Source organism: Phytobacter palmae (genome assembly GCF_039409775.1).
In the GTDB taxonomy this organism is placed as follows: Bacteria; Pseudomonadota; Gammaproteobacteria; order Enterobacterales; family Enterobacteriaceae; genus Phytobacter; species Phytobacter palmae.
Genome location: NZ_JBCIVJ010000012.1, coordinates 115,344 through 173,014, shown reverse-complemented (window position 1 = coordinate 173,014; position 57,671 = coordinate 115,344). Strand labels below are relative to the sequence as shown.

The window sequence follows — 57,671 nt, the reverse complement described above, 5'->3', positions numbered from 1 at the left end:
GGCGCACGTTCAAAACGTTCCAACCTGAAAGGCGCGCTACAGCCTTTTACTCCCCTGCTGGTACGTTTCGGTGGGCGCGGCGAGGTTAAAACGCTGCGCAGCGCTGAAGCCGTCTCTCTGGCACTTCCCCTCTCAGGGATCACGCTTTACAGCGGTCTGTATGTTAACGAGCTTCTTTCACGCGTTCTTGAACATGAGACTCGCTTCTCTGAACTTTTCTTCGATTATCTGCACTGTATCCAGGCGCTGGCTGGCGCAATCGGGACGCCAGAGCCGGTTTTACGTCGTTTTGAACTCGCCCTGCTGGGGCACCTCGGGTATGGCGTGGATTTTCTGCACTGCGCAGGCAGCGGTGAGCCTGTTGACGACACCATGACTTACCGTTATCGCGAAGAGAAGGGGTTTATTGCCAGCGTGGTGGTGGATAACAGCACATTTACCGGGCGGCATTTGCGTGCGCTGGCCGAACGCGAATTTCCTGATATGGATACACTCAGGGCGGCGAAACGCTTTACCCGCATAGCGTTAAAGCCGTATCTTGGGGGCAAACCGCTCAAGAGCCGGGAACTGTTTCGTCAGTTTATGCCGAAACGTTAACGGAGCCGAATTTCCGACTCGCTTTCACCTTTGTGCCCATGAGCTGAAGGGCGGAGTGAGAAGAACGTAAAGACGAACGAAAAAGAGAACGAGGATTGTGATGGCTGAATTACTGTTAGGCGTCAACATTGACCATATTGCCACCCTGCGCAATGCGCGCGGTACGGCGTATCCGGACCCGGTACAGGCGGCATTTATCGCTGAACAGGCCGGTGCGGATGGCATTACCGTTCATTTGCGTGAAGACCGCCGCCATATCACTGACCGCGATGTCCGCGTGCTGCGTCAGACCCTGGACACGCGTATGAACCTCGAAATGGCCGTCACAGAAGAGATGCTCCGGATCGCCGTCGAAACGAAGCCGCACTTCTGTTGCCTGGTGCCGGAGAAACGCCAGGAGGTGACTACCGAAGGTGGTCTGGATGTGGCCGGACAGCTCGACAAAATGCGTGATGCCTGCGCGCGTCTGGCAGATGCCGGGATTCTGGTCTCGCTGTTTATTGACGCCGATTTCGGGCAGATCAAAGCGGCTGCCGATGTTGGCGCACCCTATATCGAAATTCACACCGGTTGCTATGCCGACGCGAAAAACGAAGCGGAACAGACAAAAGAGCTGGAACGCATCGCTAAAGCGGCGACCTATGCGGCAAGCCTCGGCCTGAAAGTCAATGCCGGGCACGGTCTCACCTACCATAACGTGCAGGCTATCGCACGCCTGCCGGAAATGCATGAACTGAACATTGGCCATGCCATTATTGGTCGTGCGGTGATGAGTGGCCTTAAAGAGGCGGTTGCAGAAATGAAACGCCTGATGGTGGAAGCGCGGAAGTAATGGCTATTCTTGGTATTGGCACAGATATCGTCGAAATTGAGCGTATTGAAGCGGTCATTGCCCGTAGCGGCGATCGCCTGGCAAAGCGCGTATTAAGCGACAACGAATGGGCCATCTGGGAGAGGCATCAGCAACCGGTGCGTTTCCTGGCCAGGCGCTTTGCCGTCAAAGAAGCGGCGGCAAAAGCGTTTGGAACGGGTATTCGCAATGGACTCGCGTTTAACCAGTTTGAAGTGTTCAACGACGATCTGGGCAAACCCTGTCTGCGATTGTGGGGGGAAGCGCTAGTGCTTGCGGAAAAAATGGGTGTAGCGCACATGCATGTCACGCTGGCAGATGAGCGCCGCTATGCCTGCGCGACGGTGATTATCGAAAGTTAAGCACCTTGCTGTAGGGCGTTACTGGCGATGTCAATCTGAACCCGTAGAGCGTGGCCTGTATTCAGGTACATGAGAATTACGGCCACAGCCGGGCCCTAAATGAGAGGTAAAATAGCCCTGGGCCAGATGCTAGATCTTGTCGGCGTGGTGAATTGACACAAACTTGTCCCACAACTGCTCTTCGCTTTCAACATGTGCCGGATCTTTCAAAATAGTATTGGGGATCGGGCACACTTTCTGGCAGGTTGGGGTGTCGTAATGTCCAATACATTCCGTGCAGCGCTCGCTGTTAATCTCATAAATGCTGTCGCCCATCGAAATGGCCTCATTCGGGCATTCAGGCTCGCACATATCGCAATTGATGCATTTTTTGGTGATTAACAGCGCCATCAGGAAAATCTCAGAAACCTCACACAAACAGGGCGGGCATTATACGATCATTCCCTGATCAAACCAGTTTTTTTACCAGCTCCTCGCTATGACGAATACGCTCCGGCGCATGTTCCAGATCGCGCTGAACCAGTGCCATAAATAACAGATCGGTGAGCATTGTTTGGGCGCTGGTTGATGAGATGGCGGCACTGCGGGTCGCCTGCTCTTCGGCAATCGTATACAGACAGTGGCTGGCGCGCTGTTGCAGGGCGTTAGGGGTGAAACCAGTGATCGCCAGTATTCGTCCACCGGCGCGCAGCATTTCATCCGCGGCCATATTGATCTCGCGGCGCTCACCGGAATAAGAGATCGGCAACAGCAGATCTTGCGGATCCGTCGCCTGCACCGTGGCCAACAGGGCATGCATATCCTGCTCAACCACAGCATTCAGACCGATTTTCATCAGTTTCCAGCCAAAATTACGTGCCACCAGGCCGGATGCACCAATCCCGGTCAAAATAATACGTCTTGCCGCCAGCAGCATCTCCACGCTTTGCCGTAGCTTTTCTTCGCTATTTACATCCAGAGTGGCGCGCATGGCGCTCAGATTCTCATTGATCAGCTTTTCGCCAACAATGCGAAGCGTATCGTCACCGAGGATCTGGTTGTGCACGGTGATGGACAGGGGATTCGGGCTGCTGGCGAGTGCCTCGCTGATCGCCAGTTTCAGTGCCGGAAAACCTTTGAATCCCAGCTTTTGGGCGAACTTCACCACGCTTGACTGGCTAACGCCCGCCTCCAGAGCCAGTTGCTGGGAGCTTAAATGGCGAGCGCGATCGGGCTCCGCCAGCAAGAAATCCGCCAGCTTCTTATCGCTCTGGGCAAATCCGGCATAACGCTGGCGAATGCTAAGTAAACAGTTCATAAGGTCTCCTGAGGCAAAATGTGACCACAATTACAAATACGCATTTCACGCAGGTGAATGAATTTTATATTCTACATCTTGCTATTATTATGAATAAAAAATTCCTTAGGAGCAAAAATGAATCTTGGCGCACTGGTTTCCGAGACACGCAATCCACAAACCATGGATTTAGACGCATTAACAACCATTGAGTTAGTTAACCGTTTTAACCAACAGGATACGCTGGTCGCACAGGCAGTAAAAGCCACCTTACCGGAAGTTGCAAAGGCGGTGGATGCGGCGGCGCAGGCGTTGAAAGCGGGCGGCAGAATTATCTACATGGGAGCAGGTACCAGTGGGCGACTTGGCGTGCTGGACGCCTCTGAATGTCCGCCGACCTTTGGCGTGCCGCATGGCCTGGTGGTCGGGCTGATTGCCGGTGGGCCGGGGGCATTGCTCAAAGCCGTCGAAGGGGCGGAAGACAATGCACAGCTCGGCGAGGATGATTTGAAAGCACTCTCACTCAACGCCGCAGATCTGGTGGTGGGGCTGGCGGCCTCTGGCCGCACCCCTTATGTCATCGGTGGCCTGAAATACGCCAGTGCCGTGGGCTGCACCACCGTGGCGGTCTCCTGTAACCCGGATTCACCGATTGCCCATGAAGCGGATATTGCTATTTCGCCGGTGGTTGGCCCGGAGGCGCTCACCGGCTCCACGCGTCTGAAATCGGGGACTGCGCAGAAGCTGGTACTCAATATGATTTCCACCGGGGCGATGGTGAAATTTGGCAAGGTTTATCAAAACCTGATGGTTGATATGAAAGCGACCAATGTCAAGCTGGTGGACCGCGCCTGTCGCATGGTGGTTGAGGCGACGGGTGTCACGCGCGACGTCGCGGAAAAAGTGCTCAGACAGACCGATTTCGAGGTCAAGCCTGCGATTTTGATGGTATTAACCGGACTTGATGCATCTGCGGCCCGCGCGAAACTGGCGGCTCATCAGGGCTTTTTACGGGCGGCGTTAGAAAACTAAAGAGGCGTGTGTATGGACAAAACAGCAGCGCTCGCCAGCGCCATCCTCAACGGTGTTGGCGGGAAGGGTAATATTCAGCGTCTTGAGAACTGCATGACCCGTGTGCGCGTCGAGCTTTTCGATGACGCGAAGCTGGACCTTGCCGCCACAAAACAGTTTCCTGGGATTAGCGGCTACGTCAAACAGGGCCAACAGCATCAGTTTATTGTGGGACCGGGTAAGGCTGCGCAGGTGGTGGATGCAATGCGTTCGCACATGATCGGAGGGGAACCTGCGCAAGATTATGTCGAGCACAATAAGGCACAGGCGAAGACCAAATACAAAGCGCCGATGAGTGATGCGCTGCGTAAACTGGCAAACGTCTTTATTCCGCTGATCCCGGCATTTATCGCCTCGGGGCTCATCACGGGTATTATCAATATCCTCAAACGTCCGGATATCGTCGGCGATTTTGCAACACAATATCCGAATATGCTCGGTTTGCTGGCCATTTTTGGCAGCGCCGTGTTTGCCATCATGAATATCCTGGTGGGCGTGAATACAGCGAAGGTATTTGGCGGCTCGCAGGCGCTGGGTGGGGTAATGGCCGGTATCCTCTCCAGCCCTCAGCTTGCGCAAATTACCCTGTTTGGCGAGGCGCTACAGCCTGGCCGGGGTGGGGTTATCGCAGTGTTACTGGTCGTGGCATTAATGTGCTGGATTGAGAAAAAATTTCGCGACATTCTGCCCGGCTCGATCGAGCTTATCCTTAACCCGTTGCTGACCACGCTCATTGCGGGAACAGTGGCGATTATTGCCCTACAACCTCTGGGCGGCGTGATTTCTGAGGGCATCGCCCACGGCGCTTCCTGGGCGATTGATCGCGGCGGACTGCTGGTCGGGGCGATCCTCGCCGGGGCATTTCTGCCACTCGTGCTTACCGGGCTCCATCAGGGACTGGTGCCCATCCATGTAGAGCTGGTACAGGCGCACGGTTATAACGCCCTGTTCCCGATTCTGGCCATGGCGGGAGTCGGGCAGGTGGGAGCGGCGATTGCGGTGCTGATGAAAACCCGTAATGCCCGTCTTAAGAAGGTGATAAAAGGGGCACTACCAGTTGGGTTGCTGGGAATTGGCGAACCATTGATTTTCGGTGTGACCCTGCCGCTGGGAAAACCTTTTCTTGGCGCCTGTCTGGGGGGCGCCGTGGGCGGTGCGCTGATCAGCTACTGGAAAGTGGCGACGGTTATCACTTTCGGCATCTCCGGATTACCGCTTGCGTTAACCATTGTTACCGGAAAAGTGATGCTCTATCTGTTAGGCTATTTGGTAGCAGTGATAGCCGGGTTCCTGTTTACCTGGCTGTTGGGTTTCACGGATCCTGAGGAGTAACAATTGGCTACCAGCGAGCGTCGCATTGTTTTTTTTGATCTTGATGGCACCTTACATCAGCAGGATATGTTCGGCACATTCCTGCGCTACGTGTTACGCCATCACCCTCTGAATGCCTTGCTGGTTCTGCCTTTACTGCCCGTTATTGGCGTCGCCCTGTTAGTTAAAGGGCGCGCCGCACGCTGGCCAATGAGTCTGCTGTTATGGGGATGTACTTTCGGTCACAGCGAAACCCACCTTAAGCGGCTTGAGCAGAAGTTTGCTACCTGGTTTCGCGGCCATGTCACGGCATTTCCGGTGGTGCAAGAACGACTCACTAACTACCTGCTGGCCTCTGATGCTGATATCTGGCTTATCACCGGTTCGCCGCAGCCGCTGGTAGAACAGGTCTATTTTGATACCCCCTGGCTGCCGCGAGTGAACATTATTGCCAGCCAAATCGAACGCCGCTACGGTGGGTGGGTGCTCACACTGCGCTGTCTGGGCCATGAAAAGGTCGCTCAACTTGAGCGCAAAATTGGCACGCCGCTGCGTCTGTACAGTGGTTATAGCGACAGCAAGCAGGACAACCCGCTGCTCTATTTTTGCCAGCATCGCTGGCGGGTGACGCCGCGTGGACAGCTCCAGCAACTGGAATGAGCGTGTGCAACACATAACGGCTGTGTATAATGCGCCCCGCTTGTTAACTGGAGTATCCCCCTTTGTCCAATCCTGAACTCAACCACGACTACTGGATGCGCCATGCGTTAGCGCTGGCAAAACGCGCGTGGGAAGAAGGCGAAGTGCCGGTTGGCGCGGTGCTGGTCCGTAATAATGAGGTTATTGGTGAAGGCTGGAACCGTCCAATTGGCCGCCACGATCCTACCGCGCACGCGGAAATTATGGCCCTGCGTCAGGGCGGGATGGTGTTACAAAACTACCGCCTGATCGAGACAACTTTGTACGTTACGCTTGAACCCTGCGTCATGTGCGCCGGAGCAATGGTGCACAGCCGTATCGGACAGCTTGTATTCGGTGCGCGCGATGCAAAAACCGGAGCGGCAGGGTCCCTGATGGATGTGCTGCATCACCCGGGCATGAATCATCGGGTTGAGATTATCGAAGGGGTGTTACGCGATGAGTGCGCCGCAATGCTAAGCGACTTTTTCCGTCAGCGTCGGCTGGAGAAAAAGGCTCAGAAAAAAGGGCCGGAGCCGCTTATTTAGCCGCGCCCGGCACCTGCACCACCAGTTTATCCGGTACAATCAGCGGATTGCGGGGGAAGGCTTCGCCTGGCGTAAAGGAACTAAAGGGCATAATACCGTAAGGCGCGCGATTGAATTCGTCTGCCGCCACCGCCGGATACCCCTGCGCCAGCTGTGATTTCTTTGCCGCCTCTTTCTCTTTTTCCAGCAAGTACCCCACCAGGCTGATTTCGTATTTACGGATATTTTCCACGTAGGCATAAGCTTCATGCCCACGCGCATAGCCATAGGTGAGTTTGCTGTAATAGGGCTTTTGACTCAGCAGCGGCAAGCGCTGCTTTACGTCCGCCCAGCTGTCCGGGTTGCCTTTCGTTTTCACCGTGAGTGAACGAGCGTCCAGCATGTGCGCATAACCCATGTTATAGGCAGCCAGCGCAAACCAGATACGCTCGTCCTGGGGGACACTGTCAGGCACTTTATCCATCATATCCTGCAGATAGCGCGCACCGCCGCTGATACTTTGCTCGGCATCCGTGCGGTCGCTCAGTCCCAGACTTTGTGCGGTATTACGGGTCAGCATCATCAGCCCGCGTACGCCAGTGGGGGAGGTTGCCTGTGTATCCCAGTGGGATTCCTGGTACGAAATTGCAGCCAGCAGACGCCAGTCAATATCCTGCGCATATTTTGCAAACAGCGGCTGGAGATCGGGCAGAACGCTGTCCACCGCGCGTAAGAAGGTGCGCGTGTCGACGTAATCAAAATCATCGCCATGTCCGAGGTATTTCTCTTCCAGCCGTGCCAGTGTCCCGTCTTCATTAATGTTATTGAAAAAATCGAGCATAGCTGCCGACAGCGTATTGTCGTCGTCGCGGCGGCTAAACCAGGTTACCGGCTGCTCATCGCTGATATCGAGGGCGACGGCCAGCTCGGGATGGACGCGCTGGAACAGACTCACGGCGACCGAATCCGCTACGGTATAGCTAAGTTTGCCGTTCACCACCTCTTCAAGCAGATTGTTGGTGCCTGCCTTGTCATCCACCTTCCAGCTCAGATCCGGGAACTTCTTCTCTTTAAGTTCGCGCAAATCGTTGAGCGCCACATGTCCCGCGGCAATGGTGAGCTGGGTGTCGTTAACGGTGGCCAGGCTGCGTGGGCGGTAGCTACCGACGCGGTAAACCAGTTGCTGCGATACCCAATAGTAAACCGGGCCCGTCTGGTAGTTTTTGAGGCGCTCGTTGTTATAAACCAGGCCGGCTGCCAGCATATCGGCATTGTCGTGATCAAGATCGTCAAAAATCTGGCTGATATTCTGGCGTACGGTCACTTTCAGTTTAACGCCAAGATAACTGGCGAACTGTTGGGCGAGCTCGTAATCAAGCCCGTACGGTTTATTTTCGATACTGGCATACGTCAAAGGGGACGCAATAGTGCTTATGCGAAGCTCGCCCCGCGCCTTGATGGCCGCAACGCGGTTGTCGGCTTTGCCGAACCAGGGGATAGAAGGCCACAGGGCCGCTGCCAGCAGCAGGGTGACGATGCCGATAAGCAGATAATTAATCTTAAATTTTTTCAATTAGTTAATTCTCTGCGCCGTGCGATGCCTCAATAAATAGCCGCCATAAATACAAGGGTGTTTACCGGTCGTTGAGCGGCATTTTGCGCAACAAAACGTCAGTTGGCAACTAATTAGCGAAGCCGCTAAGGTTTGCTGCTAAATGGCACACATGATTTTATTTCGACGCAAACGGTTTCGTCACCGCTCAGGATTCTCTATAATGACGCCCGTTTTCCCCCTGATGCACACTTAAAGCTTCGAAGACGAGAGACTTATGATGGAAATTCTGCGTGGTTCGCCTGCACTGTCCGCATTTCGTATCAACAAACTGCTGGCGCGTTTTCAGGCAGCCCGGCTCCCGGTGAGCAATATTTACGCTGAGTATGTCCATTTTGCCGATGTGAACGATCGGCTGAACGAGGAAGAGCTCACGCGGCTGCAACGCCTGCTGAAATATGGTCCGAACTTAAGCAGCCATACCCCGTCCGGAAAATTACTTCTCGTTACGCCCCGTCCTGGCACCATCTCCCCCTGGTCTTCTAAAGCAACGGATATCGCGCACAATTGCGACCTTGGCAAAATCAATCGCCTGGAGCGCGGTGTAGCGTACTACGTCGACGCCCCGACCCTGACAGAAGAGCAATGGGCAAGCGTGGCGGCTGAACTGCATGACCGCATGATGGAGACCGTATTTACCGCCGAAGCGGATGCAGCACGTCTGTTTGAACATCATCAGCCTGCGCCGGTGCAAAGTGTGGATCTGTTGGGCGAAGGGCGCCAGGCGCTGATTGACGCTAACGTGCGTCTCGGTCTGGCACTGGCGGAAGACGAAATTGACTATCTGCAGGATGCGTTTAGCCGTCTTGGACGCAACCCGAATGATATCGAACTTTACATGTTTGCTCAGGCGAACTCCGAACACTGCCGTCATAAAATTTTTAACGCCGACTGGGTGATTGACGGCGAACAGCAACCAAAGTCGCTGTTCAAAATGATCAAAAATACCTTCGAGAAAACCCCGGACTATGTGCTGTCTGCCTATAAAGACAACGCGGCGGTGATGGAAGGTTCTGAGGTCGGGCGTTTCTTCGCCGACCACGAGAATGGTCGCTATGACTTCCATCAGGAAGCGGCGCACATTCTGATGAAAGTGGAAACCCATAACCACCCGACAGCGATTTCTCCGTGGCCGGGCGCAGCAACGGGTTCCGGTGGTGAAATTCGTGATGAAGGGGCGACCGGACGCGGCGCGAAGCCAAAAGCAGGCCTGGTGGGCTTCTCCGTTTCTAACCTGCGTATTCCGGGGTTTGAGCAGCCATGGGAAGAAGATTTCGGTAAACCGGAGCGCATCGTTTCCGCGCTGGATATCATGACCGAAGGCCCGCTGGGTGGCGCGGCGTTTAACAACGAATTTGGCCGTCCTGCACTGACCGGTTACTTCCGTACTTACGAAGAGAAAGTAAACAGCCACAATGGTGAAGAGCTGCGTGGCTACCACAAACCGATCATGCTGGCAGGCGGGATCGGCAACATCCGCGCCGATCATGTCCAGAAAGGCGAGATCACCGTTGGCGCGAAACTGATCGTACTTGGCGGCCCGGCGATGAACATCGGTCTGGGCGGTGGCGCTGCCTCCTCCATGGCTTCCGGTCAGTCTGACGCGGACCTCGATTTCGCCTCCGTTCAGCGTGACAACCCGGAAATGGAACGTCGTTGTCAGGAGGTGATTGACCGTTGCTGGCAATTGGGCGATGCCAACCCGATTCAGTTTATCCATGACGTCGGTGCGGGCGGCCTGTCTAACGCCATGCCGGAACTGGTGAGCGATGGCGGACGCGGCGGTAAATTCCAGCTGCGCGATATCCTGAGCGACGAGCCGGGTATGAGTCCGCTGGAAATCTGGTGTAACGAATCCCAGGAACGCTATGTCCTGTCCGTTGCGGCCGATCAATTACCGCTGTTTGATGAACTTTGCCGCCGTGAACGCGCCCCGTACGCGGTAATTGGTGAAGCCGTGGCAGAGCAACATCTGACCATGAGTGACAGCCACTTCGACAACCAGCCGATCGATTTGCCGCTGGATGTGCTGCTGGGTAAAACCCCGAAAATGACCCGCGACGTGCAGGCACGTAAAGCTGCCGGAGAGGCTATCGATTCACGCAATATTTCCATTGCCGACGCGGTAAATCGCCTACTGCATCTGCCCGCCGTCGCTGAAAAAACCTTCCTGGTGACCATCGGCGACCGTACCGTAACCGGTATGGTGTCGCGCGATCAGATGGTCGGTCCGTGGCAGGTGCCTGTTGCTAACTGTGCGGTGACCACCGCCAGCCTGGACAGCTACTATGGTGAAGCGATGTCTATCGGCGAGCGTGCTCCGGTCGCCCTGCTGGACTTCGCGGCCTCCGCCCGACTGGCAGTTGGTGAGTCCCTGACCAACATGGCGGCAACGCAAATCGGCGAACTCAACCGCATCAAGCTCTCGGCAAACTGGATGGCCGCGGCTGGTCATCCGGGCGAAGACGCCGGTTTGTACGACGCGGTGAAAGCCGTGGGTGAAGAGCTCTGCCCGGCGCTGGGTCTGACCATTCCGGTGGGTAAAGACTCCATGTCGATGAAAACCCGCTGGCAGGAAGGTAACGAGCAGCGCGAGATGACCTCGCCGCTGTCGCTGGTAATCACCGCCTTTGCCCGTGTGGAAGATGTGCGTCGCACCGTGACACCGCAGCTCTCTACCGAAGACAATGCCCTGCTGTTGATTGATCTGGGTAAAGGCCACAACGCGCTGGGCGCAACCGCGCTGGCGCAGGTTTACCGCCAGTTGGGTGATAAAACTGCCGATGTGCGTGATGTACAGCAACTGAAAGGCTTCTGGAATGCGATGCAGGCGCTGGTGGCTGATGGCAAACTGCTGGCCTGGCATGACCGTTCCGACGGCGGTCTGCTGGTGACGCTGGCCGAAATGGCGTTTGCCGGTCACTGCGGTGTGAATGTGGATATTGCGACCCTGGGGAATGATCATCTGGCCGCGCTGTTTAACGAAGAACTGGGTGGCGTGATTCAGGTTCGTGCAGCGGACCGCGAAGCGGTGGAAGCCCTGCTGGCCTCTCATGGTCTGGCGGATTGCGTTCACTATCTTGGCCAGGCCACGGCGAGCGATCGTTTTGTGGTTGAAGCCGCAGGTCAGACCGTGTTCAGCGAAAGCCGTACCACCCTGCGTATGTGGTGGGCCGAGACTACCTGGCAGATGCAGCGTCTGCGTGACAACCCGGAATGTGCTGACGAAGAGCATCAGGCGAAAGCCAACGATAACGATCCGGGTCTGAACGTGAAACTGTCGTTTGATATCAATGAAGATATCGCGGCGCCATACATCGCAACCGGCGCGCGCCCGAAAGTGGCGGTGCTGCGCGAGCAGGGCGTTAACTCCCACGTGGAGATGGCGGCGGCGTTTTACCGTGCAGGCTTCGATGCCATTGATGTGCATATGAGTGACCTGCTTGCTGGGCGTACTGGTCTGGAAGATTTCCAGGCGCTGGTTGCCTGTGGTGGCTTCTCTTATGGCGACGTGCTGGGAGCGGGTGAAGGCTGGGCAAAATCGATTCTGTTCAATAACCGCGTGCGTGATGAGTTTGAAACCTTCTTCCACCGTCCGCAGACGCTGGCGCTGGGCGTGTGTAACGGCTGCCAGATGATGTCTAACCTGCGTGAACTGGTGCCGGGCAGCGAACTGTGGCCACGCTTTGTGCGTAACCACTCTGACCGCTTCGAAGCGCGTTTCAGTCTCGTTGAAGTCACCCAAAGCCCGTCTCTGCTGCTGCAGGGGATGGTCGGTTCACAAATGCCTATCGCGGTTTCCCACGGTGAAGGTCGTGTAGAAGTGCGTGATGATGTCCATCTGGCTCAACTCGAAAGCAAAGGCCTGGTGGCGCTGCGTTTTGTCGATAACTTCGGCAAAGTGACCCAGGCCTACCCGGCTAACCCGAACGGTTCGCCAAACGGTATTACCGCGGTAACCAACGAAAGCGGCCGCGTGACGCTGATGATGCCGCATCCGGAACGTGTATTCCGTACGGTTTCTAACTCCTGGCATCCGGAAAACTGGGGCGAGGATAGTCCGTGGATGCGTATTTTCCGCAACGCGCGTAAGCAGTTAGGCTAACTTACCGCTACTGATTGATCTGACATATGAAAAGCTCTCCTGATGGGGAGCTTTTTTTATTTGTGACGCCCCGCATGAACGTGTGTCGGGAAAGTGCGACAAAGCTACAGTTATGATGTCTCCAAATGGAGACACTTAAGTGGTTGATTTATATAGATGATGGGCTGGAGTGCACAGGGTGTTGCTAATTGGAGACACTTAGCGTGAAAATCATTCAACCACTATCTAATACTTTTTAATGATAAATTTCATGTATTTCAGTCGGTTAATATTTTGTTTTGCGTTTTGGCATAAGTGTTGCATAATAATAACCAGTGGCTCATTCACCCTCTTATGTCAGCCCCTTCGGGACGTGCTACATAAACTTCGAATGACGCACTTAAAGGTGCCTGCCGTCCAACTGCTGATAAAAGTTCGCTTTTTCAGATATCGGGCGAAACGTCGAGTTAGGCACCGCCTAATTTCAAAACAAAGCCGGGTTTATACCCGGCTTTGTTTTTTCTGGCTTCCCCGTAGCACATTACTCAGCTAGCATCCTGTTAAACCCGATTTGCGAGAGTATTGCGTTGAAACGCTGGCCCATTTTTCCCCGCTCCCTACGCCAGGTCGTTATGATGGCGTTCTTACTGATCTTACTGCCTTTATTGGTGCTTGCCTGGCAGGCATGGCAAAGCCTGAATGCCCTCAGCGCTCAGGCGGCACAAACGAACCGAACCACACTTATCGATGCGCGACGTAGCGAGGCGATGACCAATGCCGCGCTTGAGATGGAACGCAGTTACCGTCAGTACTGTGTGCTGGACGATTCAACCCTGGCAAAGGTGTATCAGAGCCAACGTAAACGCTATAGCGAGATGCTGGACGCGCATGCCGGGGTGTTGCCGGATGAAAAACTCTACCAGGCGTTGCGTCAGGATCTGAACGATCTCGCGCAGTTACAGTGCAAAAACAGTGGCCCTGGCGCAGAGGCCTCCGCGCGGCTCGAAGCTTTTGCAGCGGCAAACACCGAGATGGTGCAGTCAACACGGCAGGTAGTGTTCTCCCGCGGCCAGCAGTTGCAGCAGGAAATTGCCGAGCGCGGTCAGTTCTTCGGCTGGCAGGCACTGGTGCTGTTTCTGCTTAGTCTGGCTATGGTACTGCTGTTTACGCGGATGATTATCGGCCCGGTGAAGGGTATTGAACGGATGATCAACCGGTTAGGGGAAGGGCGCTCGCTTGGGCATACGGTTGTCTTTAAAGGTCCGCGTGAGTTGCGCTACGTAGGGGAGCGCATCATCTGGCTGAGTGAACGTCTTTCCTGGCTAGAATCACAGCGTCATCAATTTTTACGCCATATCTCTCATGAGCTGAAAACTCCGCTGGCAAGTATGCGTGAAGGAACCGAACTGCTTGCCGATCAGGTCGTCGGCCCATTAACGGCGGAGCAGAAAGAGGTGGTGGCTATCCTTGATGACAGCAGCCGTAATCTGCAAAAACTGATTGAACAGTTACTCGATTACAACCGGAAACTGGCGGATGGCGCGGTTGAGCTGGAAGACGTAGAAATCGAGCCGCTGCTGGATATGGTTCTTACCGCTCATAGTTTGCCCGCGCGAGCTAAAATGATGCATACCGAGGTTGTGCTGGATGCGGCTTCCTGCTGGTCTGAGCCGATGCTGTTGATGAGCGTGCTGGATAATCTTTATTCGAACGCGGTGCACTATGGGGCTGAATCCGGTAACATTTATATTCACAGCTATCTTGCAGGCTCGCGGCTGCGTATTGAGGTATCCAATACCGGTACGCCGATACCTGAGGCGGAACGCAGTATGATTTTTGAACCCTTTTTCCAGGGGAGCCATCAGCGAAAAGGCGCGGTGAAGGGGAGTGGTCTTGGGTTAAGTATCGCCAGAGACTGCATTCGCCGTATGCACGGTGAGTTGCATCTGGTGGACGTCGATCATGCAGGTGTCTGTTTTCGCATTGAGCTACCGCTTAATGCGTCGGAAAAATCTAACAAATGAAGCGAAATCAGGTGAGTATGTCGCACGTTTTTTCCCGCGTGGCTGGCGCGGTGTTGTTGCCTAAAAAAATGCTTCGTGCATTACCCTGCCTGCTGCTGGCAGGTTGTGTATCCCAGACGCCTGAGCATGCTGTACATGAACAATTTGAAGAGCAACTCCCGGAACATCAACTGGCCGATTTCCTGCTCACGGATTGTGGCAATATCTGGTCATTAACTGGCCAGGCTTTCGATACCAACCCGTTATTCTGGCTGCGCAGTATGGATTGCGCCGGACGGCTGGCGCCAGCAGAAGCGCGTGCTGAGGCTCGCGCCTGGCCCGACGATACATGGCAGGACGCCTTCAGGCGCGGCATTTTGCTGTCGAGTGCGAAAATTACTCCACTGGAACGGCGTGAGAATATCACGCGTCTTGATGTGTTAAGCCCGAAAATTCCCGCACCTGTCCGTCCGCTTTATCAGCTCTGGCGTGACGGTCAAACATCACAACTCCAGCTGGCGGAAGAGCGTGGCCGCTATGGCAAACTCCAGCAATCGACGGATGCCGAGCTGGATACGCTGCGACAGCAGCAACAATTCCTGCGTGAGCAACTGGAAACGACCACGCGCAAACTGGAAAACCTGACCGATATAGAACGCCGGCTCTCCAGCCGCAAACCGGCAGGCAATGATCTACCGGATAGCGCACGCCCCACAAGGAACGAAACGAAACAAGAGGACGCGAAACCATGACCAGCCGAAAACCTGCCCATCTGCTGCTGGTGGATGACGATCCGGGCCTGTTAAAACTGCTCGGTTTGCGCCTGACCAGTGAAGGATACAGCATCGTCACCGCCGAGAGCGGGCAGGAGGGGCTTCGCGTTCTGGCTCGTGAGAAAGTTGACCTGGTCATAAGCGACCTGCGCATGGATGAGATGGACGGGATGCAGCTGTTCACTGAGATCCAGAAGGTGCAGCCGGGTATGCCCGTTATCATTCTCACCGCGCACGGTTCCATTCCGGATGCCGTCGCCGCGACGCAGCAGGGGGTATTCAGCTTCCTGACAAAACCAGTTGATAAAGATGCGTTATACAAGGCGATTGATGAGGCGCTGGAGCACTCTGCGCCCGCCTCAGACGATCAATGGCGCGATACGATCATTACCCGCAGCCCGGTCATGCTGCGCCTGCTTGAGCAGGCAAGAATGGTGGCACAGTCTGATGTTAGCGTGCTGATTAATGGCCAGAGCGGAACGGGGAAAGAGATCCTGGCGCAGGCGATCCATAATGCCAGCCCGCGCAGTAAAAATGCTTTTATTGCTATCAACTGTGGCGCGTTACCGGAGCAGTTGCTGGAATCTGAACTCTTTGGCCATGCGCGCGGTGCCTTTACCGGCGCGGTCAGCAGTCGTGAAGGTCTCTTCCAGGCGGCAGAGGGCGGTACGCTGTTTCTTGATGAAATCGGCGATATGCCCATTCCACTGCAGGTTAAACTGCTGCGCGTGTTGCAGGAACGCAAAGTCCGGCCGCTTGGCAGCAACCGTGACATCGATATCAATGTGCGGATTATCTCCGCGACACACCGCGATCTGCCCAAAGCGATGGCGCGCGGTGAGTTTCGTGAAGATCTCTTTTATCGCCTGAATGTGGTTAACCTCAAAATCCCTGCCCTGGCCGAACGTGCGGAGGATATCCCGTTGCTGGCCAACCATCTGCTGCGCCAGGCGGCTGACAGGCATAAACCGTTTGTGCGCGCTTTTTCTACCGATGCGATGAAACGGCTGATGACCGCAGGCTGGCCGGGTAACGTGCGTCAACTGGTCAATGTCATTGAGCAATGCGTAGCGCTGACCTCATCGCCGGTGATCAGCGACGCGCTGGTGGAGCAGGCCCTGGAAGGGGAGAACACAGCCCTGCCAACGTTTGTGGAAGCGCGAAATCAATTTGAGCTCAATTACCTGCGCAAGCTGCTGCAAATCACCAAAGGTAACGTCACCCATGCGGCGAGAATGGCCGGGCGCAACCGTACTGAATTTTACAAATTGCTCTCGCGCCATGAACTCGATGCCAACGACTTTAAAGAGTAATGGCGTAGCGAATATGGTAGTGTGAGCAACCGATTACGAAGTAGCTCACTGGCAAGCGTTTTTAAGGACCAACCATGAAAAAGATTGATGCGATTATTAAACCTTTCAAACTGGATGACGTGCGTGAAGCGCTGGCCGAAGTCGGCATTACCGGGATGACGGTGACCGAAGTGAAAGGTTTTGGTCGCCAGAAAGGCCATACCGAACTGTACCGTGGTGCAGAATACATGGTGGACTTTCTGCCGAAAGTAAAAATCGAAATCGTTGTTACCGATGATATCGTTGAGACCTGTGTGGACACCATTATCCGCACGGCGCAGACCGGTAAAATCGGCGACGGTAAGATTTTTGTCTTTGATGTCGCCCGCGTGGTACGTATTCGTACTGGCGAAGAAGACGACGCGGCTATCTGATTTTCGTCCTCACCCCCCGCGGGGTGAGGCTATTCTCCCGGTCTTTACAACACTTTGTGCGGGCCAAAGCATTCGTAATGAATGTTCTCTGACTTTATCCCCAGCCCGACCAGTTGTTTCGCGGCAAACTGCATAAACGCCACCGGGCCGCAGAGATAGAACTGCATGGCCGGATCGCTGAATGCCGACTCCAGCTTACTCAGCTCCATCAGTCCTTCACTGTCAAAGGCCTGCGCCTGTTTATCTAAATGGGTTGGCGCGCGGTACCAGACATGCGAAGTGACGCGCGGCAGTTTGCTGCTCAGGGTTTTCACCTCGCTGGCGAAGGCGTGAACGTCGCCATTTTCCGCTGCATGGAACCAGTTTACCTGCGCTTTATGTCCTGCTCTGGCGAGCGTATCCAGCATCGCCAGCATCGGGGTCTGACCAACGCCTGCGGAGATGAGCGTAACCGGGGTATTGTTCCCGACATCCATAAAGAAATCGCCTGCTGGAGCTGCCAGATGTACCACATCACCGACTTGCGCGCGCTGATGCAGCCAGGTTGATACCTGCCCGCGGTCTTCGCGTTTTACCGCAATACGATAATGCTTACCGTCAGGGGCGTGGGTCAGGGAGTACTGGCGAATTTCCTGCCAGACAAACTCTTCCGGTTTCAGCCAGATGCCGATGTATTGCCCAGGGCGGAAATCAGCCACGGGCTGCCCATCCACAGGGGAGAATACAAAGCTGGTGATTAACGCGCTTTGTTCGGTTTTTTCCACCAGACGAAACGGGCGCGTCCCTTCCCAGCCGCCCGCTTTGCGCGCATTTTCATTATACAGTTGCGCTTCCCGCTGGATGAAAACACCGGCGAGCACGCCATAGGCTTTACCCCATGCGTCAAGAACGTCCTGCCCTGGGCTGAACATCTCATCAAGGGTGGCCAGTAAGTGATGGCCGACAATATCGTACTGCGCAGGCTGGATCTGAAAACTGGTGTGTTTTTGGGCAATCTTTTCGACCGCAGGCAATAACGCGGCGAGGTTATCAAGGTTACTTGCGTAGGCTGCGATGGCGTTAAACAAGGCTTCGCGCTGATCGCCGTTACGCTGATTGCTCATATTGAAAATATCTTTGAGTTCCGGATTGTGCGTAAACATCCGGTCATAAAAATGGGCGGTCAATTTTGGACCGGTTTCCAGCAGCAGGGGAATGGTGGCTTTCACCGTTGCGATGGTTTGAACGTCAAGCATGGCGGCTTCCTGTTTGGTTATCTATAAGATGTATTCTAAATGCATCTTATAGTCGCGAAAGCGGTGTTGTAAAGGGGGGAGCGGCTGTCACAAGGAATTTCAAACGTGAAGAAGTTGCATCACAAACGTGAAAAGAATTCCATTGCAACGGTAAAGTGCATTATCTCTCAAACCCTTGCCTGGCGCGGAGCCAATCGTTTGCGTAAAAACCTTTGTCAAGACCTGTTATCGCGATATGAATCAGTTATACTGTGAGCCGTCACCCAAAACGGGCCCTCAATTTGAGTTGCTTTATTGTTAGCTGAGCAGGAGATGCGGATGTTAAAACGTGAAATGAACATTGCCGATTATGATGCCGAACTGTGGCAGGCTATGGAGCAGGAAAAAGTACGTCAGGAAGAACACATTGAACTGATCGCCTCCGAGAACTACACCAGCCCGCGTGTAATGCAGGCACAGGGCTCTCAGCTGACCAACAAATATGCCGAAGGTTACCCGGGTAAACGCTACTATGGCGGTTGCGAGTATGTCGATATCGTTGAACAACTGGCGATCGACCGCGCAAAAGAGCTGTTCGGCGCTGACTATGCGAACGTGCAGCCGCACTCCGGCTCTCAGGCTAACTTCGCAGTCTATACCGCGCTGCTGCAACCGGGCGATACCGTTCTGGGTATGAACCTGGCGCAGGGCGGCCACCTGACTCATGGCTCCCCGGTTAACTTCTCCGGCAAACTGTACAACATCATCCCTTACGGTATTGATGAGTCCGGTAAAATTGACTACGAAGACATGGCTAAGCAGGCCAAAGAGCACAAGCCGAAAATGATCATCGGTGGTTTCTCGGCTTATTCCGGTATCGTTGACTGGGCAAAAATGCGTGAAATCGCTGACAGCATCGGTGCTTATCTGTTCGTCGATATGGCACACGTTGCGGGTCTGATTGCCGCAGGCGTTTACCCGAACCCGGTTCCGCACGCTCACGTCGTTACCACTACCACCCACAAAACCCTGGCGGGTCCACGCGGTGGCCTGATCCTGGCGAAAGGCGGTGACGAAGATCTGTACAAAAAACTGAACTCCGCTGTCTTCCCAAGCGCTCAGGGCGGCCCACTGATGCACGTTATCGCAGCAAAAGCGGTGGCACTGAAAGAAGCGATGGAGCCAGAGTTCAAAGTTTACCAGCAGCAGGTTGCTAAAAACGCGAAAGCGATGGTGGAAGTGTTCCTGAACCGCGGCTACAAAGTGGTGTCTGGCGGTACTGAAAACCACCTGTTCCTGCTGGATCTGGTTGATAAAAACCTGACCGGTAAAGAAGCGGATGCGGCACTGGGCCGTGCTAACATCACCGTGAACAAAAACAGCGTGCCTAACGATCCTAAGAGCCCGTTTGTGACCTCCGGTATCCGTATCGGTTCTCCGGCGATTACCCGTCGCGGCTTTAAAGAAGCGGAAGCGAAAGAACTGGCTGGCTGGATGTGTGACGTTCTGGACAATATCAATGACGAAGCGGTTATCGAGCGCGTCAAAGGTAAAGTTCTGGATATCTGCGCACGCTTCCCGGTTTACGCATAACTCCTGCACATATCTAAAAATGCCCGCACTTCGCGGGCATTTTTTTGCCTTATTGCAGGGTGTAATAACCGTGAACGCCCATATAAATCCCCACCAGTGCAATCAATATGCTGGAGAAATAGGGGGCGCGCCGGGCAAGGGTATTGAATCCTGACCAGCGTTTCACTGCCTGCTGTACGCTCACTGCCGCTCCCACGCCCACCGCAACCAGGGTTAATGCCAGACCGATGCTAAAGCACACCACCATCGTAGCGCCCAGCGTGAATGCCTTAAGCTGAATACAGATCAGCAGTACGGTAATCGCCGCCGGGCAGGGGATGAGCCCCCCCGTCAGGCCAAACAGCAGAATTTGCCCGTTAGTCACCTTATTGCCGTTAAAGCGGCGCTCAATATCCCGTGCATGGGCCAGTTCGTGCGCGTCACGATACTCTTCTTGTTTCTCCACTTTCCGCGCAGAGAGGATGACTGGCTGGCGCAGACTCAGGCTCGCGGCCTGGGCTGGCTGGAAAATCAGCCCCTGTGCATGAGGGTGGGCATGATCGTGATGGTGGTCGTGATGGTGGTCATGGCCGTGATCATGGTGATGGTGATTCGCATGCCACTGTCGTTCGCCTTGCCAGGTTCGCCAGAACATCCATGCGGCTGTCCCCAGAATGATCGCCGCTGAGATCATCTGCATCCAGGGCTCTACGGCCCCGGCGGTGAACCGACGGCTGATAAACATTCCGCCCATCGCGATAAGCCAGACCACTGCCGTATGAGACAACGTGGCCGCAAGACCGAGCATAACGGCCTGTTTTACGGTGCCTTTGATCGCAATGATAAAGGCCGCCATCATCGTTTTTGAATGTCCCGGCTCAAGGCCATGTAGTGCGCCGAGCAGAATGGCGCTCGGAATGAAAAACCAGCCATTTCCCTGCTGAAAGAGGGTTGCAAAATCGGTCATGAGAATAATTCTCGCTCTTTGTTTTATTTGTTCAATCTACTCCCCCCCAGTAAAAAATACTACCCCCCAGTAGAATGAAACTCCCCCCCAGTTGTTCTGTGATATGATTTTTTCACTCAGCAGAGGCAAAAGTGAGGTCAGTATGTCGCATACCATTCGGGATAAAAAAAAGCTCAAAGCACGGGCGAGTAAGATTGAAGGACAAGTAGCGGCGCTGAAAAAGATGCTTGATGAACCGCATGAATGCGCACAGGTTTTGCAGCAAATCGCTGCTATTCGCGGGGCGGTAAACGGCCTGATGCGTGAGGTCATCAAAGGGCACTTGACCGATCATATTGTTCATGAAAATGATGAAGTCAAACGTGAAGCCGATCTTGATGTGGTGCTGAGTGTACTGGATTCTTATATTCGCTAGCGGCAGTCTGAATGACACTTCTCTCGTGTCTGTTATATAACTGTTACTTGCCAGTTTATTGATTTCCCTCCAGACTATCGCCTCATTCAGGAGGGAATCATGATTTTGCAGTCCACGCGCTGGCTGGCGCTCGCTTATTTCACCTATTTTTTTAGTTACGGTATCTTTTTGCCCTTCTGGAGTGTCTGGCTCAAAGGCACAGGTCTCACGCCGGAAACCATCGGGATCTTACTCGGCGCGGGTCTGGTAGCGCGTTTTCTCGGCAGCCTGCTTATCGCCCCGCGTGTCAGTAATCCCTCTCTGCTTATTAAAGCGCTACGCATACTTGCTTTGATCACGCTGGTGTTTGCGTTCGCCTTTTGGGCCGGAACCAATGTGGCCTGGCTGATGGTAGTGATTATCGGTTTTAACCTCTTTTTCTCGCCGCTGGTTCCCTTGACGGATGCGCTCGCCAATACCTGGCAGAAACAGTTTCCTATGGACTACGGGCGGGTACGCGTCTGGGGCTCTATCGCCTTCGTTATTGGCTCGGCGGCAACCGGAAAACTGGTTAGCGAGTTTGATTATCGTGCCGTACTGGCGATGCTGACGCTGGGGGTTGCCTCAATGCTGTTAGGGATGCTACTACGCCCGTCGATTTTGCCTCAGGGAGACACTCGCCATCAGGATGTTACAGGCTGGAAGGCATGGCGCGATCTGGTAATAAAAAGCTGGCGTTTCCTGGTTTGCGTTTCGCTACTCCAGGGTGCGCATGCGGCCTATTATGGTTTCAGCGCGATCTACTGGCAGGAAGCGGGGTATTCCGCTTCAACGGTGGGCTATCTCTGGTCGCTTGGGGTGGTCGCCGAAGTTGTTGTCTTTACGCTCAGTAACCGGTTGTTCCGTCGCTTTAGCGCCCGCGATTTGCTTTTACTGTCTGCCGTTTGTGGGCTGGTGCGCTGGGGGCTGATGGGATGGACGACCGGCCTGCCGTGGCTTATTGTCGCACAAATCCTGCACTGCGGAACCTTCACCGTCTGCCATCTGGCCGGTATGCGCTACATCGCTGCCCGCAAAGAAAATGAGATAATCCGCCTGCAGGCTGTCTATTCCGCCGTCGCAATGGGTGGAAGTATTGCGGTGATGACCATGTTCTCCGGATTCTTATTCCAGCATCTGCATCAGGGGCTGTTCTGGTTCATGGCGCTACTGGCAGTGCCTGCACTGTTTTTACGCCCTAAGGTTGCCGCTCAGCCTTAAGCTTCAAGCATTTCACGGATATGCGCCTGCTGATGACCGGTCAGCGGGCGATCTGCATGGATTAACGGCGGTGAAAAGAGGGGCAGCGGGGTAGTATACGGGGTTACTATCAGCGTAACGTCGCGCGGAGCCCCCTGTTTCTGAAAATCCTGCAGCGGCAAATATTTGATATTGAGCGGGAGCAGCGTGAGTTCACGCAGTTGCAATTCAATTTCCTGTTCGCGCTCTGGCTCATTGCCGGTAAGCAGTACAACCTGTTTTTCATGCAGATCGCTTTCCTGCATCAGCCATGCCCCGAAAATGACCGCCACCAGGCCCGCTTCCTCGTCGCTAAAACGTAGCCCGTATTCTTTTTCCACCACCAATAACGCTTCGCGGGCGGTGCGTACCAGGCGTGGATAAAGACGGAAAATCTCCTCCTGCAGGCTGTCATCAATACCAATACCGAAGAGATTGCGATCCAGCGCCTGGGCCAGGTGGACATAGAGCTGTGCCGCCAGCCCTCGTTCATCGCTGAAACGCAGCCCGGCAAGCGCGCGAAAGCGGGCAATCATATGGCCAATGGCATGTTGCAGGCGTTTATCCTGCTGTTGATTATCGTTCAGCGGATCCGGCGTGCGCAGCATCATAAACAGCAGGGAGAGAAAAGCATGTTCGTTGCCGGGCGGTAATGCGGTGACACGGCGGCGCCAGTGACGCACGATTTCATGCGCCGCTGCGTATTCTGCGCGCATTTGTGTCCATGCCTGCTGAACCGGGTTAAACTCCGGCGTAAAACCGTAGTGACTTTGCAGCAGGCAGTACTGGAGATAAAGACGCAGAAATTGAATGTCCCGGCATTCAAATGAACGCTCCAGGCGCCGGGCGCAGAGGTTAATCAGCGCGCGCAAATTGGTATCGTCATACAGCGTGCGGGCAACGCCCTGTTGCTTGAGGGCGGCTTTGAGCGCAGGCGCATAATGCTGAGTAATAAAATGGGGACACAAGCGCAGCCCACGCCGGAGCCATTGCAACAGGCATAAACGTTGGTCGAGTGCTGTGCCTTCAATCCGGTAGCTGCCGTCCTGTCGGGACGTAATATTCAGCCGATGAAAACGTTGGATCTCATGGTCGGTATCGACAATATCCTGCCGGATGACCTCTTCGTCCACGCCATTCATGGCACGTATGATTTCCGTGGTGACAGTGTGCCCTGGGAGTGCGAGCATCAAAAGCACCTGGCAGCGGCGCTGCGGACTGGAGAGCACAGATGGCGGTGTCATTTCTATTGTCATCTGTCAGGCTCCAGTAAGGTTTTTTGATAAGAATAGCTAAAGGTATGTCTGGTGAAAGCGAAGCCGCAGCCCTTTCCTTCAGGATTGCCGGAGAGCATCACAGAATTTTTCTCGTGAGGAATACATGCAAGCAGTTAAACAATGCGCTTTTGGGCTCTTTCTCGCATTTTTATCATTCAGTGCGCTGGCACATCCACACAGTTTTATCCGGATAAAAATGCAGCTCGTGGTGGATAACGGGCAGTGGACCGGGATGAATATGCGCTGGACGATGGATGAAATTACTTCCGCAGACCTGCTCTACGACGCAGGCGATGCCAAACCGGGTGAGGAAATCTGGAAAAAGCTGGCGGCGGAGGTGATGGCCAATGTGCTGGGGCAGCATTACTTCACCGAGGTCTGGCACAACGGGCAAAAAGTAAAATTTCAGAATCGACCGTTAAGCTATGGCCTTGCCAGGGAAGGGCATAAGGCGGTGCTTACATTTGTCCTGCCGCTGGCGGAACCGCAGCCGTTAAGCGGGCAGACGTATACTTTTTCTACCTATGATCCGACCTATTTTGTCGACATGAGCTATGCCAGTGAGAGTGATGCTACGTTACCGGATGCAGTGAAAAAGACATGCAAACTTACAGTTAAAACACCGAAGCCGGGGGAAGATGTGCTGAACTATGCACAATCACTGGATAAAGCGGATGCTCCGGAGGAAGACATGCAGTTGGGTAAACAATTCGCGCAGACGGTGACAGTTCAATGCCTGTGATAGTCATAACACGCCGACCGTTGCGGCGCTGGCGGCAGTGGTGGCCCCTTGCTCTCTTTATACTGCTCGTCCTGGGCGTCGCACTATGGCTCGGGCACGTCTGGCCGCAGGTGCTGCGTGAAAGTGTTAGCTGGCAGCGCGGGTTTAATCGGCAAATGAGCGCCCTGATTCAGGCCGTGGCAGAAAACCCGACGGCAGCGGGAGGCTCTCTGCTGCTGGTGAGTTTTATGTATGGTGTACTGCATGCGCTGGGGCCGGGGCATGGCAAAGTGGTCATCACCACCTGGCTTGCAACGCATCCTTCGCGTCTGAAATCCAGTATTGGGCTGACACTGGCTTCTTCCTTGCTGCAAGGACTGGTGGCGGTGACGCTGGTTTTTGTGGTCTTGAGCGTGCTGGCGCTACCGGCTCGCCAGTTACATTTAAGTAGCTTCTGGCTGGAAAAATGTAGCTACGCGCTGGTGGGAGTGCTGGGCATATTACTCTGCTGGCGTGCGGTCAATAAACTTCGTCGCCTGTTACACCAACCCACTTTTACCGCGTTTACGCCGCATCATGAGCATCATGAACACTGCGGCTGCGGGCATCAGCACCTGCCAACGGCGGAGCAGCTACAGCAGGGCGACGACTGGCGCGCGCGTTTGATGATTATTCTCTCGATGGGTATGCGGCCCTGTTCCGGCGCCATTATGGTTCTTCTGTTCAGTAAGGTGATTGGCGTTTTCGGCTGGGGAGTTGCTTCGGCGATGGCGATGGCGGCCGGGACATCATTGACTATCTCGACGCTGGCGCTACTGGTGCACAGTTTTCGTCAACTGGCGGTGAAATTGAGTGCGAATAAGGCGCCTGCATTATGGAAACAGGTTGGCTGGACCACGCTCGCCCTGGCGGGTGGGGCCATTCTTGTCACCGCATCGGTTGTAATGTGGCTTAGTGCGGAAATGATGGGAAGAGGGCTCCGCCCCTTTTGATTCGCCACAAGATGATACCGCTTGCAGCCAGGCTGCAAGCGGTTAACAGGTATTAACGCTTGAGTGCTTCGCTCAGCTCTTCGCGCATGTTCGCCAGCATCGCTTTCACGACGCGTGGGTTACCTGCAACGATGTTGCCGGTTGTCATGTAGTTATGACCACCGGTGAAATCGCACACCAGGCCGCCTGCTTCACGAACCAGCAGTTCGCCTGCCGCAAAATCCCACGGTTTGAGGGCGATTTCGAAGAAACCGTCAACGCGGCCCGCAGCCACATAGGCCAGGTCCAGCGCGGCAGAACCGGTACGACGGAAATCCGCGCACTCAGTAAACAGTTTGCCCACGATGCTGATGTAGGTTGCGGCGTGTTGCTTGGCTTTGAACGGGAAGCCGGTCGCCAGAATAGTGCCGTCCAGATCGCGCGCAGTGCTGCCACGCAGACGGTAGCCGTTCAGCTGTGCGCCCTGACCACGGGTTGCCGTGAAGAGTTCATTACGCATTGGATCGTAAACGACCGCGACTTCGGTGCGGCCTTTAATGCGCACGGCGATAGAGACGGAGAAGTGTGGCAGACGTTTGATGAAGTTGGTGGTGCCATCCAGTGGATCGATAACCCATTGAACATCCTGATCTGTGCCTTCATGCTCACCGCTTTCTTCGGTGATAATGGTGTGTTGCGGGTAAGATTTGCGGATAGTGTCGATAATCACTGCTTCTGCAGCTTTATCTACGTTGGTCACGAAATCGTTACTGCCTTTCTGGCTCGCTTCTACAGCGTCCGGGGTTTCATAGTTTTTGGCAATTACATTACCCGCCTTGCGCGCAGCACGCACGGCGATGGTCAGCATCGGATGCATCGGTTTCTCTCACTGGATGTTAAAGAACGGAAAACGGCGCGTATGATAGCAGCGAATTCGGATTATGTCTTCGCTTTATGATAATATGAGCGAATATTCTTTAGCCGTTGAAAAAATATGCTGCAAAATATTCGAATTGTACTGGTTGAAACCTCTCACACCGGCAACATGGGCTCTGTCGCCCGCGCAATGAAAACGATGGGCTTGACCAACCTGTGGCTGGTAAACCCGCTGGTAAAACCTGACTCGCAGGCAATCGCACTTGCCGCAGGTGCCAGCGATGTGATTGGCAATGCGCAAATTGTCGATACCCTTGATGAAGCGCTGGCAGGCTGTAGCCTCGTCGTTGGTACCAGCGCCCGCTCACGTACGCTGCCGTGGCCGATGCTCGACCCGCGTGAGTGTGGCTTAAAAAGCGTTGCCGAGGCACAGCATGCACCGGTCGCGCTGGTATTTGGTCGCGAACGCGTCGGCCTGACTAATGATGAATTACAGAAATGTCATTATCACGTCGCCATTGCGGCCAACCCGGAGTACAGCTCGCTGAACCTGGCGATGGCGGTTCAGGTGATCGCTTACGAAGTCCGCATGGCGTGGCTGGCAAGCCAGGATAATGGCAACACGGAAGAACATGAAGAGACGCCGTATCCGCTGGTTGACGATCTGGAGCGTTTCTATGGCCATCTGGAAAAGACGCTGCTCTCCACCGGGTTTATCCGTGAAAGTCACCCGGGCCAGGTGATGAATAAGCTTCGCCGTCTCTTTACGCGTGCGCGTCCGGAAAGCCAGGAACTGAATATCCTGCGTGGAATTCTGGCCTCAATTGAGCAGAAAACGCAGGAAAAACAGTAGAGTTACTGCATTTTCCCTTGCGGGTATCTCAACTGTGGAAGGGGGCGCACATTGCCCCTTAGCAAAACGGCACATAAAGCCAAATACCTGACTAAAACAGTCAAGTAAATAGTTGACCAATTTAGTCAGGAATGTCAGACTTGCCCCTGCTATGCGACATTATTTTAAATTTTAATAAAAACCCCGGGCAGGGGCGAGTCTGAGGCTAAGTTAAGACATGAGACTGACATCTAAAGGGCGTTATGCCGTGACCGCAATGCTGGACGTTGCGCTCAACTCCGAAACGGGCCCGGTACCGTTGGCTGATATTTCCGAACGTCAGGGAATCTCCCTCTCTTATCTGGAACAACTGTTCTCTCGCTTGCGCAAAAATGGCCTCGTTGCCAGCGTGCGTGGCCCGGGCGGCGGTTATCTGCTGGGTAAAGATGCGAGCAGTATCGCTGTTGGTGAAGTGATCAGCGCCGTTGACGAATCGGTTGATGCAACCCGTTGCCAGGGTAAAAGCGGCTGCCAGGGCGGCGACAAATGCCTGACCCATGCGCTGTGGCGTGACCTGAGCGATCGTCTGACCGGTTTCCTGAACAACATCACCCTGGGTGAGTTGGTCAATAACCAGGAAATCCTTGATGTGTCCGATCGTCAGCATACGCACGAATCCCATCGCACGACCCGCGGACAGGACGCTATCGACGTCAAGCTGCGCGCTTAATACAAAAATACGCAAGATCAATCGGGTTGCCTCAAGGTGACCCGAAACCGAAAGATGAAGCGTTAAAAGAATTCAGAATCAGGCCGGGGTGCTCGTCACCCCGTGTAAACGGTCGTACATCCAGCCGGTAGCCTGATTCATTGCATTGAGTGATGTACGGAGTTTATAGAGCAATGAAATTACCGATCTATCTCGATTACTCCGCAACTACGCCGGTGGATCCGCGTGTTGCTGAGAAAATGATGCAGTGTCTGACTCTGGACGGGACTTTTGGTAACCCAGCTTCCCGCTCTCACCGTTTTGGCTGGCAGGCTGAAGAGGCGGTTGATATCGCCCGTAATCAGATTGCTGAGCTGGTTGGTGCCGATCCGCGTGAAATTGTTTTCACCTCTGGCGCGACCGAATCCGATAACCTGGCGATCAAAGGTGCGGCCAACTTCTATCAGAAAAAAGGCAAGCACATCATCACCAGCAAAACCGAACACAAAGCCGTGCTGGACACCTGCCGTCAGCTCGAGCGTGAAGGTTTCGAAGTGACCTATCTGGCGCCTCAGCGCAACGGTATCATCGACCTCAAAGAGCTCGAAGCAGCCATGCGTGACGACACCATCCTCGTCTCAATTATGCACGTGAACAACGAAATCGGTGTGGTACAGGATATCGCGACTATCGGCGAAATGTGCCGTGCTCGTGGCATTATCTACCACGTTGATGCGACCCAGAGCGTGGGCAAGCTGCCTATCGATCTGAGCCAGTTGAAAGTGGATCTGATGTCCTTCTCCGGCCACAAAATCTATGGCCCGAAAGGGATTGGCGCGCTGTATGTGCGTCGTAAACCACGTATCCGCATCGAAGCACAGATGCACGGCGGCGGTCATGAGCGCGGCATGCGTTCCGGTACCCTGCCTGTTCACCAGATCGTGGGCATGGGCGAAGCTTACCGCATTGCTAAAGAAGAGATGGAAACCGAGATGGCGCGTCTGCGCGGTCTGCGTAACCGTCTGTGGGACGGCGTAAAAGATATGGAAGAGGTCTACCTGAACGGCGATCTTGACCAGGGCGCGCCGAACATCCTCAACGTCAGCTTTAACTACGTTGAAGGCGAGTCGCTGATCATGGCGCTCAAAGACCTGGCGGTCTCCTCTGGTTCTGCCTGTACCTCTGCGAGCCTGGAGCCATCTTACGTATTGCGTGCGCTGGGTATGACTGACGAGCTGGCACACAGCTCTATTCGTTTCTCTTTAGGTCGTTTCACTACCGAAGAAGAGATTGACTACGCCATCAAGCTGGTTCGCAACTCCATTGGCCGTCTGCGCGAACTTTCTCCTCTGTGGGAAATGTTTAAACAGGGCGTGGATTTGAACACCATTGAATGGTCACATCACTAATCGGTAGCGGAATCAGGAGAACAGAACATGGCTTACAGCGAAAAAGTAATCGATCATTATGAGAATCCGCGCAACGTGGGTTCTTTCGACAACAGCGACGAGAGCGTAGGCAGCGGCATGGTGGGTGCACCGGCCTGTGGCGACGTGATGAAGTTGCAGATCAAAGTCAACAATGAGGGTATCATTGAAGACGCGCGCTTCAAAACCTACGGTTGCGGTTCGGCAATCGCTTCCAGCTCGCTGGTTACCGAGTGGGTGAAGGGCAAATCCCTGGACGAAGCGCAGGCAATTAAAAACACTGATATTGCCGAAGAGCTGGAATTACCGCCGGTAAAAATCCACTGCTCTATTCTGGCGGAAGATGCGATTAAGGCCGCGATTGCGGACTACAAAAGTAAACGTGAAGCAAAATAATTGAGGGCATTGTATGTCGATTACCCTGAGCGACAGTGCTGCAACGCGAGTGAATAACTTTTTGGCCAACCGCGGTAAAGGGTTTGGCCTGCGTCTGGGGGTCAGAACCTCTGGTTGTTCTGGCATGGCCTACGTACTGGAATTTGTTGACGAACCCTCGGCGGAAGACACCGTGTTCGAAGATAAAGGTGTGAAGGTCGTTATCGACGGCAAGAGCCTGCAATTCCTTGATGGCACGCAACTGGATTTCGTTAAAGAAGGCCTGAACGAAGGGTTTAAATTCACCAACCCGAACGTCAAAGACGAGTGCGGTTGCGGCGAAAGCTTTAACGTGTAATTGCATTTCACCGATAAGCCCCACCATAGAAAAGACTCGCATCCTTCGCGCTGAGTTAGCGTGAAGGACGAAGAGTATGACTGTGCGTGGGGTTTGTTTTAGCAGGCTATTCCGAGATTGTTATGGATTACTTCACTCTCTTTGGGTTATCCGCCCACTATCAGATTGACATTCAGGCGCTGGCGTCCCGCTATCAGGATCTGCAGCGGCAATACCATCCGGATAAATTCGCCAGCGGAACCCAGGCAGAACAACTGGCTGCGCTGCAGCAATCTGCAACTATCAATCAGGCATGGCAGACGCTGCGTAATCCGCTGAACCGCGCGGAGTATCTCCTTTCCCTTCACGGATTCGATCTCGCCAGCGAACAGCACACGGTGCGCGATACCGCTTTTCTGATGGAACAACTGGAACTGCGCGAAGAGCTCGATGAGATTGAACAGGCACAGGATCAGGCGCGTCTGGAAAGCTTTAGCAAACGCGTGAAAGGTATGTTTGATTCCCGCTATCAGCAACTGATTGAACAACTGAATACTGAAACGTGGGATGTCGCGGCGGATACCGTGCGTAAACTGCGTTTTCTCGATAAACTGCGCAGCTCAACAGAACAACTCGAAGAAAAACTGCTCGGTTTTTAATTTTTCTGGAAGCACAAGATGGCCTTATTACAAATTAGTGAGCCTGGTTTGAGTGCCGCGCCGCATCAGCGTCGTCTGGCGGCAGGCATCGATTTAGGCACCACCAATTCACTGGTTGCTACTGTACGCAGCGGCCAGGCTGAGACCCTTGCTGATACTGCCGGGCGTCATCTGTTACCTTCGGTTGTGCACTACTCTGCTACCGAACATACCGTGGGTTATGACGCGAGAGCCAACGCCGCACAGGATCCGGTTAATACCATCAGTTCCGTAAAACGTATGATGGGCCGTGCGCTGAGCGATATTCAGGCACGTTACCCGCATCTGCCCTATCAATTGCAGGCAAGCGAAAACGGCCTGCCAATGATCGCCACCAGCGCGGGGCTGATTAACCCGATCCGCGTCTCTGCCGATATCCTGAAATCCCTTGCGCTGCGCGCGCAGGAGTCTCTTTCCGGCGAGTTGGACGGAGTGGTTATCACCGTTCCGGCTTATTTTGATGATGCACAGCGTCAGGGCACAAAAGATGCCGCGCGCCTGGCCGGCCTGCATGTTCTGCGTTTGCTTAACGAACCGACCGCAGCGGCGATTGCCTATGGCCTGGACTCCGGGAAAGAGGGTGTGATTGCCGTTTACGATCTGGGCGGCGGTACCTTTGATATTTCTATTCTGCGCTTAAGCCGTGGGGTGTTTGAAGTGCTGGCCACGGGCGGTGATTCCGCGCTGGGCGGCGATGACTTTGATCATCTGCTGGCAGATTTTATCCGCGAACAGGCGAACCTGCCTGAGCATGGCGACAACCGTCTGCAGCGTGAACTGCTGGATGCCGCCATTGCTGCAAAAATTGCACTGAGCGATGCGTCCTCCGTCACCGTTGAGGTGGCTGGCTGGCAGGGCACAGTGACCCGCGAACAGTTCGAGGCGCTAATTTCAACGCTGATCAAACGTACCTTGCTTTCGTGCCGTCGCGCGCTGAAAGATGCGGGCGTTGAGCCGAACGAAGTACTGGAAGTGGTCATGGTGGGCGGCTCCACGCGCGTTCCACTGGTACGTGAGCAAGTGGGCGAATTTTTTGGCCGTAAGCCGCTGACCTCCATCGATCCGGATAAAGTCGTCGCTATTGGCGCGGCAATCCAGGCCGATATTCTGGTGGGCAACAAGCCCGACAGCGACATGCTGCTGCTGGATGTGATTCCGCTTTCGCTTGGTCTGGAAACCATGGGCGGGCTGGTGGAGAAAGTTATCCCGCGTAATACCACCATTCCGGTGACGCGTGCGCAGGAGTTCACCACCTTCAAAGATGGTCAAACGGCCATGTCCATCCACGTGATGCAGGGCGAACGTGAACTGGTGCAGGATTGCCGTTCTCTGGCCCGTTTCGCACTCCGTGGTATTCCGGCGATGCCGGCAGGTGGTGCGCATATCCGTGTTACCTTTCAGGTGGATGCGGACGGTTTGCTCAGCGTAACGGCAATGGAGAAATCCACCGGCGTTGAAGCGGCTATTCAGGTGAAGCCGTCCTACGGCCTGACCGACAACGAAATCGCCACCATGATTAAAGATTCCATGAGTTTCGCTGAGCAGGACGTGAAAGCACGTATGCTGGCCGAACAGAAAGTGGAAGCTGCCCGCGTACTGGAAAGCCTGAACGGTGCGCTGGCGACAGATGCCGCGCTGTTAAGCGCCGCAGAGCGGACGGTTATCGACGAGGCTATCGCGCAGTTAAGCGCGGTTGCTCATGGCGATGATACTGACGCCATAGAACAAGCCATTAAAAATCTAGACAAACAAACCCAGGAATTCGCCGCGCGCCGCATGGATCAGTCCGTGCGCACCGCGTTAAAAGGCCATTCCGTCGACGAGGTTTAACATGCCAAAGATCGTTTTTCTGCCTCATCAGGACCTCTGTCCCGATGGCGCAGTTCTGGAAGCCAATAGCGGCGAGACCATTCTTGATGTAGCCCTGCGTGGCGGTATTGAGATTGAACACGCCTGTGAGAAATCCTGCGCCTGCACCACCTGCCACTGTGTCGTGCGTGAAGGGTTTGATTCGTTGCCGGAAAGCAGCGAAGACGAAGACGACATGCTGGATAAAGCCTGGGGTCTGGAGCCGGAAAGTCGCCTGGGTTGCCAGGCGCGTGTCACCGATGAAGATTTGGTCGTGGAGATCCCGCGTTACACTATCAACCACGCCCGGGAGCATTAATATGGCACTGAAATGGACCGACAGTCGCGAGATCGGCGAGGCGCTGTATGACGCTAACCCGGATCTTGATCCAAAAACTGTCCGCTTCACCGATATGCACCAGTGGATTTGCGATCTGGAAGATTTTGATGACGATCCGAACGCATCGAACGAAAAGATTCTCGAAGCAATTCTGCTAGTCTGGTTAGATGAAGCATCTTGATATCGACGGGCTGCCTTCTGGCGGCCCGTTTTCATATCCCAAGCGCTAAAGGACAAAACAATGACAACAGAAGCGATGAAAATCACGCTGACGACCCAGAGCGCGGACGCTCGTTGGGGCGAAAAAGCGCTCTACAGCATTAATAACGACGGCATCACCCTGCACCTGACCGGTAAAGATGACACTGGCTTAATCCAGCGCGCCGCGCGCAAAATCGATGGCATGGGCATAAAGCATGTCGCGCTGAGCGGCGAAGGCTGGGACGCGGATCGGAGCTGGGCATTCTGGGCCGGTTACAAAGGGCCAAAAGGAACGCGTAAAATTGAGTGGGCGACCTTATCCGGGGCCGATCAAAAAGAGCTGGACAGCCGTCTGAAAACCATCGACTGGGTGCGTGACATCATCAATGCGCCGGCAGAAGATCTGGGTCCGGAACAACTGGCGCAACGCGCTGTGGATCTGCTTGATGATGTAGGTGGCGAGGCAGTCTCCTACCGTATCGTCAAAGGTGAAGATCTGCGAGAAAAAGGTTACATGGGCATTCACACTGTCGGGCGCGGTTCTGAACGTCCGCCGGTACTGCTGTCGCTGGATTTTAACCCGACGGGCGATGCAGAAGCCCCAATCTATGCCTGTCTTGTCGGTAAAGGTATCACTTTCGATTCCGGCGGTTATAGCCTTAAGCAGACCGCGTTTATGGATTCGATGAAATCCGATATGGGCGGCGCGGCGCTGGTGACCGGTGCTCTGGCGTTTGCCATTACGCGCGGTCTGAATAAGCGTGTGAAACTTTACCTGTGCTGCGCAGATAACATGGTCAGCGGCAACGCCTTCAAGCTGGGCGATATCATCCGCTACCGTAACGGCAAAACCGTGGAAGTGATGAACACCGATGCGGAAGGACGTCTGGTGCTGGCAGATGGTCTGATCAACGCCTCCGCACAGAAACCGCAGTTTATCATTGATGCCGCGACCCTGACGGGGGCTGCGAAAACAGCGTTGGGTAATGACTATCATGCGCTGTTTAGCTTTGATGACAAACTTGCGAACCGTTTACTGGCAAGCGCTGCGGCGGAAAACGAGCCGTTCTGGCGTTTACCGCTGGCGGAATTCCACCGTAATCAGTTGCCGTCGAACTTTGCCGAGCTGAATAACACCGCGGGTGCGGCATTCCCGGCCGGGGCCAGTACGGCCGCAGGTTTCCTGTCACACTTTTTGGAAAATTATCAGCAGGGCTGGCTGCATATCGACTGCTCTGCGACCTATCGTAAAGCGGCGGTGGAGCAGTGGGCGGCGGGTGCGACAGGCCTTGGCGTGCGTGCCATTGCGAATCTGTTGACCGCGAAGTAATTTTCCCCTCCACCTGACCCTCTCTCCAAAGAGGAGAGGGGACCGTCCGGTGCAGGCCGTTTCCCCTATCCCGGAGGATGGGGGACAGGGCGGGGGCATCAAACAGCTTAAACGAACAGAAAATTTATGTCTCATTCAGACCACGATCACGACCATCATCACGAGCCAGAAACCCTCGACAGCCTGCTGGAAAAAGCGGCGACCGAGCCGGCTTATCGCCCGGCGTTTTTTCGCAAACTGCTGGAGTCCACCGTTTGGGTGCCAGGCAGCGCTGCCGAAGATGAAGCCATCGTTGAAGACAGCGTGCTGGATCTACAGCACTGGGAAAAAGACGACGGCCAGTCGGTGATTCCCTTTTTTACCTCTCTTGAGGCTCTGCAGCAGGCGGTGGAAACCGAGCAAGCGTTTGTGGTGATGCCTGCGCGAACGCTATTTGAAATGACGTCCGGGGAGACGCTGTTTCTCAATGCAAAGCTACCGACTGGCAAAGAGCTCACGCCGCGTGAAATCAGCCATCTGCTGGGTAAAGATGACAGCCCATTAAGCCAGCAGGAAGTACTGGAAGGTGGTATGTCGCTGCTGCTGTCCGAAGTGGCAGAACCGCCCGCGCAAATGATCGATTCGCTGACCAAATTGTTCTCGACCTTCAACCATGTGAAATGTGCATACCTTTGCTCAATCAAAGAGAAACATGATGCCCGGCCGAATCTGCTGATTGGTATTGAAGCAGAAGGCGATATTGAGAGTGTGATTGAGGCGGCAGGCAGCGTGGCTGTAGATACCTTACCGGGCGATGAGCCGGTGGATATTTGCCAGGTAGTAAAAGGGGAGTCCGGGGTTAGCCATTTTATGATTGCCCACATTACTCCTTTCTATGAGCGCCGCTGGGGCAGTTTCCTGCGTGATCTGAAGAACAACCGCATTATCTGAGACGTCGACGGGTTTAGCCCGTCGCTTCCAGCAGCAGTAAATCCATCAGTAACACCAGATTCGACTCAAACGACGTTACCCCGGCCGCCTCGGCGGCAAAATGCACGGCTTCGTCATACAGCGCAAAATGCAAGTCCGCCAGATTTGCCAGTGTATTCGCTGAGGCGCGAGTAAATGCGATAACCGTCATGCCAACATTGTGCGCAATACGCGCTTTATCCAGAACCTGTTCCGTTTCGCCACTACGTGAGACAGCGATAAAGACCTGGTAACGCGCCGCGTTGCTGAGGAAGATATTGCGGCTGTCGCCGGGGCCGGAAATAAATGCCGTTTTGCCCAGCACCTGCAATTTTTTCGTCAGGTATTCGGCAAACAGATACGAAAACCCGGCGCCATAAAGGAAAAAACTCTCTTTCTCACGCAGCAAGGTGACGAACTGTCGGCGTTTTTCCTCGGTCACCCACTGAAACGTCTGCTGGTAGTTCGCCATAAACTGCTGAAAAAGTGCGGGCAGGGTGTTGCCATTCCCCGTCACCTGCTCCGGGATATGAGGGGTATCAGCCAGAAGTTGTTTGCAGTGCCAGATGAATTCGCTGTAACCGCTAAACCCCAGTTTCTGGCATAGCCGCATGATCGTAGCAGTAGAGACAAATGTTGCCGTCGCCAGATCGCGCACGGTGATGTTGCCCACCAGCAACGGGTGATCCGTGAGGTGGGCGAGCACCCGGTATTCGGCGCGGGTAAGCGACTCCCCACGCGACAAAAGTGGCGCTAAACGGTTATCCATTTACGCAGGTTCAATCGGCAAATCGTCGCGCGCGCCCCATTCACTCCATGAACCATCGTATAACTTCACGTTATTTGCGCCGAGCGTGGTCAAAGCCAGAATGACAACAGCGGCGGTGACACCTGAGCCGCAGCTGGCAATAATCGGCTCCTGCAAATTAACCCCCTGACGTCTGAAGATGGCTTCGAGTTCGTCCGTCGTTTTCAGCTCACCGTTAACGACCAGATCGCCCCACGGCACATTCAACGCGCCGGGAATATGGCCACGTTTCAGGCCTGCACGCGGCTCATCCGCTTCGGCGTTAAAACGGGCTGCCGGGCGGGCATCCACAAGCTGTGCTGTACGCTCGTGGCTGGCCAGCAGCACATCGGTCAGACGCTTAACCACTGACGGGTCAAATTTCACTTCAAAATCAGACTGTGGTAAGTCGGCATCACCCTGCTCAAGCGGCAATTCATCGCGCTGCCAGCCTGCCAGTCCACCTGCCAGAATTGAAACATGTTCGACACCGAAATTACGCAGCATCCACCAGGCGCGCGGGGCGGAGAAGAGATTGCCCTCGTCATAGACCACCAGATGTTTGTCGTGGCTGACACCCAGCTCGCGCATGGCGACGGCAAACGCTTCCGGGCGCGGTAACATGTGCGGCAGCGAAGTGGTATGGTCAGAAAGGGCTTCGATATCAAAAAATACCGCTCCGGGGATGTGTCCGGCGCGGTATTCCGCCGTCATATCGCGGGTGTGTTCCTGTCCTGCAGGGGCCATCCGCGCATCAATGACCTGAACCTCTGGATCATCAGCATGTTCAATCAGCCAGTCGGCTGAGACAAAAAAAGAGGTAGACATGGTTGCCTCCGTGTCATCAACAATAAACTGAATTGTTAACGTTTTTTCCTGCCCCGACAAGCAACCATCGCAAAAGGCGCGAGTAACCTCGTTATTTTTTTAGCGCACGGCCGTTTTCCCAGGCTTTTTGCAGCGCGGGCCAGTATTCGCGATTCGCTGCGATCATCTCATCAAGAATCGCTTTGGCGTGTTGCATGGTGGGCACTGTACGGTTGAGCGTAAAGGCCTGCAGGGCTTTTTCGTAACTGCCTTCAATGGTGGCTTCCACCAGCAGTTGCTCCGAGGCGAGTTGCTGCATCAATAATGTCTGATGAAACAACGGCACCGCTCCCATGCGCACGGGCTCGGGCCCGCTTGCCGTGATGTAAGCCGGTACTTCTACCATCGCATCGTAGGGGAGATTAGCAATCGCCCCTTTATTTTCGACGATCACCAGATGGCGCTGGCGTAAATCAAAGGCCAGCGAGCAGGCGACATCGACGATAAACGCGCCGTGAACCCCGACATGGAACGCATCCGGTAAAATACCGGTACGCTGGTACTCCTGGGCTGCGGCAAACAGTTTTTTCTCCCTGCCGTTCATCACCTCATTGGCGCGGGTATAGTTCGGATCCTGATGCTCCACGATCTCGTTGGGCATCAGGTAGTACTGCAGATAGGGGTTCGGCAGATATTCCGGAAAATGATCCATCAACGGTTTAATATTGCGCCATGTCTTCACCCACGACGGATCCGAATGTTGCGGATCGGTCTGTGCGGCATCTTCGGTCAGCAGACCAAAGCGAGCGATGTGCTCACGCAGTTGAGGCAGTCTGTCTTCGCCATCAACAAGCACCCGGGTAAACCAGCCAAAATGGTTCAGGCCGAAGTAGTCCACTTCCAGTTTGTGGCGATCAACGCCGAGGATAGCTCCCATATTACGCATCGCCGCTACTGGCATATCGCAAATATTGAGTACGCGGGCATCCGGACGCAGGCGACGTACCCCTTCGGCAACAATGGCCGCCGGGTTGGAGTAATTTACAATCCAGGCGCGTTTATCCGCGTAGCGTTCCACCAGATCAATAAGTTCAACCATGGGCAGAATGGTACGCAAACCGTACGCCAGGCCACCAGGCCCACAGGTTTCCTGACCCACCACGCCATGGCGTAGCGGGATCTTTTCATCCTGTTCACGCATTTTGTACTGGCCGACACGCATCTGAGCGAAGACAAAATGGGCGCCGCTAAAGGCCGTTTGCGGATCGCTGGTGACGGTAAATTTGATGTTCTGGCTGTGGTCACGAATCACCTTTTCCACTACCGGCGCGATGGTGCTCTGGCGGGCTTCGTCAATGTCGTAGAGGCGAATTTCTGCCAGAGGGAAATCCTCCAGACGCACCATCAGGCTTTTAACAATACCTGGCGTATAAGTGCTGCCGCCACCGGCGATAGAGAGAATAAATGGGGGTTTCAACATCTTTAGTCTCCTTTAGAGAAACGCCTCAACGGCTTCTCGCATTTTTTTGACATGCAGCCCGTAGACCACCTGAACGTTATTGCCTTGTTTGATGACCGCTTTCGCGCCTGTCGCTTTCAGACGAGGTTCATCAATGGTGGCGACATCTTTCACCGTGACGCGCAGACGGGTATAGCAGTTGTCTACCACCTCGATGTTGCCGCGTCCGCCAAGCCCTTCAATGATCGCCTCGCCAAGTCCATCGTTGTTACCTTTGGCCTGGTAATCCTGTTTGCTGTAAAGACGTGTCTCTTCGTCTTCGGCTTCCCGGCCAGGCGTCTTCATATCGAAACGCAAAATCAGGAAACGGAAGATAATGAAATAGAGCGCGAACATGATGAGGCCGACCACGATGTACATTGGCCAGTTCGATTTCTCAGTACCGAGCGGCAGGTTGTAGAGAATGAAATCAATGATGCCGTTTGCGCCGATCGCATGGACGTCAAAGAGGGAGAAAAGCATCATGCCGATACCGGTCAGCACCGCATGTACCACGAACAGCAGTGGTGCGACGAACAGGAAAGAAAACTCGATAGGCTCGGTCACCCCAACCAGAAGCGAGGTCAGCGCTGCGGGGATAAGAATCGCTTTCGCCGCTGCTTTGCGTTCTGGCTTCGCGGTTAAATACATAGCCAGTGCCGCCGCGGGTAGGCCGTACATTTTACTGATGCCGCGCGCATCCCATACCACCGTACTACTGAGTTGTTTCACATCGGGACAGGCCATCTCGGCAAAGTAGATATTGCGTGCGCCCTGGTACATTGAGCCGCATACCTCCTGAGTACCGCCCAGCTCGGTATATAAAAATGGCGTGTAGACCAGATGATGCAGGCCGGTGGGCACAAGGATGCGTTCCAGGAAGCCATAAATTGCCACGCCGAATGGCCCGGCGCCTTTAATGCCCATCGCCAGTGTGCTGATGCCATGCTGGGCGAAAGGCCACAGCTCGCTCATGATAACGCCCAGTACCATAGAGACAGGCAGCATGATGATCGCCACAAAACAGTGCCCGGAATAGATAGCCATTGCCCCGGAAAACTGTACGCCGGAATATTTGTTGTACACATATCCCGATAGCGCGCCGGTGAGGATCCCGGCGAAGACCCCCATCTCCAGCACCTGCACACCCAGCACCATGCTCTGGCCTGCCGCTTTCATCTGATCTGCCGCTGCCAGTCCGCCCTGCATTTGCAAGGTGACATTCATGGCATTGATAAAAACGATAAAGGTGACCAGGCCTATCAGGGCGGCATAGCCCTTATCTCGTGCAGCGAGGCCTACGGGGATGCCGACAGCGAACACCAGCGCCAGATTTGCCAGCACCGAGACGGCGGATTTTGCAATCAGTTGCCCGGTGTGTTGAACCAGCGGGTGACCGAGGAACGGCAAGTACTCTGCCAGGTTACCGTTGCCAAGAATATTTCCGAAGGCGATAAACAAGCCGACAATCGGCAAAATCAGCACCGGACCAAAGAGGGACTTACCGAAATTTTGTAGGGCGTTAACGGCTCTGCTCATAACGTTCTCTCTTATATGAACCGCAAAAATAGGTGAAGATGCAGTAACGTTAGCAGGTACACATAAAAATAAGCCATCTATCTTGTTGTTTTAAAAACAAATGACCTGAAAGGTAACATGTGACGTTACGACCTGTGATCGCGGTAACATGCCCGATCGAACCGGCTAAACATAGCGAAGCGCATTCCAGATTCCGGGAGGGTGTTTGTAATCGGCAAAGTCACGCATAATACTTACGCTTAACGAATTAACAGGCTTTGTGGGCCAGGGATAAAGGATGAAACTGAAACGTTCGGCGGCGATAGCGATCGCCTTCTTAAGTGCGTTCATATTGGCAGGCTGTGATAACAACGATAAACCTCAGCAAGCGCAGGCCGCTCCGGCCGCAGCGCCAGCCGCGAGTCAAACCCCAACCGCGACAAAACCGGATGGTGAAAAACTCAAACAACTGGCGGCGAGCAGTGAAGGTAAGCCGTTAACGCTGGTTGATGCCTCCGAGGTCCAGCTTGAGGGCGCGGCTGCCCTGGTGTTGACCTTCTCCGTTCCGCTCGACCCGGATCAAAACTTTGCCCAGACTGTCCATGTGGTGGATAAAAAGAATGGCAAAGTAGATGGAGCATGGGAACTCTCCACAAACCTGAAAGAGCTTCGCCTGCGTCACCTTGAACCCAACCGCGAACTGCTGGTATCTGTTGACCGTGGGCTGGTGGCGCTCAATAAAGCCACTTTTGGCATTGATTACGAAAAGGCGATTACCACCCGTGATATTCAGCCTACTGTTGGTTTCGCCAGCCGGGGTTCTTTATTACCAGGAAAAGTGGTGGAAGGGCTGCCGGTAATGGCGCTTAACGTCAATAACGTGGATGTGAATTTCTACCGCGTGAAGCCGGAATCGCTGGCAGCCTTTGTCAGCCAGTGGGAATACCGTAATGCGCTGACGAACTGGGAGTCAGACAATTTGCTGAAAATGGCCGATCTGGTTTACACCGGTCGGTTTGACCTCAACCCGGCACGTAACACCCGAGAAAAACTCCTGCTTCCGCTGGGAGAAATCAAACCCCTGCAGCAGGCCGGAGTCTATATCGCCGTTATGAACCAGGCGGGGCACTATAGCTATAGCAATGCCGCCACCCTCTTTACGCTGAGTAATATTGGTCTGTCCGCCCACCGTTACCATAATCGGCTGGACGTTTTCACTCAGGGCCTCGAAAACGGTGCGGCGCAATCGGGCGTCGACGTTGTGCTACTGAACGAGAAAGGCCAGACGCTGGCGCAGGCGACCAGTGATGCGCAGGGGCATGCCACGCTGACCACGGACAAAGAGGCGGCGCTGATTCTGGCGCGTAAAGACGGCGAGACAACATTGCTCGACTTGCAACTTCCCGCCCTCGATCTGGCTGAATTTGCGATTGCCGGGGATCCGGGTTACAGCAAGCAATTCTTCATGTTTGGGCCGCGCGATCTCTATCGTCCGGGCGAAACGGTTATCTTAAATGCTCTGCTGCGTGACAGCGATGGTAAACCGCTTGCTGATCAACCCGTGAAACTTGAAGTGGTTAAACCGGATGGTCAGGTGATGCGTACCGTGGTGAGCCAGCCGACAAACGGTCTGTACCATTTCACCTACGCTCTTGATGCCAGCGCGCAAACCGGCACATGGTCTATTCGCGCCAATACCGGCGATAACCAGCTACGTAACTGGTCTTTCCATGTGGAAGACTTTATGCCAGAGCGCATGGCGCTGAATCTGACTCCACAACCGACACCGCTTAAAGCCGATGAGGATGTGGATTTCAACGTCGTTGGCTATTACCTGTACGGTGCGCCCGCTAATGGCAACACTCTGCAGGGCCAGCTCTGGCTGCGACCTTTACGTGAAGCGGTGAAAGCGCTGCCAGGTTTTCAGTTTGGCGATATTGCCGATGAAACTCTGACGCGTACTCTGGATGAAGTGCATCTGACGCTGGATGAAAAAGGTCATGGTCAGGTTACCGCCCCCAGCCAGTGGCAGGAAACGCACTCCCCGTTACAGGTCATTTTGCAGGCAAGCCTGCTTGAATCGGGCGGTCGTCCGGTCACGCGTCGTGCTGAACAGGCGGTCTGGCCTGCACCCGTACTGCCGGGTATTCGCCCGCAGTTTGCCTCAAAAGCGGTTTACGATTACCGCACCGATACCACTGTCAACCAGCCCATTGTTGATGAAAATGGCAATGCCGGTTTTGACATTGTGTATGCCGATGCGCAGGGGGTGAAAAAAGCGGTTTCTGGCCTGCAGGTCCGACTGATTCGTGAACGTCGCGACTACTACTGGAACTGGTCGGAAAGTGAAGGCTGGCAGTCGCAATTCGATCAAAAAGATCTGGTGGAGAACGAGCAGACGCTGGATCTCGCTGCTGACGAAACCGGGAAAATTACCGTGCCGGTCGAGTGGGGTTCGTATCGCCTGGAAGTCAAAGCGCCTGATGAAAGCGTCAGTAGCGTACGTTTCTGGGCAGGTTACAGCTGGCAGGATAACAGCGACGGAACCGGGGCCGCTCGCCCTGACCGCGTCACTATGAAGCTGGATAAACCCGCTTATCAGCCGGGCGATACCATCAAGTTGCACATTACGGCTCCTGCTGCGGGTAAAGGCTACGCCATGATCGAGTCCAGCGAAGGGCCGTTGTGGTGGCAGGAAATTGATGTGCCTGCAACGGGGCTCGATCTCGCCATTCCGGTGGATCAGAAATGGCGTCGCCACGACCTCTACCTGAGTACGCTGGTGGTGCGCCCGGGGGATAAGTCAAAATCGGCAACGCCGAAACGTGCCGTGGGCTTGCTCCATCTGCCGATGGGTGACGAAAATCGCCGCCTCTCCGTAGCACTGGAAACTCCGCAAAAAATGCGCCCCAACCAGCCGCTGACGGTCAAGGTGAAAGCCAGCCTGAAAAACGGCACTGTGCCAAAACAGGTTAACGTGTTGGTCTCCGCAGTGGATAGCGGGGTACTGAATATCACAGATTATGTCACGCCAGATCCGTGGGAAGCCTTCTTCGGGCAAAAACGTTATGGCGCCGATATCTATGACATTTATGGTCAGGTGATTGAAGGGCAGGGGCGTCTTGCTGCGTTACGTTTCGGTGGTGATGGCGACGAACTCAACCGCGGCGGCAAGCCACCGGTTAATCATGTCACGATCATCGCCCAGCAGGCGCAGCCGGTAACGCTCGATGACAATGGTGAAGGAACGGTCACGCTACCTGTCGGCGACTTTAACGGTGAACTGCGCGTGATGGCGCAGGCCTGGACGGCGGAAGACTTCGGTAACAGTGAAAGCAAAGTGATTGTGGCAGCGCCGGTTATTACGGAGCTCAATACGCCACGCTTCCTGGCCGGTGGCGATACCAGTCGCCTGACGCTCGATATTACTAACCTCACCGATAAGCCACAAACGCTGAATATTGCGCTGACGGCAAAAGGTCTACTGGCACTGGAGAGTGAGCAGCCGAAGCCGGTGAACGTGGCGGCAGGGGCGCGGATGACGGTATTTATTCCGGTACGCGCGCTGGATGGTTATGGCGATGGCGAAGTGACGGCTTCTGTTTCAGGCCTGACGTTGCCGGGAGAAACCTTCGCGACGCAGAATAAATCGTGGAAAATCGGTGTGCGTCCGGCTTACCCGGCACAGACCATCAGCGGCGATGTCATGCTCTATCCCCATGAGAGCTGGAATGCACCGGCTGAACATACGAAACGTATTTCGCCTGTGGCCCTGCAGGGACAGTTGTTGCTGAGCGGACGTCCTTCGCTCAACATCTCCCGCTACATTCAGGAACTGAAAGCCTACCCGTACGGATGCCTTGAGCAGACGGCAAGCGGCCTGTTCCCGTCGTTGTATACCAATGCCGCCCAGCTTAAGGCGATGGGTATCAAGGGTGACAGCGATGAACAGCGCCGTGCGGCAGTGGAGATCGGTATCTCGCGTTTACTGCAAATGCAGCGTGACGACGGTGGCTTCTCGTTATGGGATAAAAACGGGCCGGAAGAGTACTGGTTGTCCGCTTATGTGACTGACTTCCTGGTGCGCGCCTCTGAGCAGGGTTATAGCGTGCCGGTAGAGGCACTGAATAATGCCAATAGCCGCCTGCTGCGTTACTTGCAGGACCCATCGGTGATGGCAGTGCGTTACAGCGACGATGTACAAGCGACCAAATTTGCGGCGCAAAGCTATGCGGCACTGGTGCTTGCACGTCAGCAAAAAGCGCCTCTCGGTGCGCTGCGTGAACTGTGGCAGCGTCATGATCAGGCGAAAGCCGGTTTGCCACTGCTGCAACTGGGGATCGCACTCAAGCTCATGGGCGATGCACCGCGTAGTGAACAGGCACTGGCGCTGGCGTTAACCACACCGCGCGCGAAAGCGCAGCGCTGGATGGCGGACTACGGTAGCGATCTGCGTGATAACGCGCTGATGCTGTCGCTGCTGGAAGAAAACTCGCTATTGCCGGATGCGCAGAATAAGCTGCTGACCACCTTATCTGAACAGGCATACGGCCAACGCTGGCTTTCCACGCAGGAAAGCAATGCGCTCTATCTGGCAGGACGTCATTTGCAGGACCTGCCCGGCATCTGGCAGGCACAGACCTCGTTGACCAGTGAAGAGATTAAGGGCGATAAACCGCAAACACGTGAACTCAATGCGGACCAGATGACGGCATTGACGGTGACTAACACCGGGGAAAGCCCGATGTGGTTGCGTCTCGACAGTACAGGGTATCCGGAGTACACCCCGGCACCGGCCAGTAATGTACTGAATATCGAACGGCAGATCCTCGGTACTGACGGGCAGACAAAATCGCTGGCCTCGCTGAAAAGCGGCGAGCTGGTGTTGGTCTGGCTTGAAGTGCGCGCCAGCCACAACGTGCCAGATGCGCTGGTGGTTGACCTTCTGCCAGCCGGACTGGAACTGGAAAACCAGAATCTGGCCAGCAGTAGTGCGAGCCTGCAGGATAGCGGCAGCGAAGTGCAGGAACTTCTTAACCGTATGCAGCAGGCCGATATTGCCCATATGGAATTCCGCGATGATCGCTTTGTCGCAGCTGTCTCCGTTAGCGAAGGGCAGCCAGTAACGCTGGTTTACCTTGCGCGTGCGGTAACGCCGGGAACCTATCAACTGCCGATGCCGCAGGTGGAATCTATGTATGTGCCGCAGTGGCGGGCCACAGGGGCCGCAAGCGGTCCGTTGATCGTTCGCCCATAGCATGAGAAAAGGGCGCACCTGGCGCTCCCGCGGGCTTTGGCTTGCGGGAGCGTTTCTTCTTATTCCGTTGGTTCTTTTTATTGCCGACAAACTCTGGCCGTTGCCTCTGAAAGAGGTCAATCCGGCGCGCGTCGTCGTGGCGGAAGATGGTACGCCGCTCTGGCGCTTCGCCGATGCCGAAGGGATCTGGCGCTACCCGGTGGCGATAGAGGATGTCTCCCCACGTTATTTACAGGCGCTTATCGAGTACGAGGATCGCTGGTTCTGGAAACACCCCGGCGTCAACCCACTTTCGGTCGCCCGTGCCGCATGGCAGGACATGCTGGCTGGCAGAGTTATCTCTGGCGGCAGTACGCTTACCATGCAGGTCGCGCGTCTGCTCGATCCCCATCCGCGTACCTTTGGGGGTAAAATCCGCCAGCTGTGGCGGGCGTTACAACTGGAGTGGCATCTCTCCAAGCGCGATATTCTGACACTCTATCTCAACCGGGCCCCATTTGGCGGTACGTTGCAGGGCGTTGGGGCAGCAAGCTGGGTGTATCTTGGCAAATCTCCCGCGCAGCTCAGCTATGCAGAGGCGGCACTGCTGGCCGTCTTACCGCAGGCGCCCAGTCGGCTGCGTCCTGATCGCTGGTCGGAACGTGCGCAGGCTGCGCGGGATAAAGTACTGGATCGCATGGTCTCGCAGGGCGTATGGAGTCAAAAGCAGGTTGAGGAGTCGCGTGAAGAACCGGTCTGGCTGGCACCCCGCCAGATGCCGCAACTCGCGCCCCTCTTCTCCCGCTATATGTTAAGCAAAGACCCGGGTCTTAAAATTACCACCACACTTGATGCCAGTCTCCAGCGTCAGCTTGAAGACCTGGCCGCTGGCGTGAAATCTCGTCTGCCCCAGCGTAGCTCGCTGGCGATCATCGTCGTCGATCATACGGACATGAAAGTCCGTGGCTGGGTGGGTTCGGTGGACATTAATGACGACAGCCGTTTTGGCCATGTCGATATGGTCAGCGCTACCCGCTCGCCGGGGTCGGTGTTAAAACCCTTCATTTATGGCCTGGCGATGGATGACGGTCTGATTCATCCCGCCTCGTTGTTGCAGGATGTGCCACGACGTACGGGTGACTATCGTCCCGGTAATTTTGACAGCGGTTTTCACGGCCCGGTCAGCATGAGTGAGGCGCTGGTTCGTTCTCTCAATCTTCCGGCAGTTCAGGTTCTGGAAGCATACGGGCCGAAAAAATTTGCCGCCACGCTGCGCAATGCCGGGTTGCCGCTGAAATTGCCGGAAGGCGCGGAGCCGAACCTGTCGCTTATTCTGGGGGGCGCAGGCGCCCGTCTGGCGGATATTACCGCGGCCTATAGCGCCTTTGCGCGTCACGGCAAGGCCGGGCAGCTGCGTTTTCAGCCAGACGACCCGCTGATGGAAAGAACGTTGATGTCGCCAGGTGCGGCGTGGATTATTCGCCGCATACTTGCCGGGGAAGCGCAACCCCTGCCGGACAGCGCACTCCCGCAAGTGGTGCCACTGGCCTGGAAAACCGGCACCAGCTACGGTTACCGTGATGCATGGGCCATTGGGCTCAATAGCCGCTATGTGATTGGCGTCTGGACGGGCAGGCCTGACGGTACACCGGTTGCTGGTCAATTTGGTTTCGCCAGCGCAGTACCCTTGCTCAATCAGGTTAATAATATGCTGCAACCCCGCTCCGCGCTGGAGCTGGCGCGTCTGCCACGGGATCCTCGTCCGGAATCGGTCAGCCGCGACGTTATCTGCTGGCCTGGTGGACAGAGTTTGCCGGAGGGGGACAGCAATTGCCGCCGCCGTCTGGCGACCTGGCTATTGGATAACAGCCAGCCTCCCACGATGCTGATGGCGGAACAGGAAGGGGCGCGCGGCATCCGTTTTCCTGTATGGGTAAACGCGCAGGGACAACGGGTCGCGGCCGATTGCCCCGATGCGCAGCAACGCACGGTCATAGTCTGGCCTTTGCCGCTGGAACCCTGGTTACCCGATGGCGAGCGACGGACGGCAAGATTACCTTCGCGCTCCAAAACATGCCCTGCGCGTGATGATAACGCGCCGCCGCCGCTGTTACTCTCGGGGATCCGGGATGGCGCAGTAATCAAACGGTTGCCGGGGCGCTCGCAGGCGACACTGCCGCTACAGGCTATCGGTGGGGAAGGGCGACGCTGGTGGTTTTTAAACGGAGATCCGCTTGACGGTCATGAGCAAATCTTAAACCTTAGTCTTGATAAAAGCGGTCAGTATCAGTTACTGGTGATGGATGATGCCGGCCAGGTTGCGGCAGTTGAATTCGCGGTGCAATGACGCAACGAGTATACGCGTCTCCCTTAAGCTGCCTTTGTGCTGACTGCACTCGTCCAGCCGGGTTACTGACTTATGTAAACGGCCGGAGGGGCATGCTCTTACCGCCTTAAGGGAACGTGAATAATTTGGTGTAGAGACGTTTTGGTGAATGGTGTTGCTGAAACTCGTCTTATTTTAAAAAAATGTTACCTTTATCCATAGGCAATGCCCGCGTTGCTCTTTATAATCCGCGCCAGGTCATACGTATGTATGTACGACAACAGAACAACTTACAGGGGTTAACATGGCTATTGAACGTACTTTTTCCATCATCAAGCCGAACGCGGTGGCAAAAAACGTTATTGGTAGTATTTTCGCGCGTTTTGAATCTGCTGGTTTCAAGATTGTCGGCACGAAAATGCTGCATCTGTCCGTAGAGCAGGCTCGTGGTTTCTACGCTGAGCACGAAGGCAAACCGTTCTTCGATGGTCTGGTTGAGTTCATGACCTCCGGCCCGATCGTGGTCTCCGTACTGGAAAGTGAAAATGCGGTCCAGCGTCACCGTGATCTGCTGGGCGCCACCAACCCGGCTAACGCGCTGGCAGGTACTCTGCGCGCTGATTATGCTGACAGCTTCACCGAGAACGGCACCCATGGTTCCGATTCTCTGGAGTCTGCCGCGCGTGAAATCGCCTATTTCTTCGGCGAAGGCGAAGTTTGTCCGCGCACTCGCTAATTTCCGCAGCTTTGCGCACCCTGTTGCGTGAAGTTCACCGGAAATTGTAAGCATAGTTACACTTTATTTTGTCAATGCCGCGCACAGTCGTGGCATCTGCACAGCAGAATTTGTACAATGCAGCGCCCCGTGAATTGCAAAACGCATTCCCGGGGCGCTTCTTTTTTAACCCTCCAGGGGCCATAACGTGTAATAACGAGGCCGGAATACAACTATGTCTGAACACATTGTCACGCCTGAGAACGTCGCACTGACGGTTCCCAACAAAGATGCAAAAATTAACCTGCTGGATTTGAATCGTCAGCAGATGCGCGAGTTTTTCAAAAACTTAGGCGAAAAACCCTTCCGCGCCGATCAGGTGATGAAGTGGATGTACCACTATTGCAGCGACGATTTTGATGAGATGACCGACATCAATAAAGTGCTGCGTAACAAGCTTAAAGAAGTCGCGGTCATCCGCGCTCCGGAAGTTGTGGAAGAGCAACGCTCCTCTGATGGCACGATTAAATGGGCGATTGCCGTAGGCGATCAGCGCGTTGAAACGGTGTACATTCCGGAAGATGATCGCGCCACGCTGTGCGTTTCTTCACAGGTTGGCTGTGCGCTGGAGTGTAAATTCTGCTCCACGGCGCAACAGGGCTTCAACCGTAACCTGAAAGTGTCAGAAATTATTGGTCAGGTCTGGCGGGCGGCAAAAATTATTGGCGCGGTAAAAACGACCGGCGTACGTCCTATCACTAACGTGGTGATGATGGGTATGGGCGAACCCTTACTGAACCTGACTAACGTTGTGCCGGCAATGGAAATCATGCTGGATGACTTTGGTTTTGGCCTGTCCAAACGTCGCGTTACCCTGTCGACTTCCGGCGTGGTTCCTGCGCTGGACAAGTTGGGTGACATGATTGATGTTGCGCTGGCTATTTCCCTGCATGCACCGAACGATACCATTCGCGACGAAATTGTGCCGATCAACAAAAAGTACAATATCGCTACTTTCCTCGAATCGGTTCGCGGCTACATTTCGAAGTCCAATGCTAATCAGGGTCGCGTAACCATTGAATACGTAATGCTCGACCATGTGAATGATGGCACAGAGCATGCGCATGAGCTGGCAGAGTTGCTGAAAGATACGCCGTGCAAGATCAACCTGATTCCATGGAACCCGTTCCCGGGCGCGCCTTATGGCCGTAGTTCGAACAGCCGTATCGATCGTTTCTGTAAGGTGCTGATGAGCTATGGTTTCACCACCATCGTGCGTAAAACACGCGGTGATGACATTGACGCGGCATGTGGTCAACTGGCAGGCGACGTCATTGACCGTACGAAACGCACAATGCGTAAACGTATGCAGGGTGAGCCGATTTCGATTAAATCGGTTTAGTCTTCTGGCGTCGCGACAGGCTTCTGTGTCGCGACGCATAAATATGCTGATTTAATCGCCTGAGTATACCTGTGTAAACAATAATTACTGTGCGTTTCTCTCGACTTTAAGGCAGTATGTAGCGATGGAACAACGGCTTAGCAAAAGTACGAAAAGCTGTTCTGTTATGACCGGCCTGACAGTCTTATACTGTCGGTCTAAATTTAACTGACCCTGACATTTCGCGGCGCGCCCAGGCAATGCTTACTACGCGCCTGAATCTTAAATTTTCACGTACCAGCAGTTGTAGCGAATGAATACTGAAGCCACTCACGACCAAAACGAAGCACAAACCACGGGCGTTCGTCTGCGCAATGCCCGTGAACAACTCGGACTTAGCCAGCAGGCGGTAGCTGAGCGCCTCTGTCTCAAAGTTTCCACGGTGCGCGATATTGAAGACGATAAGGCTCCTGCCGAATTGGCTTCAACATTCCTGCGTGGTTACATCCGCTCGTATGCGCGTTTGGTGCATATCCCGGAAGAAGAACTGCTGCCGATGATTGAGAAACAGGCACCGATTCGGGCGGCGAAAGTCGCGCCGATGCAGACCTTTTCTCTGGGTAAACGTCGTAAAAAACGTGACGGCTGGTTAATGAGCTTTACCTGGCTGGTGCTGTTTGTGGTTGTTGGTCTGACAGGCGCATGGTGGTGGCAAAATCACAAAGCCCAGCAGCAAGAAATCACCACAATGGCCGATCAGTCGTCTGCAGAGCTGAACGCCAGTGGGAGCAGCGAAGGGCAGAGCGTTCCGCTGAATAACGATGCTGTCAGCACTCCGACAGAAACGCCGAATACGGCTGCGACCACGCCAGTTGAACCAACAGCCCCTGCAGCAGCGGCCCCTGGAAACGCAACGCAGGCGCCAGCGGCCACCGCGCATTCAAATGCAGTAGTATCTCCTTCTCAGGCACCCGTTACTCAGCCTCCTGCCACGCAGCCATCGGCTAGCGCGAATAACGCGCCACTGCCGACTGACCAGGCGGGTATCACCTCCCCGGACGCCGCACATGCGCTGGTCATGAACTTCAATGCCGACTGTTGGTTAGAAGTGAGCGATGCAAGCGGTAAAAAATTATTCAGTGGGATCCAGCGTAAAGACGCGACGCTGAATTTAACCGGCCAGGCGCCTTACAAGCTCAAGATCGGTGCACCTGCTGCGGTACAGATTCAATATCAGGGCAAACCTGTCGATCTGAGCCGCTTTATCAGAACTAACCAGGTTGCACGCCTGACCCTCAATGCCGAACAATCAGCAGTACAGTAACAGACGGGCAACGCGGGAGATTTTTCATGCATAACCAGGCTCCGATTCAACGTCGGAAATCGAAACGGATTTACGTTGGTAATGTGCCGATTGGCGATGGCGCCCCCATCGCTGTGCAGTCAATGACAAACACCCGCACCACAGACGTGGACGCGACGGTCGCGCAGATCAAAGCCCTTGAGCGTGTTGGCGCTGACATTGTTCGCGTTTCCGTACCTACCATGGACGCGGCAGAAGCATTCAAACTGATTAAGCAACAGGTGAGCGTACCGCTGGTGGCGGACATTCACTTTGACTACCGTATCGCGCTGAAAGTTGCGGAATACGGCGTCGACTGTTTGCGTATCAACCCAGGCAATATCGGTAATGAAGAACGCATCCGCATGGTTGTTGACTGTGCGCGCGACAAAAATATCCCTATTCGCATTGGCGTCAACGCAGGTTCGCTGGAAAAGGATCTGCAGGAGAAATATGGTGAGCCCACCCCGCAGGCACTGCTGGAGTCCGCCATGCGCCATGTCGATCACCTCGACAGACTCAATTTTGATCAATTCAAAGTCAGCGTAAAAGCCTCCGATGTGTTCCTTGCGGTGGAATCTTACCGCCTGCTGGCGAAGCAGATTGATCAGCCGTTGCACCTCGGTATCACCGAGGCGGGTGGGGCGCGCAGTGGCGCGGTCAAGTCGGCGATCGGTCTGGGGTTGCTGTTGTCTGAGGGGATCGGCGATACGCTTCGTGTCTCACTGGCGGCGGATCCGGTTGAAGAGATCAAAGTTGGCTTCGATATTCTGAAATCACTGCGCATTCGTGCACGTGGCATCAACTTTATCGCCTGTCCTACCTGCTCGCGTCAGGAATTTGACGTGATAGGTACCGTGAATGCTCTTGAGCAGCGTCTGGAAGATATCATCACCCCGATGGATGTTTCGATCATCGGTTGCGTGGTGAACGGCCCTGGCGAAGCTTTGGTTTCTACGCTTGGCGTGACGGGCGGCAACAAGAAAAGCGGCCTTTATGAAGATGGCGTGCGCAGAGACAGACTGGATAATGACGATATGATTACCCAGCTCGAAGCCCGGATCCGTGCGAAAGCATCCATGCTGGATGAAGCTAATCGTATTGATGTACAACAGGTAGAAAAATAACGTGATGGGAAGCGGCTGGCTTCCCGTGTATGATGAACCCGCAAGGCGCAAGCCCTGAGGGTTCATTTTTTGTATTCAAAAAGAGAATAAACGTGGCAAAGAATATTCAAGCCATTCGCGGCATGAACGATTATCTGCCTGGCGAAACCGCCATCTGGCAGCGCATTGAAGGCACACTAAAAAACGTGCTCGGCAGCTACGGTTACAATGAAATCCGTTTGCCGATTGTAGAGCAGACCCCGTTATTCAAACGCGCGATCGGTGAAGTCACCGACGTGGTTGAAAAAGAGATGTACACCTTTGACGATCGCAACGGCGATAGCCTGACGCTGCGTCCAGAAGGTACAGCGGGCTGTGTACGCGCCGGCATCGAGCATGGTCTTCTGTACAATCAGGAACAGCGCCTGTGGTATGTTGGTCCTATGTTCCGCTATGAGCGCCCACAAAAAGGTCGCTACCGCCAGTTCCATCAGTTGGGTGTCGAAGTCTTTGGTCTGCAGGGCCCGGATATCGATGCCGAATTGATTATGCTCACTGCGCGCTGGTGGCGTGCGCTGGGTATCTTCGATCACGTTAGCCTCGAACTGAACTCTATCGGCTCCCTGGAAGCACGTGCCAATTATCGCGATGCGCTGGTGGCGTTTCTTGAGCAGCACAAAGAGCAACTGGACGAAGATTGCAAACGCCGTATGTACAGCAATCCGCTGCGCGTACTGGATTCCAAAAACCCGGACATCCAGGCGCTTCTGAATGCGGCGCCAGCTCTGGGCGATTATCTGGATGAAGAATCACGCGAACACTTCGCGGGTCTGTGCAAACTGCTGGAAGCTGCGGGTATTGCCTACACGGTAAACCAGCGTCTGGTGCGCGGTCTTGATTATTACAACCGCACCGTTTTCGAGTGGGTAACCACCAGCCTGGGTTCTCAGGGAACGGTCTGTGCGGGTGGCCGTTACGATGGTCTGGTCGAGCAGCTTGGTGGTCGCGCGACCCCGGCGGTTGGCTTCGCGATGGGTCTTGAACGACTTGTTTTGTTGGTTCAGGCAGTTAATCCGGAATTTAAAGCAGAATCCGTTGTCGATATATACCTGGTAGCGTCAGGCGAAAACGTACAGTCCGCTGCAATGCAACTGGCTGAACAGGTACGCGATGCGTTACCTGAGGTTAAGCTCATGACGAACCACGGCGGCGGTAATTTCAAAAAGCAGTTTGCCCGTGCCGATAAGTGGGGCGCTAAGCTCGCACTGGTGCTGGGTGAGTCTGAAATCGCTGACGGTAACGTTGTAGTGAAGGATTTACGCTCTGGTGAGCAAAATACGGTAACGCAGGACAGCGTTGCGGCGCATTTGCGCACACTACTGGGCTAATCTCCCCGGTGAATTATCGTTAAGGAGAAGGACTGCGTGGAAATTTACGAGAACGACAACGAACAGGTAGACGCGCTCAAACGCTTTTTTGCTGAAAACGGCAAAGCGCTGGCTGTTGGTGTCATTTTAGGTATTGGTGCATTAGTTGGCTGGCGCTACTGGAATAACCACCAAATCGAAACCGCAAGATCGGCTTCACAAGGCTATGAAAACGCAATTACCGCGATTCGTGCTGATAAACCTGAAACGCTGGCTGCGGCTGAAAAATTTGCGGCAGAGAATAAGAATGCCTATGGCGCGCTGGCGTCACTGGAACTGGCACAGCAGTATGTTGAACGCAATGAGCTTGAAAAAGCTTCCGCGCAGTTGCAGCAGGGGCTTGCCGCTACCAGCGATGAAAACCTAAAGGGCATGATCAACATCCGTCTCGCCCGTATTCAGGTGCAGCTTAAGCAGCAGGATGCCGCGCTGAAAACGCTTGATAGCGTGAAAGGCGACGGTTGGGCGGCCATTGTTGCCGACCTGCGTGGCGAAGCGCTGCTCAGCAAAGGCGACAAACAAGGTGCACGCACCGCCTGGGAGAATGGCGTTAAAAACAACGCCTCCCCGGCGCTGAGTGAAATGATGCAGATGAAAATCAACAATTTGTCCATCTAAGAGGGACCCGATGCAATTGCGTAAATTACTTCTGCCTGGGCTGCTGTCCGTCACCTTACTGAGCGGTTGTTCCCTGTTTAACGGCGAAGAAGATGTTGTCAAAATGTCCCCTCTGCCGACGGTTACAAACCAGTTTAATCCGTCTACCGCGTGGAGTACGTCTGTGGGTAGCGGTATTGGCGATTTTCATTCGAATTTACATCCGGCGCTGGACAGTGGCGTGGTCTATGCTGCTGACCGTCGCGGTACGGTTAAAGCGGTTAGCGCGAGCGACGGTAAAGAAGTCTGGTCCGTTAACCTGGCAGAAAAATCTGGCTGGTTCTCCAGCAGCCCGGCGCTGTTGTCCGGTGGTGTGACTGTCGCTGGCGGTCATGTCTACGTAGGCAGTGAAAAAGCGAAGGTTTATGCGCTGAATACGAACGACGGTTCCCAGGCATGGAAAACCAACGTTGCCGGAGAGGCATTATCCCGCCCTGTTGTCAGCGACGGCCTCGTGCTGATTCATACCAGTAACGGTCAGTTGCAGGCGCTCAATGAGAGCGACGGCGCGGTGAAATGGACGGTTAACCTCGATATGCCGTCTTTGTCCCTGCGTGGCGAATCTGCACCGGCTACTGCCTACGGCGCAGCCATTGTGGGTGGCGACAACGGTCGTGTAAGCGCCGTGCTGATGCAGCAGGGCCAGATGATTTGGCAGCAGCGAATTTCTCAGGCAACCGGTCCGACTGAAATCGACCGTTTGAGTGATGTAGACACAACGCCGGTGATTGTAAACGGCGTGGTTTACGCGCTGGCTTACAACGGTAACCTGACGGCGCTGGATCTGCGTAGCGGTCAGATCATGTGGAAACGTGAACTGGGTTCAGTGAGCAATTTCATCGTCGACGGTAACCGCATCTATATGATTGACCAGAATGACCGTGTTCTGGCGTTGACCACTGACGGTGGTGTGACGCTGTGGACGCAAAGCGATCTTCTGCACCGTAACCTTACCGCTCCGGCGTTGTATAATGGTTACATCGTGACCGGTGACAGCGAAGGTTATATGCACTGGATTAACGTCGAAGATGGACGTTTTGTCGCGCAGCAGAAAGTGGACGGTTCCGGTTTCCTGACCGATCCAGTCGCTGCGGATGGCAAACTGCTGATCCAGGCTAAAGACGGTACGCTGTACGCCATCACGCGTTAATCGCGCGAAGGTGGTCGTTCGTGAGAAGACGGCTCCTGTTGCAGGGGCCGTTTTACTGTTTTTAAAACGTCGCCAGCGTTGCGACGTTTTGATTTTTGAATTTTAAGTAATGAGGCTTTAAACATGATACCTGTGGTCGCGCTGGTCGGGCGCCCTAACGTTGGAAAATCCACGCTTTTTAACCGTTTAACACGCACCCGTGATGCGCTGGTAGCGGATTTTCCGGGGCTGACCCGTGACCGTAAGTACGGTCGTGCAGAAGTCGAAGGTCGCGAATTTATCTGTATCGACACGGGCGGTATTGATGGTACGGAAGATGGCGTAGAAACCCGTATGGCGGAACAGTCGCTGCTGGCGATTGAAGAGGCCGATGTGGTGCTGTTTATGGTGGATGCGCGTGCCGGGCTGATGCCGGCTGATGAAGCCATTGCCAAACACCTGCGTTCGCGTGAAAAACCGACATTCCTCGTCGCCAACAAAACAGACGGTCTGGATCCGGATCAGGCGGTTGTTGATTTCTACTCCCTTGGCCTGGGTGAGATTCACCCAATAGCCGCCTCTCATGGCCGTGGTGTTGTCAGCCTGCTGGAACACGTTCTGCTGCCGTGGATGGACGAAATCGACCCGCCAGAAGAACTGGATGAGAACGCTGCATACTGGGCGCAGTTCGATGACGGTAAGGGCGAAGACGGCGAAGAAGAAGAGCCGGAAGAGGACTTCAACCCGCAGGATCTGCCTATCAAGCTGGCGATTGTCGGGCGTCCTAACGTCGGTAAGTCCACACTGACTAACCGCATCCTCGGGGAAGAGCGTGTTGTTGTTTATGACATGCCAGGTACAACGCGTGACAGTATTTATATCCCGATGGAACGTGATGGGCGCGAATACGTTCTGATCGACACAGCGGGCGTGCGTAAACGCGGCAAAATCACCGATGCGGTGGAAAAATTCTCGGTAATCAAAACGCTGCAGGCGATTGAAGACGCCAACGTGGTGCTGCTGGTTATTGACGCCCGTGAAGGCATTTCCGACCAGGACCTCTCACTGCTTGGTTTCATCCTTAACAGTGGTCGCTCACTTGTTATCGTGGTGAACAAATGGGATGGTCTCAGCCAGGAAGTGAAAGAGCAGGTCAAAGAGACACTGGATTTCCGTCTGGGCTTTATCGATTTTGCCCGCGTGCACTTCATCTCCGCACTGCATGGCAGCGGCGTAGGTAACCTGTTTGAATCCGTGCGTGAAGCCTACGACAGTTCGACCCGTCGCCAGAGCACCGCGATGCTGACCCGTATCATGAATATGGCGTGCGAAGATCACCAGCCGCCGTTGGTTCGCGGTCGTCGTGTGAAACTGAAATATGCGCATGCCGGTGGTTACAACCCGCCAATCGTGGTGATTCATGGTAACCAGGTAAAAGACCTGCCGGACTCCTACAAGCGTTATCTGATGAACTACTTCCGCAAATCGCTGGATGTGATGGGCACACCTATCCGTATTCAGTTCAAGGAAGGGGAAAACCCCTATGCGGACAAACGCAATACGCTGACGCCAAACCAGATGCGTAAACGTAAGCGCCTGATTAAACACATTAAGAAAAGCAAGTAAGTTTAAAGTCACCGGTGGCGTCATCACCACCGGTGACTTTATGGGAGGATATTTATGGATCTTAAATGCCCAACCTGCCACAACCCGCTGGAACTGACTGGCACGCATGGTCACTGCCATGGATGCAATAAGGATTATGCCCTTAGAGCCTTATGCCCGGAGTGCCAGCAGCCGCTGGAAGTGCTCAAAGCCTGCGGAGCGGTGGATTATTTTTGCCAGCAGGGCCACGGACTGATCTCCAAAAAGCGGGTTGTCTTCGTTCTGCAGGACGCCTAATCACAGACGCCGCTTTCGCCTTTTTTCCACAGATCCACCAGTGAGGGCGGCGCCTCCTGTTCCGGCACCAGCAAGATGATATCGGTATAGTGCGCCTGATTATGGTGAGTCCAGATTATCTGAATACGAAAATACCGTTGGTCACCGCGCCCTGGTGAGTCCGTCTGCCCTGGCGGAAAGCCGCGCTGTAGCGCTTGCTGTAAAACAGCAATCACCCGCTCACGCTGCTGTGGTGTGAGGGTGGAAAGGGCAATTCTGCGCAGCCCGCTCAGTTGTGGTATAAACGCCACCCCACCTTCACGGGCAAGCTCAATGACCGCGTCCTCAGTGAGCTCCGGAATATTCATTACAGTACCCCTGTTTCAATCCAGGCCTGTTTAATGGCTTCTGCCGTCTCTTTTCCGGAACGTTTTTCACCATGCGCGATGGTCAGCCGGGCGAAAGCCGCAAAGTCAGCATTTTGCGCGAGTGAGCGATCACAAACCGTGTCATACCATGCATAACCGGCTTTTTCCCATGCATAACCACCAAGCGCGGTGGCGGCCAGATAAAACGCACGATTAGGAATGCCAGAGTTAAGATGTACGCCGCCGTTATCCTCGCGGGTTTTAATAAAATCCTTCATATGCGCAGGCTGGGGATCTTTGCCCAGTAG

Annotated in this window: 52 protein-coding genes (2 of these 52 cut by a window edge); 39 read left to right on the top strand and 13 right to left on the bottom strand. The window is 54.6% G+C overall.

The features are described 5' to 3' along the window. The 3 genes from recO to acpS form a co-directional block, all read left to right on the top strand. Nucleotides 1-597, top strand: partial view of a DNA repair protein RecO gene (gene recO, locus AAIG39_RS15965; RefSeq protein ID WP_193796309.1) — the 3' portion only. It extends 111 nt beyond the left edge of the window; 597 of the gene's 708 nt are visible here — the last part of the coding sequence; its start codon lies off the left edge, out of view; the stop codon is at nt 595-597. Between the two features lie 100 nt (nt 598-697). Next, the gene (gene pdxJ, locus AAIG39_RS15960) at nt 698-1,429 is read left to right on the top strand and encodes a pyridoxine 5'-phosphate synthase (RefSeq protein ID WP_343194253.1); all 732 of its coding nucleotides are present in this window, start codon (nt 698-700) and stop codon (nt 1,427-1,429) included. Further along, entirely contained in the window at nt 1,429-1,809 is a 381-nt protein-coding gene (acpS, locus tag AAIG39_RS15955) for a holo-ACP synthase (protein WP_343194252.1), read from the top strand. The genes pdxJ and acpS overlap by 1 nt, the downstream gene beginning before the upstream one ends. A gap of 129 nt (nt 1,810-1,938) precedes the next feature. On the opposite strand, the gene AAIG39_RS15950 is transcribed toward acpS, so the two are convergent. Beyond that, nucleotides 1,939-2,199, bottom strand: coding sequence for a YfhL family 4Fe-4S dicluster ferredoxin (locus tag AAIG39_RS15950; protein WP_090086390.1), 261 nt, complete (start codon nt 2,197-2,199; stop codon nt 1,939-1,941). A 58-nt stretch (nt 2,200-2,257) separates the two neighbouring features. Further along, nucleotides 2,258-3,106, bottom strand: coding sequence for a MurR/RpiR family transcriptional regulator (locus AAIG39_RS15945; RefSeq protein WP_249569611.1), 849 nt, complete (start codon nt 3,104-3,106; stop codon nt 2,258-2,260). 117 nt (nt 3,107-3,223) lie between these two features. Here AAIG39_RS15945 and murQ point away from each other — a divergent pair, with 117 nt between their 5' ends. The 4 genes from murQ (at nt 3,224) to tadA (ending at nt 6,693) form a co-directional block, all read left to right on the top strand. Then, complete coding sequence (gene murQ / locus AAIG39_RS15940; protein WP_343194251.1) at nt 3,224-4,117, top strand: N-acetylmuramic acid 6-phosphate etherase; 894 nt, start codon at nt 3,224-3,226, stop codon at nt 4,115-4,117. A 12-nt stretch (nt 4,118-4,129) separates the two neighbouring features. Beyond that, entirely contained in the window at nt 4,130-5,488 is a 1,359-nt protein-coding gene (locus AAIG39_RS15935) for a PTS transporter subunit EIIC (RefSeq protein WP_343194250.1), read from the top strand. Between the two features lie 3 nt (nt 5,489-5,491). Next, complete coding sequence (yfhb, locus tag AAIG39_RS15930) at nt 5,492-6,127, top strand: phosphatidylglycerophosphatase C (protein ID WP_085005419.1); 636 nt, start codon at nt 5,492-5,494, stop codon at nt 6,125-6,127. Between the two features lie 95 nt (nt 6,128-6,222). After that, nucleotides 6,223-6,693, top strand: a complete 471-nt coding sequence (gene tadA, locus AAIG39_RS15925) for a tRNA adenosine(34) deaminase TadA (RefSeq protein ID WP_425503332.1) — start codon at nt 6,223-6,225, stop codon at nt 6,691-6,693. Here tadA and mltF read toward each other — a convergent pair. After that, the gene (gene mltF / locus AAIG39_RS15920; protein WP_090086119.1) at nt 6,686-8,245 is read right to left on the bottom strand and encodes a membrane-bound lytic murein transglycosylase MltF; all 1,560 of its coding nucleotides are present in this window, start codon (nt 8,243-8,245) and stop codon (nt 6,686-6,688) included. The two genes, tadA and mltF, sit on opposite strands and share 8 nt — an antisense overlap. A 256-nt stretch (nt 8,246-8,501) precedes the next feature. Here mltF and purL point away from each other — a divergent pair, with 256 nt between their 5' ends. The 5 genes from purL (at nt 8,502) to glnB (ending at nt 16,870) form a co-directional block, all read left to right on the top strand. Next, the gene (gene purL / locus AAIG39_RS15915) at nt 8,502-12,389 is read left to right on the top strand and encodes a phosphoribosylformylglycinamidine synthase (RefSeq protein WP_343194249.1); all 3,888 of its coding nucleotides are present in this window, start codon (nt 8,502-8,504) and stop codon (nt 12,387-12,389) included. Between the two features lie 566 nt (nt 12,390-12,955). Beyond that, a complete protein-coding gene (gene qseE / locus AAIG39_RS15910; protein ID WP_343194248.1) occupies nt 12,956-14,392 on the top strand; it encodes a two component system sensor histidine kinase QseE/GlrK in 1,437 nt (478 codons plus the stop codon). Next, nucleotides 14,389-15,123, top strand: a complete 735-nt coding sequence (gene qseG, locus AAIG39_RS15905) for a two-component system QseEF-associated lipoprotein QseG (protein ID WP_090086123.1) — start codon at nt 14,389-14,391, stop codon at nt 15,121-15,123. Before qseE ends, qseG begins: the two co-directional genes overlap by 4 nt. Next, nucleotides 15,120-16,457, top strand: a complete 1,338-nt coding sequence (gene glrR, locus AAIG39_RS15900; RefSeq protein ID WP_047369260.1) for a two-component system response regulator GlrR — start codon at nt 15,120-15,122, stop codon at nt 16,455-16,457. The genes qseG and glrR overlap by 4 nt, the downstream gene beginning before the upstream one ends. A gap of 74 nt (nt 16,458-16,531) precedes the next feature. Next, nucleotides 16,532-16,870: a nitrogen regulatory protein P-II gene (gene glnB, locus AAIG39_RS15895; protein WP_024549981.1), complete on the top strand. Its 339-nt coding sequence runs from the start codon at nt 16,532-16,534 to the stop codon at nt 16,868-16,870. 44 nt (nt 16,871-16,914) lie between these two features. Here glnB and hmpA read toward each other — a convergent pair whose 3' ends face one another. Then, the gene (gene hmpA / locus AAIG39_RS15890; protein ID WP_343194247.1) at nt 16,915-18,105 is read right to left on the bottom strand and encodes an NO-inducible flavohemoprotein; all 1,191 of its coding nucleotides are present in this window, start codon (nt 18,103-18,105) and stop codon (nt 16,915-16,917) included. A 318-nt stretch (nt 18,106-18,423) separates the two neighbouring features. Here hmpA and glyA point away from each other — a divergent pair, with 318 nt between their 5' ends. After that, entirely contained in the window at nt 18,424-19,677 is a 1,254-nt protein-coding gene (gene glyA / locus AAIG39_RS15885) for a serine hydroxymethyltransferase (protein WP_343194246.1), read from the top strand. Nucleotides 19,678-19,726: 49 nt separating this feature from the next. Here the strand turns inward: glyA and AAIG39_RS15880 are convergent, their stop codons facing one another. Then, the gene (locus AAIG39_RS15880) at nt 19,727-20,623 is read right to left on the bottom strand and encodes a nickel/cobalt efflux protein RcnA (RefSeq protein WP_343194245.1); all 897 of its coding nucleotides are present in this window, start codon (nt 20,621-20,623) and stop codon (nt 19,727-19,729) included. Between the two features lie 142 nt (nt 20,624-20,765). On the opposite strand from AAIG39_RS15880, the gene rcnR reads away from it, so the two are divergent. Then, a complete protein-coding gene (rcnR, locus tag AAIG39_RS15875) occupies nt 20,766-21,038 on the top strand; it encodes a Ni(II)/Co(II)-binding transcriptional repressor RcnR (RefSeq protein ID WP_047369263.1) in 273 nt (90 codons plus the stop codon). Between the two features lie 99 nt (nt 21,039-21,137). Next, nucleotides 21,138-22,277, top strand: a complete 1,140-nt coding sequence (locus tag AAIG39_RS15870) for a 3-phenylpropionate MFS transporter (protein ID WP_343194244.1) — start codon at nt 21,138-21,140, stop codon at nt 22,275-22,277. Here AAIG39_RS15870 and csiE read toward each other — a convergent pair. After that, nucleotides 22,274-23,551, bottom strand: coding sequence for a stationary phase inducible protein CsiE (gene csiE / locus AAIG39_RS15865; RefSeq protein ID WP_090086132.1), 1,278 nt, complete (start codon nt 23,549-23,551; stop codon nt 22,274-22,276). The two genes, AAIG39_RS15870 and csiE, sit on opposite strands and share 4 nt — an antisense overlap. Nucleotides 23,552-23,675: 124 nt before the next feature. Here csiE and AAIG39_RS15860 point away from each other — a divergent pair, with 124 nt between their 5' ends. Both AAIG39_RS15860 and AAIG39_RS15855 read left to right on the top strand, forming a co-directional pair. Beyond that, the gene (locus AAIG39_RS15860) at nt 23,676-24,314 is read left to right on the top strand and encodes a DUF1007 family protein (protein WP_090086134.1); all 639 of its coding nucleotides are present in this window, start codon (nt 23,676-23,678) and stop codon (nt 24,312-24,314) included. Next, nucleotides 24,305-25,285: a nickel/cobalt transporter gene (locus AAIG39_RS15855; protein ID WP_343194243.1), complete on the top strand. Its 981-nt coding sequence runs from the start codon at nt 24,305-24,307 to the stop codon at nt 25,283-25,285. Before AAIG39_RS15860 ends, AAIG39_RS15855 begins: the two co-directional genes overlap by 10 nt. Before the next feature lie 52 nt (nt 25,286-25,337). Here AAIG39_RS15855 and suhB read toward each other — a convergent pair whose 3' ends face one another. Further along, complete coding sequence (gene suhB / locus AAIG39_RS15850; protein ID WP_343194242.1) at nt 25,338-26,141, bottom strand: inositol-1-monophosphatase; 804 nt, start codon at nt 26,139-26,141, stop codon at nt 25,338-25,340. A 117-nt stretch (nt 26,142-26,258) separates the two neighbouring features. Between suhB and trmJ the strand changes: the two genes are divergently transcribed. From trmJ to sseB, 11 genes are all read left to right on the top strand, one after another. After that, a complete protein-coding gene (gene trmJ / locus AAIG39_RS15845; RefSeq protein ID WP_090086138.1) occupies nt 26,259-26,993 on the top strand; it encodes a tRNA (cytosine(32)/uridine(32)-2'-O)-methyltransferase TrmJ in 735 nt (244 codons plus the stop codon). Between the two features lie 217 nt (nt 26,994-27,210). Further along, complete coding sequence (iscR, locus tag AAIG39_RS15840; RefSeq protein ID WP_090086140.1) at nt 27,211-27,702, top strand: Fe-S cluster assembly transcriptional regulator IscR; 492 nt, start codon at nt 27,211-27,213, stop codon at nt 27,700-27,702. Nucleotides 27,703-27,875: 173 nt separating this feature from the next. Next, entirely contained in the window at nt 27,876-29,090 is a 1,215-nt protein-coding gene (iscS, locus tag AAIG39_RS15835) for a cysteine desulfurase (protein ID WP_090086142.1), read from the top strand. 27 nt (nt 29,091-29,117) lie between these two features. Beyond that, entirely contained in the window at nt 29,118-29,504 is a 387-nt protein-coding gene (iscU, locus tag AAIG39_RS15830; RefSeq protein ID WP_003860661.1) for a Fe-S cluster assembly scaffold IscU, read from the top strand. A gap of 13 nt (nt 29,505-29,517) precedes the next feature. After that, entirely contained in the window at nt 29,518-29,841 is a 324-nt protein-coding gene (gene iscA / locus AAIG39_RS15825; protein WP_039079654.1) for an iron-sulfur cluster assembly protein IscA, read from the top strand. Nucleotides 29,842-29,963: 122 nt separating this feature from the next. Then, nucleotides 29,964-30,479, top strand: a complete 516-nt coding sequence (gene hscB, locus AAIG39_RS15820) for a co-chaperone HscB (RefSeq protein ID WP_090086394.1) — start codon at nt 29,964-29,966, stop codon at nt 30,477-30,479. 18 nt (nt 30,480-30,497) lie between these two features. Continuing rightward, nucleotides 30,498-32,348: a Fe-S protein assembly chaperone HscA gene (hscA, locus tag AAIG39_RS15815; protein ID WP_343194240.1), complete on the top strand. Its 1,851-nt coding sequence runs from the start codon at nt 30,498-30,500 to the stop codon at nt 32,346-32,348. A gap of 1 nt (nt 32,349) precedes the next feature. Continuing rightward, the gene (fdx, locus tag AAIG39_RS15810) at nt 32,350-32,685 is read left to right on the top strand and encodes an ISC system 2Fe-2S type ferredoxin (RefSeq protein ID WP_090086145.1); all 336 of its coding nucleotides are present in this window, start codon (nt 32,350-32,352) and stop codon (nt 32,683-32,685) included. A 1-nt stretch (nt 32,686) separates the two neighbouring features. Further along, nucleotides 32,687-32,887, top strand: coding sequence for a Fe-S cluster assembly protein IscX (iscX, locus tag AAIG39_RS15805; RefSeq protein ID WP_090086147.1), 201 nt, complete (start codon nt 32,687-32,689; stop codon nt 32,885-32,887). Nucleotides 32,888-32,947: 60 nt separating this feature from the next. Further along, the gene (pepB, locus tag AAIG39_RS15800; RefSeq protein WP_343194239.1) at nt 32,948-34,237 is read left to right on the top strand and encodes an aminopeptidase PepB; all 1,290 of its coding nucleotides are present in this window, start codon (nt 32,948-32,950) and stop codon (nt 34,235-34,237) included. 126 nt (nt 34,238-34,363) lie between these two features. Then, on the top strand, nt 34,364-35,167 hold the full coding sequence (gene sseB / locus AAIG39_RS15795) for an enhanced serine sensitivity protein SseB (RefSeq protein WP_090086150.1): 804 nt from the start codon (nt 34,364-34,366) through the stop codon (nt 35,165-35,167). 13 nt (nt 35,168-35,180) lie between these two features. On the opposite strand, the gene AAIG39_RS15790 is transcribed toward sseB, so the two are convergent. The 4 genes from AAIG39_RS15790 to AAIG39_RS15775 form a co-directional block, all read right to left on the bottom strand. After that, entirely contained in the window at nt 35,181-35,954 is a 774-nt protein-coding gene (locus AAIG39_RS15790; RefSeq protein WP_090086153.1) for a MurR/RpiR family transcriptional regulator, read from the bottom strand. Then, complete coding sequence (gene sseA, locus AAIG39_RS15785) at nt 35,955-36,800, bottom strand: 3-mercaptopyruvate sulfurtransferase (RefSeq protein WP_249569601.1); 846 nt, start codon at nt 36,798-36,800, stop codon at nt 35,955-35,957. 91 nt (nt 36,801-36,891) lie between these two features. Beyond that, nucleotides 36,892-38,259: a 6-phospho-alpha-glucosidase gene (locus AAIG39_RS15780; RefSeq protein WP_090086156.1), complete on the bottom strand. Its 1,368-nt coding sequence runs from the start codon at nt 38,257-38,259 to the stop codon at nt 36,892-36,894. Nucleotides 38,260-38,271: 12 nt separating this feature from the next. Beyond that, nucleotides 38,272-39,816, bottom strand: a complete 1,545-nt coding sequence (locus AAIG39_RS15775; protein WP_090086158.1) for a PTS transporter subunit EIIC — start codon at nt 39,814-39,816, stop codon at nt 38,272-38,274. Nucleotides 39,817-40,093: 277 nt separating this feature from the next. On the opposite strand from AAIG39_RS15775, the gene AAIG39_RS15770 reads away from it, so the two are divergent. From AAIG39_RS15770 to AAIG39_RS15720, 11 genes are all read left to right on the top strand, one after another. Next, a complete protein-coding gene (locus AAIG39_RS15770) occupies nt 40,094-45,052 on the top strand; it encodes an alpha-2-macroglobulin family protein (RefSeq protein WP_343194238.1) in 4,959 nt (1,652 codons plus the stop codon). Between the two features lies 1 nt (nt 45,053). Next, nucleotides 45,054-47,378 (top strand): peptidoglycan glycosyltransferase PbpC, encoded by a 2,325-nt coding sequence (pbpC, locus tag AAIG39_RS15765; RefSeq protein ID WP_343194237.1) that lies wholly within the window; start codon nt 45,054-45,056, stop codon nt 47,376-47,378. 283 nt (nt 47,379-47,661) lie between these two features. Then, nucleotides 47,662-48,093, top strand: a complete 432-nt coding sequence (gene ndk, locus AAIG39_RS15760; protein ID WP_039079665.1) for a nucleoside-diphosphate kinase — start codon at nt 47,662-47,664, stop codon at nt 48,091-48,093. 214 nt (nt 48,094-48,307) lie between these two features. Further along, nucleotides 48,308-49,474, top strand: a complete 1,167-nt coding sequence (gene rlmN / locus AAIG39_RS15755) for a dual-specificity RNA methyltransferase RlmN (RefSeq protein ID WP_090086164.1) — start codon at nt 48,308-48,310, stop codon at nt 49,472-49,474. Between the two features lie 292 nt (nt 49,475-49,766). Beyond that, a complete protein-coding gene (rodZ, locus tag AAIG39_RS15750; RefSeq protein ID WP_343194236.1) occupies nt 49,767-50,777 on the top strand; it encodes a cytoskeleton protein RodZ in 1,011 nt (336 codons plus the stop codon). Nucleotides 50,778-50,803: 26 nt separating this feature from the next. Further along, nucleotides 50,804-51,922, top strand: coding sequence for a flavodoxin-dependent (E)-4-hydroxy-3-methylbut-2-enyl-diphosphate synthase (gene ispG / locus AAIG39_RS15745; RefSeq protein ID WP_047369290.1), 1,119 nt, complete (start codon nt 50,804-50,806; stop codon nt 51,920-51,922). Nucleotides 51,923-52,014: 92 nt separating this feature from the next. After that, complete coding sequence (gene hisS, locus AAIG39_RS15740) at nt 52,015-53,289, top strand: histidine--tRNA ligase (RefSeq protein ID WP_090086396.1); 1,275 nt, start codon at nt 52,015-52,017, stop codon at nt 53,287-53,289. Nucleotides 53,290-53,325: 36 nt separating this feature from the next. After that, complete coding sequence (locus AAIG39_RS15735) at nt 53,326-53,946, top strand: YfgM family protein (RefSeq protein WP_090086168.1); 621 nt, start codon at nt 53,326-53,328, stop codon at nt 53,944-53,946. Between the two features lie 10 nt (nt 53,947-53,956). Then, entirely contained in the window at nt 53,957-55,135 is a 1,179-nt protein-coding gene (gene bamB / locus AAIG39_RS15730; RefSeq protein ID WP_090086170.1) for an outer membrane protein assembly factor BamB, read from the top strand. A gap of 123 nt (nt 55,136-55,258) precedes the next feature. After that, nucleotides 55,259-56,740: a ribosome biogenesis GTPase Der gene (gene der, locus AAIG39_RS15725; RefSeq protein ID WP_090086172.1), complete on the top strand. Its 1,482-nt coding sequence runs from the start codon at nt 55,259-55,261 to the stop codon at nt 56,738-56,740. Between the two features lie 54 nt (nt 56,741-56,794). Further along, nucleotides 56,795-57,016 (top strand): zinc ribbon domain-containing protein, encoded by a 222-nt coding sequence (locus tag AAIG39_RS15720; protein WP_249569594.1) that lies wholly within the window; start codon nt 56,795-56,797, stop codon nt 57,014-57,016. On the opposite strand, the gene AAIG39_RS15715 is transcribed toward AAIG39_RS15720, so the two are convergent. Together AAIG39_RS15715 and AAIG39_RS15710 are read right to left on the bottom strand one after the other, a co-directional pair. After that, nucleotides 57,013-57,363, bottom strand: a complete 351-nt coding sequence (locus AAIG39_RS15715) for a protealysin inhibitor emfourin (RefSeq protein WP_090086176.1) — start codon at nt 57,361-57,363, stop codon at nt 57,013-57,015. The two genes, AAIG39_RS15720 and AAIG39_RS15715, sit on opposite strands and share 4 nt — an antisense overlap. Then, nucleotides 57,363-57,671, bottom strand: partial view of a M4 family metallopeptidase gene (locus AAIG39_RS15710; protein WP_090086178.1) — the final stretch only. 717 nt of this gene lie beyond the right edge of the window; the window shows 309 of its 1,026 coding nt (coding positions 718-1,026); the start codon falls outside the window, past its right edge — the gene reads right to left on this strand; the stop codon is at nt 57,363-57,365. The genes AAIG39_RS15715 and AAIG39_RS15710 overlap by 1 nt, the downstream gene beginning before the upstream one ends.

Bases quoted from the DNA above. Each gene is read 5' to 3' on its own strand.
- pdxJ (WP_343194253.1), top strand. From the start codon at position 698: ATGGCTGAATTACTGTTAGGCGTCAACATTGACCATATTGCCACCCTG.
- acpS (WP_343194252.1), top strand. From the start codon at position 1,429: ATGGCTATTCTTGGTATTGGCACAGATATCGTCGAAATTGAGCGTATT.
- AAIG39_RS15950 (WP_090086390.1), bottom strand. From the start codon at position 2,199: ATGGCGCTGTTAATCACCAAAAAATGCATCAATTGCGATATGTGCGAG.
- AAIG39_RS15945 (WP_249569611.1), bottom strand. From the start codon at position 3,106: ATGAACTGTTTACTTAGCATTCGCCAGCGTTATGCCGGATTTGCCCAG.
- murQ (WP_343194251.1), top strand. From the start codon at position 3,224: ATGAATCTTGGCGCACTGGTTTCCGAGACACGCAATCCACAAACCATG.
- AAIG39_RS15935 (WP_343194250.1), top strand. From the start codon at position 4,130: ATGGACAAAACAGCAGCGCTCGCCAGCGCCATCCTCAACGGTGTTGGC.
- tadA (WP_425503332.1), top strand. From the start codon at position 6,223: ATGCGCCATGCGTTAGCGCTGGCAAAACGCGCGTGGGAAGAAGGCGAA.
- purL (WP_343194249.1), top strand. From the start codon at position 8,502: ATGATGGAAATTCTGCGTGGTTCGCCTGCACTGTCCGCATTTCGTATC.
- qseG (WP_090086123.1), top strand. From the start codon at position 14,389: ATGAAGCGAAATCAGGTGAGTATGTCGCACGTTTTTTCCCGCGTGGCT.
- glrR (WP_047369260.1), top strand. From the start codon at position 15,120: ATGACCAGCCGAAAACCTGCCCATCTGCTGCTGGTGGATGACGATCCG.
- glnB (WP_024549981.1), top strand. From the start codon at position 16,532: ATGAAAAAGATTGATGCGATTATTAAACCTTTCAAACTGGATGACGTG.
- hmpA (WP_343194247.1), bottom strand. From the start codon at position 18,105: ATGCTTGACGTTCAAACCATCGCAACGGTGAAAGCCACCATTCCCCTG.
- glyA (WP_343194246.1), top strand. From the start codon at position 18,424: ATGTTAAAACGTGAAATGAACATTGCCGATTATGATGCCGAACTGTGG.
- AAIG39_RS15880 (WP_343194245.1), bottom strand. From the start codon at position 20,623: ATGACCGATTTTGCAACCCTCTTTCAGCAGGGAAATGGCTGGTTTTTC.
- rcnR (WP_047369263.1), top strand. From the start codon at position 20,766: ATGTCGCATACCATTCGGGATAAAAAAAAGCTCAAAGCACGGGCGAGT.
- AAIG39_RS15870 (WP_343194244.1), top strand. From the start codon at position 21,138: ATGATTTTGCAGTCCACGCGCTGGCTGGCGCTCGCTTATTTCACCTAT.
- csiE (WP_090086132.1), bottom strand. From the start codon at position 23,551: ATGACAATAGAAATGACACCGCCATCTGTGCTCTCCAGTCCGCAGCGC.
- AAIG39_RS15860 (WP_090086134.1), top strand. From the start codon at position 23,676: ATGCAAGCAGTTAAACAATGCGCTTTTGGGCTCTTTCTCGCATTTTTA.
- AAIG39_RS15855 (WP_343194243.1), top strand. From the start codon at position 24,305: ATGCCTGTGATAGTCATAACACGCCGACCGTTGCGGCGCTGGCGGCAG.
- suhB (WP_343194242.1), bottom strand. From the start codon at position 26,141: ATGCATCCGATGCTGACCATCGCCGTGCGTGCTGCGCGCAAGGCGGGT.
- trmJ (WP_090086138.1), top strand. From the start codon at position 26,259: ATGCTGCAAAATATTCGAATTGTACTGGTTGAAACCTCTCACACCGGC.
- iscR (WP_090086140.1), top strand. From the start codon at position 27,211: ATGAGACTGACATCTAAAGGGCGTTATGCCGTGACCGCAATGCTGGAC.
- iscS (WP_090086142.1), top strand. From the start codon at position 27,876: ATGAAATTACCGATCTATCTCGATTACTCCGCAACTACGCCGGTGGAT.
- iscU (WP_003860661.1), top strand. From the start codon at position 29,118: ATGGCTTACAGCGAAAAAGTAATCGATCATTATGAGAATCCGCGCAAC.
- iscA (WP_039079654.1), top strand. From the start codon at position 29,518: ATGTCGATTACCCTGAGCGACAGTGCTGCAACGCGAGTGAATAACTTT.
- hscB (WP_090086394.1), top strand. From the start codon at position 29,964: ATGGATTACTTCACTCTCTTTGGGTTATCCGCCCACTATCAGATTGAC.
- hscA (WP_343194240.1), top strand. From the start codon at position 30,498: ATGGCCTTATTACAAATTAGTGAGCCTGGTTTGAGTGCCGCGCCGCAT.
- fdx (WP_090086145.1), top strand. From the start codon at position 32,350: ATGCCAAAGATCGTTTTTCTGCCTCATCAGGACCTCTGTCCCGATGGC.
- iscX (WP_090086147.1), top strand. From the start codon at position 32,687: ATGGCACTGAAATGGACCGACAGTCGCGAGATCGGCGAGGCGCTGTAT.
- pepB (WP_343194239.1), top strand. From the start codon at position 32,948: ATGACAACAGAAGCGATGAAAATCACGCTGACGACCCAGAGCGCGGAC.
- sseB (WP_090086150.1), top strand. From the start codon at position 34,364: ATGTCTCATTCAGACCACGATCACGACCATCATCACGAGCCAGAAACC.
- AAIG39_RS15790 (WP_090086153.1), bottom strand. From the start codon at position 35,954: ATGGATAACCGTTTAGCGCCACTTTTGTCGCGTGGGGAGTCGCTTACC.
- sseA (WP_249569601.1), bottom strand. From the start codon at position 36,800: ATGTCTACCTCTTTTTTTGTCTCAGCCGACTGGCTGATTGAACATGCT.
- AAIG39_RS15780 (WP_090086156.1), bottom strand. From the start codon at position 38,259: ATGTTGAAACCCCCATTTATTCTCTCTATCGCCGGTGGCGGCAGCACT.
- AAIG39_RS15775 (WP_090086158.1), bottom strand. From the start codon at position 39,816: ATGAGCAGAGCCGTTAACGCCCTACAAAATTTCGGTAAGTCCCTCTTT.
- AAIG39_RS15770 (WP_343194238.1), top strand. From the start codon at position 40,094: ATGAAACTGAAACGTTCGGCGGCGATAGCGATCGCCTTCTTAAGTGCG.
- pbpC (WP_343194237.1), top strand. From the start codon at position 45,054: ATGAGAAAAGGGCGCACCTGGCGCTCCCGCGGGCTTTGGCTTGCGGGA.
- ndk (WP_039079665.1), top strand. From the start codon at position 47,662: ATGGCTATTGAACGTACTTTTTCCATCATCAAGCCGAACGCGGTGGCA.
- rlmN (WP_090086164.1), top strand. From the start codon at position 48,308: ATGTCTGAACACATTGTCACGCCTGAGAACGTCGCACTGACGGTTCCC.
- rodZ (WP_343194236.1), top strand. From the start codon at position 49,767: ATGAATACTGAAGCCACTCACGACCAAAACGAAGCACAAACCACGGGC.
- ispG (WP_047369290.1), top strand. From the start codon at position 50,804: ATGCATAACCAGGCTCCGATTCAACGTCGGAAATCGAAACGGATTTAC.
- bamB (WP_090086170.1), top strand. From the start codon at position 53,957: ATGCAATTGCGTAAATTACTTCTGCCTGGGCTGCTGTCCGTCACCTTA.
- der (WP_090086172.1), top strand. From the start codon at position 55,259: ATGATACCTGTGGTCGCGCTGGTCGGGCGCCCTAACGTTGGAAAATCC.
- AAIG39_RS15720 (WP_249569594.1), top strand. From the start codon at position 56,795: ATGGATCTTAAATGCCCAACCTGCCACAACCCGCTGGAACTGACTGGC.
- AAIG39_RS15715 (WP_090086176.1), bottom strand. From the start codon at position 57,363: ATGAATATTCCGGAGCTCACTGAGGACGCGGTCATTGAGCTTGCCCGT.